Origin of the sequence: Mesorhizobium sp. WSM1293, from assembly GCF_000513875.1 — a bacterium.
Lineage (GTDB): Bacteria > Pseudomonadota > Alphaproteobacteria > Rhizobiales > Rhizobiaceae > Mesorhizobium > Mesorhizobium ciceri.
Window position 1 is genome coordinate 1 of sequence record NZ_AZUV01000037.1, and the last position, 42,592, is coordinate 42,592.

The following is a 42,592-nucleotide window of genomic DNA, read 5'->3' on the forward strand; positions in this document are numbered from 1 at the left end:
TGCGAGGCGGTGACCATAGCGACCGAAGGCACGTCCAGTGCGAACTGGGCGAAATAGGCCATCGGCGACAACGCCAGTCCGATGTCCCTCACCCGAGCGCCTGCAGCCATCAAACCGGACACCAGCGCCAGCTTGATGCCAAGCGAATAGGAGCGGAAATCATGCCCGGTGACGATATCGGGACCGGCACCGACACGGCGGATCAGCGTGCCAAGCCCCATTCCGAGCGCCTGGACGCCGATCAGGTTAAGTTCGGGCGCGACCTGGCCAAACCACCAGCGCGCATCATATTCCCTAAACCCGGACGCCTTTATCAGCGCCGAGGTTTCAAACTCGAACGTGTTGGGCCGGGCTTCGTCAACGAAATTCAGCGACAAGACAGGACACTCCGAACGACACAAATGCGGTTGTCGAGGCGGTAGCTTACCGGAACCGTTCTTCCGGCCTATCTATCAGTTTGGTTGATCCCTTTCACGACATGGAAAGCCGGCGAGCATCGTTGTCGGGCTATTTCCGCGGTGCCCTGCAAGCCCTGATGCCCGCAAAGATCCGAATACCGCTGAATGTCGTGATGCCGCGATCTGATCGACGACCGTGCCGCGTTCCAACGTAGGCTGGATTGCGACCTCCAGGACCACCCATAAGGAGCGTTTCCTGGCGTTAATAAACCTTGTAATATTTTGTGATCGCCGCCATTCGAGTTCTCCACAGCCGCGTCCCATTGACCATCTGCGGTTGCTAGAATCCCCCAGGGGAATGCCTTAAGCAGCCGTGAGCAAGAAGCAAGTCTTCTGCTCTGACGAACGCACAGCTTTAAGCACGGGCGCAAAAATGCCGCTGTTTTTTTTTGATATCCGGGACGGCAAATCCCATTCTCCCGATACAGAGGGCACCCACTACGTTGGTGCGCTCGAGGCCCGGGTAGATGCGGTTAAAATGCTGGTCGCCATGGCACAGGACGAAGTTCAGGGCGGGTTACAAAGCAACCTTTCGGTGACTGTTTCTGACGAAAGTCGTCGGCCCGTTATGGAAGCAAATATCGATTGCAGCATAAAAGTCTTTTGACAAATTCCCGATAGCCCTGGACCTAGTTGGCTCCGTCGGGATGCAGCAAGCTTTGTGCAGCTGTCCTGGCCGCACTTGACTTACGGCAGCGGCTTCTGATCACTTTTATACCCCGAGACCACGTAAGCGGAGAAGGCCGCACGATGCTGCTGCACCTCCTCGATACAGCCACGCAAGCTTCGAATGCACATTGCCGGCAGCCCTTCTACTCGTTCGCAAGCGACCGCCGCGGTACTGTCGCACGCTCGATCGCGACGACCGTCCCTTATTCGACTTCGCTGCCGATATTGCACAGGACGGGGGCCTGGCACATCGCCAGGAACCTTTGCCACCGCGAAGCCAATTCGGCGGAACTGGATTACAGGACGTTGACGGTGGCGTGGCCCGGCGCCGGAACGCTTCGTTCCAAGGCGGCTACGCCGCGCCGAGCACGGGCTCTCGTGGCGCAAACAACTGCAAGTGCGATGAAGAAGAGGATGCCTGGATCAGCGCTGCCACCCGACACCGACATTGCAATTATGCTTGCAAGGGCAGCATTCCTGACGCTCGTCACGATTGCATCTGTCTCTGCATCCACCCGTTCCCGAACCGCGCCCAGGCCTCTGGTCACGACATAGAGCAGGGCCACTATCATCAGCGATCCAAACAGACCCAACTGCGACAGGACAGCGATCGGCCAACTCGATGCCCTTGAACTGCCGAAACCAACGCCCAGTCCGCTCGTATCGAGAAACGACTGCAGGCTCTTTACATTCCAATAAGTGCGCTCATGGCCTGACCCGGAATCCGCTTTGTTAATGATGGTGCTGTTGATCAGTCTGACGAACGGGTCCAACGCCTCGGCTTTGTAAAGACTAATGCCCAGTACGGCGGTCCCGCCCACCACCATGAGAGCTATTATCAGTATCTCTTCGCGCGCAACTTTTCCCCTGATGACCGACTGTAGCATGGACAACGCAACGGGGATGCATAGCAGTGTCAGCCCGACGTAAGCCGTCGATGAAGTCGACAGAATGGACAAGAAGAGCAGGATTCCGGCCAGCCATTTCGCAAGCGGTGATTTGGTCTTTCTCCAGTAGCTGTAGCAGAATGCCAGGCAGGCGAGAGAAACGCTGGCGAACGAAGAGGCCTCCGAAAAAGGCCCGGTGATCCGCACAAAGCCTGCCTCGACCGCGTTCGATATAATCGCGTAGTTGGCGGTTCTGATCGGGGCCAGAAAGTCTCCCGCCCCCGCGGTCTTGCCAATGAAATCGATCAGCCCCATTCCCGCGTGCAGGCCGCACCACAAAAAGAAGCCGCGCCTGATTTGATCGATCCGGTTGGAGTGCAGCAGCAGGGCGCAAAGTGCTATCGCGGCGAGGCCACCAAGAATAAAGTAGCCCGTCTGCGAAATGTTGGCTGAAACGGGCGCCAATGAATCTTCTACGACTGTTCCACGGTTCTTGGACTGCACGAATACGGTCGTCTGTCCCGCAAAGAACCTCGGAAACAGCCATGATCCGATGATTGCGTAAAGCATAAGGCTTGTAAGGACCCAGATCGACCCGATGCTTCCGAACACGAATCCAAGATCAAACCAGATACGCCGTCTCGCGGCGACGGCCGTGACGAGCAGGCCCGCGAATAAGGTGTAGATCAAGGGGGATGAGCCACCCAGAAAGCTCAGGGTCATCACGGCCGTCGCACCGAAAGCCTGGGAAGCGATCAAGCCTATGATCAGCATTCCCCTTGAATAGTACGCAACAAGCAAAATAGCCGCGCATACTAGCAGTCCCGGCAAAGACACCTGCATGCCGATCGAGTTCCCGGTGAGCGGATACAGCAAGCTGTCCGATGGCCAATCTTTCGGCAGGTGAGTATCCCCCGCAAGAGAGTCAAAGGGGGTAGCCTTCACCCGCGAAGGGAGGTAGCAGACGCGCTCGTCTCCATCGCCCTTGCCCTTGATGGTGAAGGCAGTGGCCGGCGCAAAATGCGATCCTGGGCTGAATGGCCGCATCTATGTCGGCACTAAGAAATGCGCGTGATGGACCGAAGGCTGGCAACGGGCGGGTTGTCTAGAATCCACCATAAGGAGGAGAGGCGATATGACACCCGCGATGTATATCGCATGTTCGGACCCAAGCAGGGTCAGGCAATTCAAGGAAATCTACGAGTGCGCCACTGTGAAAGCCAAGTACCCTGACAGCCATATTGCCAGCAAAGCCGTCGAAAGACTGATCGACGCGCTGGAAGCCGAGATCCAGAATGCCGGATCCGTTCTGGATATGTGTTTGCTGACGGAGGATGGTCCTCAGGTGGCCACCTCAGCCCGAGCCTTCGCAACGCGTATCTGTGTCGGCACAAGCGCGGCGCGGCCGCCCTGGCTTCGCGTTTCCCGGTAGGCGTCGGGATTTCGTGGCTCAAAAATTTACCGAAAATTAACTTATGTTAGCGCCCGCTTGTGAATAGCCCATAAGCTACTCACGCTGTTCTGGCTGGGAATGAGGAACAGCGGGTGCACCAGGTTGGACAATTCCAGCCAGGCTCTCAGAACGGGTGGGCATTACTATACTTTCTGAAGAAACTGACGAGTGAGGGGCTAATTGCCGCCTTAGGGCGGATTTTGTTGGGAAAAGGGTGGGTAAGAGTATGAGTTCCACAGTAGAACTGCATAAATACACTTCGGTAGAGCCGGCAGGAATTCCGTCCGGCGGAAAAGCAACGGTCCATGAACAAGTAGGCAGAGAATGCCTCCTCATCTTGGACGGAAGGGCGCTAGATCGCGAATGTCTGGCATCGGCCTTGGAAGACCACGAACTCGGCATGGCCGTCGAGGCCAAGGGTTCGATAGACGAATGGCGCGTGAAAGAGGGGATGATCCTTGCAGCCATTCTTTTCAACCTGGGCGGCCGGAAAGTCACCGACCATGGCATAGCGGATCAGATCAGGCGCATTTCGTCCGAGTTCAGGTCGGTGCCTGTGGTGATCTTGGCCGACACAGAAGACCTTGCACAGATACTGGCGGCTCTCGAATGTGGCGCACGTGGCTACATTCCGACCTCTGTCGGGATCGACGTCTGTGTCGAGGCGATCAATCTTGCGGTGGCAGGAGGCATTTTCGTTCCTGCAAGTAGTGTCCTGTCCATGCGGCACCTGATAGATTCAGGCAGCCTTGAAACACCTTTGACAGGCATGTTCACGCTCAGACAGGCTGAGGTCGCCCAGGCGCTCCGACGCGGCAAGGCGAACAAGATCATCGCCTATGAGCTGAACCTGAGAGAAAGCACCGTGAAGGTGCACATCCGCAACATCATGAAAAAGCTTAAGGCGACCAACCGGACGGAAGTCGCTTACAAGGTCAACGATCTCTTCGCTGAAGGATCTCTGGCTGTGGAGTGACGAAGCAAATGAGACGCTAACTTTGGTTAAATCGTGCGGACCGTTTTGCTCTCGCGTAGCGTCTGATCTGGGGGATGATTGCTGCACAATTGAGGGACCTCCGTCCCGCTGGACACCCGTGGTGGGCGCCCCGCATATAGCCAGCTCCCATATGTCCTGTTCCTAAAGACTAACCATTGCGAGGCGTCCAAAGCACGCCTGCCTCACTGTCCAGCAACCAGCCGGAAGTGACACTTCGTCAATGGCGAGGACCAGGTTGCTGCTCTCTCGTGGAACTGGTCGTGCCGTCCTGGGGGACCAATCCTTGCGACAGCGACCCCGGAGGGCTATCGCTACAATATTTTGACCTTCCTAAGCGTGAAGGCCTCCGCAAAGTGCTCGGGTGCCCGGCATTCCATTCCACGCAACCGCGCAAGCCCGGCGAATGTCTCCCGATCGAACCAGTCCTTTGAGCGCTGTGTCCCGAAGTGCTCGTGAAGGAGTTGGATCTTGCGTTCCAGCACGTGGGCTGCAATCGGCACATACGCATTGGGTTGGCAAAGATCGCCGTCCCATTTCGGAATCTCGTATTCGAGCACAAGGTGATCGCGGAAAACGTTCCAGGTCAGTTGGTTGACCTCCCTATGGTCCTGATGGGCGTCGAACCTGGCATGGGTTAATATCACGTCGGGATGAACCCTTGATCTTACGTCCATCAGCCAATGCTTTATCGATCGGCTGTGAACTGGGAAATAGCCGTCTTCAAAATCCGCAACGTCGATCGTGGACGAATGGGATCCTTCGAGGAAGGCTTCGGCCGAAGCCCTGGCTTCGGCCGACCGCTGGCCGCCGGCGCTTAAGACGCACCAGTAGACGTGAAGTTTGACCTCCGACGCGATCAGACTGAGGATTGTGCCTCCCGCGCCGATCTCAATGTCGTCGGAATGGGCCCCGACGCACAGAATCGAGAGTTCCTCGCCGCCACGCGCGAGACCAAGCCCCTTCATGATGCGGCCAACCCCATACTACGCCTATTCTTCTCGGCGGTGGCTATCATACTCCAGGGCATGTCGCCCTTTTCGACCATGTCTTCGAGGGATTGCCAATCGCGCAGCGTGTCCATTGAACGCCAGAAACCCTCGTGCTTGTACGCCATCAGCATGTTGTCATCGATCAGACGCTTGAACGGCTCGACAACGAGTTCCTCGCCGTCGCGCATGTAGTTGAAAATTTCCGGACGGAATATAAAGTAGCCGCCATTGATCCAGATCTCCGATGTCTCGGCCGCACGAAACTCGCGCACGCGGCCATCTTCCGCGATGTCGGCCAAATGGTAAGTCAGCGGCGCGTGCACTGCCAGAAAGCACCCGATCTTGCCGCTGGCCTCGAATTTTCCGATCATGTCGTCCAAGTCGACATCGGTCAGGCCGTCGGAATAGTTGGCCAGGAACATCTTCTCGTTCCTGACGTGATCCTGCGCAGCCCACAGGCGCTCTCCAATGCTGCGCCAAATACCGGTATCGAGCAGAGTGATGCTCCAGTCCTTGATTGTGTCGCCGAGGAGCTTGACGTCCTGGCCTCCTCGCGTAACCACGCAATCGGAAAACGTTTGCGGCCGGGTGTTCAAGAAAAAGTCTTTGATCACGTTGGCCTTGTAGCCCAGACACAACACGAACTCGTCATGCCCATAGTCACTATACCATTGCATGACATGGCGCAGGATCGGCTGGTGGCCGAGCGGTATCATCGGCTTTGGGATGCTTTCGGAATAGTCGCGAATGCGGGTCCCGCGACCGCCACAGAAAAGAATGACTTTCATTTCTCGTACTCCGACGGATCGATTACGGTCACGAAAGGAATCGGCACTACGAATTTCGCGTTCCAAGCGGCGACATGGCGCATCTGCTGAATGATCTCGTCCTTCAGATTCCACGGAAGGATGAGGATGTAGTCTGGCTTAGCCTCGTCGATTGCGTCGACGGGCTTGATCGGGATGTGCATTCCAGGTGTATAACGCCCGTGCTTGTACGGGTTGCGGTCCACTGTGAAATCCAGGAAGTCGGTGCCGATGGCGCAGTAGTTCAGCAGCGTGTTTCCCTTGCCAGGCGCGCCGTAACCGCAAATCGTCTTGCCCTCTTCCTTGGCCGAAATCAGGAATGCCAAGAGATCACGCTTCGCGCGCTGCGCCTTGTAGCCGAAAGAGGCGTAGGTCGACATCTCTCCAAGCCCATGCCTGGTTTCGCGCTCGAGCAATTGGGCGATGCTGTCCTTCCTCGGCCAGGCACTGCCTTCGTGGCAGAGATAGACCCGCAGCGACCCACCGTGGGTGGGAAGTTCCTCGACATCGATCAGCCGCAGCCCGTGACGGGCCGCCATCAGGTCGACCGTCAACAGTGAGAAATACGAAAAATGCTCGTGGTAGATGGTGTCGAACTGGTTCTCCGCCATCAGCCGCTCGATGTGTGGGAATTCGAGAGTGACCATGCCCTCCGGTTTGAGCAGGATCGCCACCCCGGCGACGAAGTCATTGAGGTCTGGCACCTGCGCCAGGACGTTGTTGCCAATGATGAGGTCCGCGCGAAGTCCTTCGCCCACCATTTGATTTGCCAGCCGGACGCCGAAGAAGTCGACCCAGGTGGCCACCCCCTTCTCGATCGCGGCGCGCGCGACATTGGCTGCCGGCTCGACGCCCAACACAGGAACGCCGAGTGGCAGAAAATGCTGCAGCAAGTAACCGTCATTACTTGCGAGTTCCACCGCAAGGCTGTCAGGGCCAAGCCCAAGGCGTCCTGTGATCGTCTCGCAATAAAGTTTCGAATGAGCCACCCAGCTGGTCGAGAACGAAGAGAAGTAGGCGTATTCGCTGAAGATGGTCTCTGGGCTCATATACTCCTTGAGCTGCACCAGATAGCACGTGTCGCAGACAAGCACGTTGAGCGGGTAGTAAGGTTCCATCTGGTCGAGCTGGTCGGGCTGCAGGAACCTCTCGCACGGCGGCGACATGCCAAGATCGACCAGGGTGTGGCGCAGGCGCGACCCGCAGAGCCTGCAGCCGACATTCCGGCTTGCCGCACTATGATCGCGGACGATTTCGACTGCCTGAATGTTCATTCCCCCTGCTCCTGTCTGCTGGTTTGAAAACGGAGACGCGGCGCGCTACGCAGAACCGATGCCTGCCGCGCCTCCGCAGGCAGATGGCCACAGGTTAGGATACAGCCCCCCCTGGTTCGATTTGCCAATCCGTCGGGTGCCTTAATCCTAATAGCGAGCGGGCGGCGGCAATGCCGGCGCGAGGCCCGCCGAACGGGTAAAGCCGTCATCCGGATATACCCCTATCGAAGAGGCCACCTAAGGCTTAGGTAGCCCTTCCAGCGTCGGCTGGCGACGCTGACAATTGCCGCGCCGGTCTTGCTCGGCACGGGGGATCCAAGTGCATGCTGTTTACCGAAACGGAGCTTCAAGGTGTCTGGCTGATCGAGCCTACACTGATGGTTGACGACCGTGGTTTTTTCACCCGTCTTTTCTGCGAAAAGGAGATGGCGGATTGCGGTCTGGCGACCCGATTTGTCCAGCACAGCCGGTCCTGTTCGGTCCAAAAGGGAACTCTCAGGGGGCTACACTACCAAGAGGAGCCTTACGCCGAGGTCAAGCTGGTCTCCTGTGTCCGCGGCGCTATTTTTGATGTCGTCGTGGACCTGCGCCCGAATTCACCGACACGCTACAAGTGGCTTGGCTTCGAGCTGACATCCGAGAACATGAAGCAGGTCTATATCCCCGCCGGATTCGCGCACGGCCTGCAGACCCTTACGGACGGCACCGAGGTCTCTTATCTCATATCGCAGTTCTATGCGCCCCACGCGTCGACGGGCGTCCTCTACAATGACCCGGCCTTTTCGATCCGTTGGCCATTGATGCCGACAGCAATGTCGGAAAGGGACAAGTCCTGGCCCCTTGTCAGACGGCGAACCGGCGCGTCGGCCTCATGAGGCTGCTGCCAAAAGACCATGTTCCGATAACAGTCTGGCGGCGGCGGCGAGTTCCTTGAACGGCAGGTTCGAACGCTCCGCCATGCTCAGAAGCGAATGCTGCCCGTCGGCAAGGTTTAGCACCCAAAGCAGCGACATCGACGTTGCGCCCGACGACTTCTGCCCTCCCAGGGCTGCATAGAGGCCGCGCTTGCCGAGTTGCGGTTCGCCTTTAGGCAAGAGGTTCAACGGCGTCCAGTCCTCTTCGATGATGTCGATTACGTCCGTCAGGATGCGGAAGGAATCCTCGAGATGCTCCGGCCTGATGAAGTCAAGATTGTCGGCCGACGTGTGGTATTCGGGGAATGTGCCGTGGACGCTCCGCTGGAACATGCCGACCGGAAGATCGAAGCCCGGCGAGCAATATTGCCTCTCGTCATAACCGTAAGGGGAGAAATCCAGCATCTTTGCCCCAGCTAGACGCCCGAGCACGTGTGCCATGGCGCGATCGACGAGCGCGTCACCGCGGCGGCTGCGCTTGTATGCCGGGCTTCCTGCGTCACCAACGCATGACAGCACCAGACCATGGTCGATGAGACATGTCCGGTCCTCGTTGCGCGACAGCCACGCGAGCGCGCCGATGGTGCCCGGGGCGAACAGGAAGCGATAGCTGTATCGTGTTTCCCTTGCCTTCAGGCTTCTTGCGAGCGCTGCCAGCAGGGCCAGGCCCGAACAGTTGTCGTTGGCGAGTGAGGGATGGCAAATGTGCGCCGAAAGCAGGAATTCCCGTTCTGTTTGCCCGCGGTGCAGGTATTCTCCGTAGGCGAGGCTGCCGTCTTTGAATTCGGCATCGATCTCCACCCGATAGAGACCGTCGGGCATGTTGGCCACACGGTCATGGGCTGCGCAGAAGCCCCATGTCGGGGTGTAATAGGAAGTGCGGTAGGGAATCACCTTCGGTTGTTCCGGCAGCGTATGGATATGCGGCCTCAATTCTTCGAGCGGCAGTATCCCCTTGAAGGGTAAGCTGTAGTTGACGATGTGCAGGTTGGAGTCAGCGAAATCCACGACCGTTTGTCCGTCCGGGCCTGTGATGCTTGCCGAGCGGATGTTCCATTCCTTGGGAATGGTCCAATCGAAAACCTGCGTCCCGGTCGGCACTTCATGCCGTTCCAAATCGATGTGCCCCGACAAGACGTCCAGCGTTTGTCGCACACCATCTCCGGTGATGCTCCTGCAGATCGGAAACAGACGTTCGGCCAAGGCATAGATTTCATGGCCGAGGCTGACGGACGCTGGCGGCGAGCCGAGTCCGCCGGGATTCACCTGTTCCACACCGCTTATCCCGCCGCTACCTCCAGTCTTTTCGAGGCTTCGGCCACCCGCATCCGACCGTCCAGAAGTCCGTTGGCCAAAAGATACCGGATGTGGCCGATACGCTGGAAGCGCGGCCCCTCGAATTCGTCGAGAGTGACATTCGACTTTCGGTAGGCATGATAGAGCTGCTCGGCCCCTTTGCGCGCATCCCATTGCGGCTTGAAGGCAGGAAGGGCAAGCGCGATCTTGTCGAAGTTAACGCGATAGGAGCGCTTGTCGGGTCCGGCATCGGACGCGAACTCAAGCCGGCAGCCCGGCACGACCTCGGCGACAATCTCGGCGATGTCGCGGATCCTGTAGTTGTGGTCCGTCTGCCCCACATTGAAGGCCTCGTTGTGAATGGTCTCGCGGGGCGCTTCCAGCCCGGCAATGAACGCCCTGGATATGTCCTCGATATGGACGATCGGCCGCCACGGCGTTCCATCGGATTTCAGCAGGATGACGCCCTTGGTGACCGCCCAGGCCACGAGATTGTTCAGCACGATGTCGAAGCGGAGCCGGGGAGAGAGGCCATAGGCCGTGGCGGGACGGAAATAGGTGGGAGAGAAGCTGCTGTCGGCCAGTTCAGAAATGTCCCGTTCCGAAAGCACCTTGGACCAGCCGTAGGGCGTGACCGGCTTCAGTTCGCCCGTTTCGTCCACCATCCCGTCGCCGGCCTGTCCGTAATTGCTGCATGATGAGGCGAACAGGAAGCGCGACACGCCGGCGTCCTTGGCCGCCTTCGCGAAGCGGACGCTGCCCTTGTGGTTGATTTCGTAAGTGATGTCCGGATCAAGGTCGGACAGCGGATCATTGGAAAGAGCCGCCAGGTGGATGACGGCATCGACCCCTTCGAGGTCGCGCGCATCTACGTCCCTGACGTCTTTTTGGATTGAAGCAATTGAAGCCCGCTGGCCCCCTGCTGTAAAGGTGCAGCGCCGGTAGAGATCGCTGTCATAGCCCGTCACTGAGTGCCCTGCACGCAACAGCATCGGCACCATCACCGAGCCGATATAGCCTTGATGGCCGGTTACCATGACTTTCATCGCGCACCTCTCAAGCCGATAGTGATCGCCAGAAGGCTACTTGGGCTGAAAACAGTGAGGGAGAACGCCAATAGGCGATCAGGATGCCCTGTTGGACGAAGCCTTTGCCGCCAGTGCACCTTTCGGGTGGTCCGAGCCTAATCCTTTCGGAGGATTTCTTCTGATCACCGTCGCTGATGCTTCCATCGGCCTCGTCATCAGCATTCCCGATCCGAGACTCAATTAGCGCTTGTTGGTTCGATTTCAGCCAGGCCCCGCGACCGCGGATGTTTCGCGCATCGCGGCGTGTCCGGTGTTGAACTCCGCCGACGTGGCGATTCCGAAGGCCACGGCCTCACGCGTCATTGAGCCTTGACGCAGTTGATAGGTATAGGTTTCAAGCCCGTTGCCGTCCGCGGACCGGTTCAGAAGCAACAGATATAGAAACCCGACATAGGCGCGGTCTGTCAGGCCGATCGTGGCATATCTGGTTTCGAATTCGTGCGAGCGCATCATTTCCATGATCATGTCGGGGAGTTTGGTCGCTCCGTCTTCAAGTGCCGCCGACCACTGATTGACGCTGGCCGTGTCGCCCTTGCGGCCAAGAATGAGGCAGTAGACGAAACTTGCCTGCCGCGCCGGTAGGGACTGGTCCGCAGCCGCGGCCTCGGGGTCGCAGTCCCGATGGGGCTTGGGTATCGGCAGGGGGCCGCGGGTGAAGTCCCGTACCGTTTTGTAGGCAGGCTTAGGCTCGCCGGTCCGCCATTTGCCATCTGAGAGAGCCACGAGCCTCACCAATCCCATATTGGCTTCGAAGCCGGGGGCCCAGTAGGCCTCATCGAGCAGTTCGTAGATGTGCGCGGCCTCCACCTTATATTTGTCCTTGAGTTCGCTAAGCCGCGTCATCGTCTGCTTGATGCCGTCAGCCTGCTGGCGCTCGCTGCGCTGACTTCCATAAGGATTGTTGAATTCGGTGACCCAGATCGGCTTGCCGTATCTCGAGATTTCACGGAACGCCCATTCCGGGTCATCGCCGTACATGTGCCACACAGAAATATCCCAGGCGATCCCGTCCTGCTTCATCCGCACGAACGCTCCGGTGTGGCCCCAACCGGCGGTGCCCATCGCCTTCCTTATGCTCGGATCGACCTCTGTCATGCCGTCGGACAGGCCCTTCAAGACAGCGCTCACCTTTACCCATCGCGGGCCGTAGTAATCGAGCGGTCCTGTTCCGCCCGCAGGTCCCCATGCACATGGATATTGCGAACCATCGTCGCGTTTCTCACAGGGCTTGATGATGGCATAGTTTTCCATCTCGTTGCCGAGTTCCCAAACACGGATGTCGTTCTTGAACCTGGTAGCAAGGGTGACCGCCAGTTTCCGGGTGCTCGCGTAGAGCTCTTCCGGACTATCCTTGTCCAGATCGGCGACCGCAGGCGTGATGACGGGCAGGATCTCGATCCCTCTCGCCTTCCCGGCGTCGACGAGGTTGGAGAGCATATCCGCGTTGTCCACGCCTGAAACGTTGACGCGGTACGATTTCAGGCCGAGATCCTTGATGAAGTCGAGTTGCCTTTCCACCGGAATGCCCGGATAGGAGACTATTGGATGGCCATTGATGCCCCAGAGGAAATCGGCTGATGCAGGCGCGGCTGTTGCCAGCAGGCAGGCTGCAACGATTGCGAGACGAAACGACACGGCAACAAGCCTCCCTGCCCGATTTCGAGATCCGGGATAGTGGGGACTGCACACACTTCGCGCAATTTGCCCATACGGTTGAGCGCGGGCTCTCGTTACCCCTTTAGACGGTGGTCATGGCACAGCCTATTTGGACTGGCCTCCACCCGACCGCACCTAACCCTTACCAGCCCGCCCAAATGCCTCGGAGACCGTTCGGGTCCGAGAGAAGGATCGTAGTGATGTGACAGCCATGGCTCCACTCCGTCAAAAGTGGAAGGTAGCTACCGCTAATTCGGGGACGGCTGTCGGATTCCAGGGATGCTATGGTACGGCACTAGGCAAATGACATTGGTTGCGGAGCGCGCTGTGGACGGGAGTGCTGCATGTCACTGAGGGTCGGCGACTGGGTAGAGATTCGGTCCAAGGAAGAAATCCTTCTTACGCTCGACAGAAATGGTCGACTTGAGGAGCTTCCTTTCATGCCACAGATGTTTCAATATTGTGGTCACCGCTTTCGTGTTTACAAGCGCGCGCACAAGACATGTGACACGATCAATTTTGCTGGCGGACGCAAGTTATCCGGAGGCATCCATCTTGAAAACCTGAGGTGCGACGGCAACGCGTTTGGAGGTTGTCAGGCAGCGTGCCTGGTCTTCTGGAAAGAGGCATGGCTCAGGCCTGTGGCGTCCTCGGACGAGGCAATCGCGCCGCGAACCAACGCGGCGAATGGAAAAGGTTGCACGGAAAGCGACGTGCTGGCTGGTACGCGCGCCAAGAGCCAGCCACTTTCAGGTGGTCCGAGATACTCATGCCAAGCCACAGAACTTCTGGATGCGACCACCCCACTTTCTTGGTGGGATGCCCGGCAGTATGTGGAAGACTATGCATCGGGAAATGCCAGCAAAAAGCGTCTCCTGGTCGGATTCATCTATGCAGCAGTATTCAGTATCTATCACTACATGGGCCGTCTGCATCTCGGGAGGCTCTCCGTGATTGTCAGCTGGCTGTATGACAAGGTGCAGCACATTTACGGTGGCGTTTCATTCCCACGATATCGGGGATCGATACCTGCCGGCCAGCCGGTTCCAACCATCAAGCTTGATCTCCAACCGGGGGAGCTGATCAGGGTTAAGTCCTATGAAGAAATCCTCAAGACCCTAGACACGGATAATAAGAACCGTGGCCTGTATTTCGACGCCGAGATGGTCCCCTATTGCGACCATACTTTCAGGGTCCGGTCGCGAGTAACAGCGTTTGTCAATGAAAAGACCGGACTTCTCAACCGGCTCAGGGGACCGGCGGTCATCCTGGAAAAAGTCTGGTGCAATTCGAGATATAGCGATTGCCGGATGCAGTGCCCAAGAGCCGTCTATCCCTGGTGGCGAGAAATTTGGCTGGAACGGGTGCCTGGCGAGGCAATCGCTCACATGGGGCATGCTACGGCAGCTCAAACGGAAACAAGCGCGTATGCAGCCAGTGATACATGACCCACAAGGCCCTCAGTGCCAAAGGCGAACCCCGCAACCTTAAAAGGGAAGCCATTCAAAGTGGCGTCGCCAGGATGGTGAGCCAGGGGGTGAACCTGATTCTCAGGGTGGGCTATATTGCCATCCTGGCACGCCTGCTCAGCCCTGACGATTTCGGCCTGGTCGCGATGGTGGTGGCACTCACAGGCATTTTCGACGTCTTCACCACCGCCGGGCTTTCCTCCGCTACCATCCAAAAGCATGAGATTTCGTTTGACCAGGTTTCGGCACTGTTCTGGATCAACATACTGGTAGGGGTCTTTCTCGCGCTGCTCTGCGCCGCGAGTGCCTACACGATATCAGCCTTCTACCATGAGCCGCGTCTACTCAGGATCGCCATCGCGGTCGCTCCAGCTTTCCTGCTTAACGCGGCCGGCGTGCAACATGCCGCTCTGATCGAGCGCGACTTGCGTTATGTCACACTCAGCGCGATCGAAACGGGTGCCCTGTGCGTGGGCATCCTGTCCGGTGTGCTGCTCGCGTTGCGTGGCTACGGCTACTGGGCACTGATCGCCCCGACACTTATCTCGCCGGCAATCAACAGCCTGGGCTGCTGGATCGCCACCGGGTGGATTCCTGGATGGCCTCGACGCGGCGCCAATATTCGCTCGCTCTTGCATTTCGGTGGAATCGTCACGCTGAACAACCTCGTTGTCTATATTGGCTACAATGTGGAGAAAGTCCTTCTCGGGCGGCTCTGGGGCGCTGCGTCGCTCGGATTGTATACCCGGGCCTTCCAGCTGATTGGCATCCCTACGGCGACCATCAACAGCGCCGTCGGTGCGGTACTGTTCTCGGCGTTGTCACGAATGCAGCATGATCCCGCGCGGTTGCGGAACTTCTACCTCAAGGGATATTCGATCGTCATCGCGGTGACGGTTCCCATCACAATGTTCTCGTTCCTGTTCGCACATGAGATCATCACCGTGGTGCTGGGCTCGCAATGGACGGGGGCGGCGACCATCTTCCGGCTGCTCACGCCTACCATCTTGGTGTTCGGGATCATCAACCCTACATATTGGCTGCTCATCTCGACCGGCAAGCAGAAGCGCAGCCTGTATCTGGCTTTCGCCATCGCCCCTCTCGTCATCACTTCCTACTGCGCAGGAATCTCCTTCGGCCCCGAGGGCGTTGCACTGAGCTACTCGACGGCGCTGGTGCTCTGGCTCTATCCACACCTGGTGTGGAGCCTGCACGGAACGCCGGTTTCAGTCGGGGATCTGTTGCGGACGATCATGAGGCCATGGATGGCCGGCATCGTGGCCTCGGTGGGTGCGCTGGCAGTGCAGCGCTATCTCGGCCCGGAGGTTCCTTCGCTTCTGCGGCTCGCGGCTGGCGGGCTGGTTCTGATCAGTATCTATGCATTCGTCTTGCTGTTCGTCTTGGGGCAGCTCAAGCTGTTTCAGGATGTGCTGCTGGGCTTTCGAGGCGAGGCGCGGGCCGGCGCTTGACGCAGCCCGCGACTTCGACCGGCGAAGGCCCGAGAGAGAAGCTATTTGGAGGGCAAATGGCCAGTATAGCAATCGTCCATAGCTATCCGTACGACGCGTTCTTCGGCGGAGACGGCGCCTATATCCAGGCGTTCGGGCGATATCTCCTGAAGTCCGGCCACGAGGTACACGGGTATGTATCCAACATAGCGCGCGGCCGAAGGAGTCCAGTCTGTAGGAGTGTATATGAAATAGAGCAGTTTTCTTCGTGGCAGGTTCGTCGAAGTATCAGATTGGGCCAGAGAACATTTCTATCCACGGAGTTGCTTCGGTCCGGGCATCTGGCCGGATCGTTCCTTGGACGGAAGACCGCACCTGTTTCCCCAATGACGGACCAGAACTTTTCCAAGGGAGAGACTCAGTGGGTGCTTGACCGTATCGAAGCTGGACGGCCGGACGCCGTCATACTGTTCCACGATGCCGTGCATTTCGCTCCTTGCCTCTCCTGCAACGGTCACAGGGTTTTCTCACTTGTTGGCCATCTTCAGCACCGCAACGGGGCAGCGCGCTGGGAGGCCGGCGCAACCCCCGGCCCGGACAAGAATTGGACTGAGGAAAAGAGATTGTCAAACTCGCTGAAGGCGGCAGAGTGTGTCGGTTTCAACAGCAAGGATGACGCCTCCTACGCCCGCAACCATCTCGGGGTGACACGCGTGATCTCTCTTGGCATGGGCTTCGACAATCACGAAAAGCAACCCGACAGCAATGAGCCCATCGTTCTCTTCGTCGGGAATGCCACAGAGCCAAATCGTGCCGCACTGTCGTGGTTCCTGAAGGAGGTCTGGCCAACTGTTCGAACCTCATGCCCCACGGCAAGGGTTCGCATCGTCGGAACCGCCGCCTTCACATGTGAGGTTACGCCGGCGGCCGGCCTGGAGTGTGTGGGAGCGCTCCCGGACCTCGCTCCCGAATATAGGCGCGCCCAGCTTGTCGTGGCCCCGCTCGTTTCCGGCAGCGCCGGCGTCAAGATAAAGGTGGCCGAGGCCATGTCTTACGGCCGCCCCCTCGTGACGACCTCGATAGGTGTGGACGCAGGTGACCCCCACCAACTTGATGAGGGAGCGATCGTGGCCAATGGTGGTGCAGACTTTGCACAGGCGGTCATCGCGCTGTTGAGCAATGCGGAACTTCGGCGTCAGAAATCCGAGGGTACCGCGCATGTATTCGCCAGCCTCTTTTCCTGCGATGTGTGCTATGGCCCGTTCCTGTCTTGGCTCCGCAAGGCAGGCCAGGTGGCTGATAGCAGCTTGTCATCACAAATGGTGTAGGGAGGCGGGCGCCTCTCTAAAGTGGCACTCGACAGGATTTGATCAGCACTATGCTGTATCCGCATGCTCCACTTGGCGGGTGGACGAGCCCGACCGACCGGAAACCACTGCCAAGGCCCGTCTGACGGCGCCCTTCGTTCGATAAAGATGGCCCAGCGGCGGAAACAGCCTCAATATCGGAGACAGCGAAAAGCTATATCTAAGCAATTCGACGCCACAAGCGGTCCTTCCTCGGACAATATGAGAGACTGCCGACCAATAAGCGGCATCGGCAACCCGGCGCATTGCCATGCGACGAAGCCCCGATGCCGCCGGCATGGCAGCGCCTTCGCACGAGAAGAAGCTGGCGAATACCGCCTCTCGTTCTTTCAATTGCGTTAATTTGTCCGAAAAGTGGACCACCGTTATTTGTGCTGCATGCACGCGTCGGATACCGAGCGCGCCCTCGAATTCCACGATTGAACCCAACCGCGCGAGGCGAAGCACCATCTCCAAATCGGGCGCGTGCGCGAGTGACGCACGGTAGTGACCCACCGCCTTTTGCGCAGTCATCCTGACCAGCACCGCTCCCAAGGCCAGGGACACTCCCAGATGGCCCAGATGACGACAACAGTCTTCAATGAACCGGGCACCCGCCGTTACGCGCCATCCATCTGGTTGACTTGGTTCGGCAAAATCCTTCCCCTCGATCATGCTGAGATCAGACCCTATGGCGAAAGCAGCCCCAGGATTGCTTTCGAGGACATCAACGGCGCGTTGGAGCGAGCCGTCTGTCAGGAGATCGTCGGCGCACAAAAGGATGAAGTAGTCTCCTCGCGCAAGCTCGACGCCTTCGTTGAAGGACGCAATTGGCCCTACATTCCTGGCGTGGCACACGACTTCAACCCGGCTGTCTTGGGCGGCAAGTCGGCGTGCCACTTCCACGCTGTCGTCTGTTGACGCGTTATCGATAACAACAATCCGGAGATCGTCGATGCCTTGCGAAAGCACACTGCGTATACATTGCGCGAGGAACCGATCAGCGTTGTAGCAGGGTATGACTACATTGATGCTGGGCATCAGCACAGGCTCCCCTTACCTGATTGGTCGCCTCGGTTATCGGAGCGACCTGATGTGGGCCAGCACAGGCACCACGCCACGATCGAGGACAAAGACTTGGTTTCCAGGCCCATCCTCCAACAAATCGGCTGGAAGGTCATGCCGTCTAAAAGGCTAGGGGATGACAATCGACCAAAGGCGTAGGGGCAGGTGCAACCTCATCGCCAGCCTCTCCGTCTCATTCAGCTGCCTGTGAAGCGGCCGGAGAGATATCGGGTCAGCGGCACTTCAGCAAAAAGATAAACCAGCACCGAAACGCAGGTGACGGCCATGGGCGTCACGAACAACAGCACCGAGGCGAGCCGCGCCGAATCTCCGCTTTCGGCAACGAGCTTCTCGGATACGATAGCCACGAACCAGTGGGTCAAGTAGATCGCATAAGTGCATTTGGCGAGAAAGTTCAAGAGCTTGGAGTCGCTGAAGACACCGAGCTGCTCCAGAGCGACAACCCCCAGCAACAGGACCGACATCGGCATGCCGAGCGCGAGGAGACGGGGCAGCGCCGGCCAACAGAAAGGACGCAAGACTGCTGCTAAGGCTCCGAAGGCGACTGCCGCCGCCGCGAGGGTAACGGCCCCGCTCCACGGCAGTTTGAAAGGGAACAGCCCGGAGTTGGAAAGCTTGAAGATGACGATGCCGAAAGCGAAATCGATCAGGATCGGATTGGTGTAAAATACGAAAATGGGGTTCTCAATGCCTGATGTCTCGCCCGCGACCGCAAGAAGAACCGCGAAGGCGGCGGAATAGAGGATCCCATATTTCACGCTGACGAGTTGGAAAGCTGCGATGATCAGGCTGAATTCGACGATTACCAGCAAGGTCCACGTCGGATACAAGATGGGGTAGGGTCCGAAGGGGACGAAGGCGAGCGACATGAAAAGCTCGGACAAGGTCCTCTGATGGCTTTTCATCGCGTAGTTCTCGACAAGAAATGCGAGAATCGTGACGCCCCAATACAAGGGCACGATTCGAATGAGCCTCGTTCGCAAATAGGCGCCGGCCGACCTGCCATTGTTCCCAAGCACATGCGCGGTAAGAAAACCGGCCAGAACCATGAACAGATCCGTCCCGAAACGGAAAATGTCCAAGACACCCGGCTCAATATGGGCGGCGCTCACCACTCCGGACATGTGGATGTAGCCGATGGCGTAGGCGGATATGAGCCTCAAAAGCTGAGGATTGTGCCAGAACCTCCTTGCCCCAGCAGTCCGGGCGGCCGGATGGTATTCCGCGTTCACCCGGGTTATCAGTCCGAAGCTGACCGTGCCTATTGTTGAGAAGATCGCCCCACCCCAGGGACCCCAGCATCCCCTTGAGTCATATGGTCCAATGCATCGGCGATCAGCCCTCAACCGTTCTGTTACGAGGTCGGCCTCGCGGTGGCCTGTCCGTTCTTCTGCACGATCTTCATCCTTTGCGCCCATTGACGCGATCCTCAATCTGGTAGCACCCCCCGCTGCCGCTATCTATCAGTTGGACATTTCACGCGCTCGGAACGCGCCCGAGTTGGGCGACAGCCGCTTGTATGCGGACCGTGCGTTCCGCAGGATCCATTGCGGCGCAAGGAGCGTCGGCACTGCGCGGGTCCAATAGTGCGGCATTCCATGGTAACGGCCGTACAGGTACCTGATCGCTGCGCTCACCGCGATGGTCCGTCCCCCCGCAGTTTTAGCGTTGTTCAACCGCGCCATCACGTGCGTATCAAATATCCGGCGGCGAAACGCTTCGCACACAGCGGGTGTGTCCGCGAACAACGCGAAAGCAATCTGATCATAGGCGGCAACGTCGATCTTCAGGCGATCCAGCCATCCGAACTTGATATTGAACTGGTCGTTGCCCGACCGATAGCCGACACAAGGTTCTTGGACCACGCCCCATTTTCCAAACCGTTCGACAACACGGCCGATGATATAAACTTGGACGTAGTAATTCTTGAATTCCGAGACATTAGGCTCGGATGCGATCTCATTCCATTTGGCACGGTCTATCACCAGGGCGGACATGAAGCCCAGCAGATCACCCATCGTCGCGAACAGCGTACCGGCATCGGCGATCAGTTGTGTAGGCGGGATCCGACGGATGCCGGTCCGGCGCGTCATCGTCACGTCATAGTCGATCACGCCTAGCGTTAGACCGGTTACGCCGGGCCAACGCCGGATCGCTTCCAGCACCCGTGCTAGCCCGCCCGGTTCCAGATGGTCGTCGTCGCCCATCAGCCAGATGTAATCGCCCTTCGCCGCCTCCACGACCGCCAGGAAATTGCCGTCCACTCCCAAGTTCTTCGGCTGGGAAAGCAAGGTGTAGTGCTTGATGCGACCCTTATAGCCTTCGGCCACGGCGACCGTATTGTCCGGTGAAGCATCATCGCTGACCACGACCTCGATCGCGTCCTCCAAAGCTTGGGCGATGATGCTGTCTAACAATTCCGCCAGCATGGACGAGCGGTTGTAAGTCGGGATGCAGATCGAAATGGTCGGCACGGGTTTCGGTCTGCGGCCAGGATCGGTGGTTACACGGCGAGGCCGGCGCGCGCGATGAGCGGCTGCCACCAATGCTCGCAAGTCGTTCTCGTCCATCGTGCTCTCCTGGAGGTCAATCCGAAGACTGGCCGCCGGTCAATCGCCGAACTCCCCGAAATCGGCGTCGACCTGAATCATGAGTTCGAGGTATTTCCACGCTATCCACCGCCAGGAATAACTGCTCGCCCTGGCGTTCCCCTTGGTAACCAAACGCTGCCGCAAGTCTGGGGCTAGCATCAACAGGCGGATGGCTTCGGCCCATGACTGGACGTCGTCGGGATCGGCATAAAGGGCCGAATCCCCGCAGATTTCGGGAAGACATGGCGAGGTCGAGGCCACGACCGGGCAGCCCGAAGCCATCGCCTCGACCGCCGGCAGCCCGAAGCCCTCGATCCGTGACGGGAACAGGAAGCACAGGGCGCCTTCGAGCGCCTTCTTGAAGTCGTCGTCCCCTATGCGGCCAGGAAGGACGATGTTTCCGGGCATTTGCGGGATGTACCTCAGGAGCGTGGCCTCGTCGACATCGCCTGGCATCCACAGGTCAAGACCCATCGCGTCGAGGTGTGGGGCCAGCCTGGCGAGAAGCCCCATGTTCTTATATTCCTGGTCCCGCCTCCCCAAGCAGAGGACATACGGCCTGCTCCGGTCGACGGCCAGAGTTGATCTCGCCGCATCCCACCGGTTCGCATGGTCGCTGCCGTTGTAGGTGACGACGATGTTTTCTTCTGGCGCGATTCCGAACTTGATCAGATGGCTGCGTGAGAGTTGCGAGACGGTCGTGATGCGGGCGGCCTGCCTGCCAAGTGCCGGCAGGATCAAGCGGTGCGCCCAGCGGAATCCTCGCGCGTAGCTCGACGGCATGAGCCTTGTGTGCATGTCATGGATACACGCGATCTGGCGCCTCAGCGCGACGGGAGCGAGATTGCAGAAGCTCAGCAATCCTCCAGGCACATGCCAGGGCAACTGCGCCTGCACCCAAAATTGCGGCAGTCGCGGCCTGCTGAATTCAGGAACGACCCGGACGGGGATGGCATCGAGGCGCAAAGGTTCCGAAAGCGGACGCGGCACCACGAGATCAATCTCCAGGTCGCGACCGAGCGGATGCCCTTCTGAAATGAGGGCGTCGAGAGCCAAGGTGACCTCGCGGGCGTAACGGGCCACACCGGTTGGCCGAAGCGTCGTGAAGTCTCCATTTATCGTCCAGCGCCGTCTCGGCGCTTCCCGGTCCGCGCACACCGCAGCGGGATGGCCGATCAGGAAGTCGGCGCCGGCGACAGCGGATCTGGCCAAGGGCGTGTCGGCACGGTGTCTGTTCGCCGGCCAGGCCGATCTTGGTTGCGGCGACTCCCTCGTATCGAACCCGAGCTTGGCCATGTCCAGCTTCCCCGACCTTCCGGCACCCTAGGCAGACTAGCATTCCCAGGAACACCAAGGCCCTTAAACGTTCGAGGTAGGTACGCTGTCCGACGTCGCCAATCCGGATGATTGCCACTTAGCCGAATGACCCGATGGCCATGGTGACCTGGCGTCTTGACGGTTCCACACTGAAAGTTCCAAGGGGTGGACGACATGGCGCGACGTTGGACGATCAATGGGCGGTTTCTTTCGCAGCCGACAACAGGCGTTCAGCGTTACGCGCGCGAGGTCGTGCGCGCTCTCGACACCTTGTTGGCCGAGCAGAACCCGCTGACCCGCGGCCTCGAGCTTGCACTGCTCCACCCTCCAGGGTCCGGAGACTTCCCCCTGGCTTGCATCGAGCGTCGAGAGATCGGCGGCATGAACGGGCATGCCTGGGAACAGGTGCAGCTCCCCTCATCCCTGGATGGCAGCGGACTGCTCAGCCTCTGCAACACAGGGCCGCTGCTTTCCCGCAAGCATATCGTCTGCGTCCATGATGCAAACGTCTGGAATGCCCCGCAGAGCTATTCATTTGCCTTTAGACTTCTTTACAGGAATCTGTTGCCCGCCCTCGGCAAGACGGCGTGCGGTATTTCGACCGTTTCCAACTACTCCTTGGATGAACTGGTTCGCCGCGACGTCATCCCGGCAGAGCGGGCTTTCGTGGCGCCGAACGGCCATGAGCATGCCTTGCGGTGGGAGCCTGAACACTCAGCACAGACGCGGCTGGCGGCCTCGCGGGAAACCGTTGTCCTGATCGGCAGTGCCGCACCTCACAAGAATCTGGATCTCCTCCTGAACATGGCTGATCGTCTTGGCGAAGCCGGACTCAGAATCGCGATTGTCGGCATGTCGGATTCGCGCGTCTTTAGGTCAGGATCCGCCAGGACCGAAGCGCGAAACATCCACTGGCTCGGCCGCATTTCGGATGGCGAGTTGGCGGCCCTCCTCGGGGACTCGCTATGCCTGGCTTTCCCCTCGCTCACGGAGGGCTTCGGTCTCCCAGCCCTCGAGGCGATGGCCGTCGGCTGTCCTGTCGTGGTTTCAGACCGCGCCAGCCTGCCTGAAGTCTGCGGCAATGCAGCGCTGTTTGCATCCCCAGACGACCAGGACGCATGGTTCGACAGTTTCGTGCAGCTTCGCACTTCTCAGGCCCTGCGCGCTCAGATGATGGGCAAGGGAAAGGCGAGAGCCGCGGAATACAGCTGGAGGGCGACGGGCCTGCGTTATCTCCAGGCGATGGCGGCCGCAGACGGCGTCGATACGGAAACGAAGATCGTCAGGGCTCCCGAATTCACATGATCTCGTGAAGTGCCTGGACGGCGTCTAGCGATTCCAGGATCGCGCGGTCGAAGTTCTCTTCTGAAAAACGTCCTGCATTTCTGGCGCAAGCGCGCGGCGCAATGGCATGGCTATTCTCTTCGAACCGTTCCACTGCCTGCTTGAGGTGATCGACCGTTTGAGCCTTGAACAGCACTCCTGTCGGCTCGGAGGATGATCCTAGCCGCTGTACGATGTCGACGGCGCCGCCGCGACCGAAGGCGACCAGCGGCGTCCCGCAGGCCTGTGCCTCGGCCAGCGCTATGCCGAAATCCTCGCAGCCCGCAAACACCATCGCCTTCGCCCGCGCCAGGGTGTCCACATAGTCTTTCCGGGGCAGGTAGCCCGAGAAGGTGACGTTGGGACCGGCAAGCGCCCGCAAGCAGGCTGATTGCTGCCCTTCGCCAACGATGACCAGTCGCCGCGAAGGCATTTCGTTGAAGGCCCGGATGACAAGGTCGGTGCGCTTGTAGGGGGCGAGGAAGGACGCTGAAACGTAGTAATCGTCCTTATCCTCCACACAAGGCAATTCGCCCAGTGTGACCGGGGGGAAAACGACGCGCGCCTGGCGCCCGTAAATGTGCTGGATACGGGAGCGGACATAATTCGAGTTCGCCAGCATCAGGTCCGGACCGTGCGCGGTTCTCGTATCCCATGTCCTCAGGCGATGGAGCATGTAGCGATAGAGCATTCCCTTGGGGCCGAAACCAAGCCGTCCCTGCTGAAGATAGGAAAATTGTTCATCCCAGGCGTAGCGGACGGGACTGTGCACATAACACAGATGCGGCTGGTCCGGCCTGGTGATGACGCCGCGCGAGAAGGCGGCCGACGACGAGATCACCGCGTCGTAGCCCGTCACGTCGAATTGCTCGATCAGAAAGGGACAGAAAAAGAAGAGGGATCGATAGAATTTATGGACCATCGGTATCCGGTTGGCCGCAGACGTATGGAATTCCACGTCGTGGAAATATTGCTCCTTCACCTCTTGTGGCAGGAAATCGAAAAGCGTGAAGACCTCGGCGTTGGGGAACTGCTTGCAGATTTGCGCAAGAACCCTTTCCCCTCCCCGGAAATTCGGGCACCAGTCATGAACGATCGCTATCTTGGCATTGCTGTCGAAGCCGGGCCCCGGCGCGGCCGGCAATTCTTCGATGGATACATCGATCTTGGCAGCGACGGCCAAATCGGAAGAGCGTTCGTGGAGCATGGTTCCCCCTAGCCTCATAAGGCTGGCAGTCTCCATTCCATGTCGTTGCTCCGGCAAGCTGTCCGATCGGCTACACACCGCTACGGGCGCATGGCCATCTAATACTTGCGGATGTGGTCCGTCACCGGGATACTCCGAAAGCCTGTGTCCGGCGGTAGGCCAGGCTCCTCCCGTCTCCTTTTATGCAGGCTGTGTCGGTCCACTCGTCGGTCTAGGTTTCGGCGGAACCGAAGCTGGATCGAGCATGAGACTCATAGTGATCATCCCGACGCTTGGCCGCAGCGGACAGGTCGGGCGTTTGCTTGGATATTTGGGCGGCCAGACGAGGCTTCCTGATGAGGTCATAGTGTCGGCGCCCGACGCCTCGCATGTCGGCCTGCCGGAAAGCTGTCCTTTCCAGGTGTCACTCGTTTTCGGACCGAAAGGACTGGCTGCCCAGCGGAACAGGGCTCTCGTACCTTCCCTGGGGCGCTTCGACATCATCACATTCTTCGACGATGATTTCGTTCCGTCCGCCGAATATCTGCAGCAGGTCGAGAAAGCTTTCGTGGAAAATGATGGATGGGCGGTGGTGATGGGCACGGTCGTCAGGGACGGTGCCACGAATGCTGGCCTCACCTGGGAAAATGCCGAAGCCGCCTTGCGGGAAAACGAGGGCAAAAAACATGATGGACCGCCGGTGGTCGACCATGTCGGAGCATACGGATGCAACATGTCCTTGCGTTCCTCGCTTGTGGGCGATTTGCGCTTCGACGAGCGCCTCGTCTTGTACGGCTGGCAGGAAGACATCGACTTCACCAGCCAAATGAGATCCAAAGGCCGCGTGGTCTGCGTGACCGCGATCACGGGCGTCCATCTCGGTATCAAGACAGGGCGGGTCAGCGGCGAGCGGTTCGGCTACTCCCAGGTTGCGAATGCGATCTATCTGATCAGGAAGGGCTCCGTTCCGGCCTCTTTCGCTCTTCCGCTGATGTTCAGGAATATCGCCGCGAATCTCGCAAAGAGCCTGCGGCCTGAGCCGTATATCGATCGCAGGGGCAGGCTCAGGGGTAACATGCTGGCGATCCGGCACATCGCCATGGGACGAATCGAACCCGAATACATCCTGAAAATCTGAAGGTGGGAAGACAATGCGGAAATGGCTTGTGACAGTGGCGGCGGCTTCATTGGCGGCGGCTGCCTGCCCCTTGCCGACGGTGGCTGCCGAGTACCTCCTCGGACCTCAGGACAAGGTCAGGCTCAAGGTCTACGAATGGCGCGCATCACGCGACGTGATTTTCGAATGGACGGCTCTCAACGACAGTTTCGTCGTCGGTGCCGACGGCACGCTCTTCCTTCCATTTGTCGGCCAGATACGCGCGCAGGGCACCGCCCCCGGCGACCTCGCCCGCGCGATCGGCGACCGCCTGATGCAGCACATGGGCCTCGGCCGCCAGCCGGATGTCGCTGTCGAGATTGTCCAGTACAGGCCGTTCTACATTGTCGGCTACGTCACGCAGCCAGGCGAGTTCCCCTACAGGCCCGGGCTGACGGTGCTGCAGGCGCTGGGAATCGCCGGCGGCCTGCGAACACGCGAGGAAGACATGTCGAGGCTCGAGCGTGAAGTCATCGTGGGTCAGGGCGATGTGGGTTTGTTGGCGCTGAGCAACGTCAGTCTGCTCGCTCGCAAAGCACGGCTGGAATCAGAACTAGCTGGCAGCGACGACATCGCCTTCCCTGCGCAACTGAAGGACAGAGCTTCGAACGAGACGGTCGCGGTGGCGATGGAGCAGGAGCGCAAGATCTTCGCCGTCCGCAAGGACGCCATGGCGACGCAACTCCGTGCCCTGCGCGAACTCAAGGATTTCCTCGAAAAGGAACTGACCTCGCTCGGCCAGCAGATGGCCTTCCACGACCAACAGATCGAACTTATCCAGAAGGAACTCGCGGGTGTTTCGGCCCTTGTCCAGAAGGGGCTGGCGGTTGCACCGCGGGAACTCTCTCTACAGGGAACGGTCGCACAGATGCAGAGCGACAGGTTGGTTGCCGAGACCTCGCTCTTGCGAGTCAGGCAGGAGATAAGCAAGACCGACATCGAGATCCTCAACCTCGGCAATAGCCAAGCCAGCGAAGTCGCTGCTGCCTTGCGCGAGACGCAACTGCAGCTCAATGAAGTGACCAGCAAGGCCAACACCGCGGTGCAGTTGTTGCACGATACCGAGGTCACGGCCCCTGCTCTGCTCGCCCTTAGAGAGCGCGCCGAAAGGGCCAAGCCGATCTTCAAGATCGTGAGGACGACGGACAGCGGCTCGCAAGAACTCACGGCTGAGGAAACGACGCCGATCGAGCCAGGCGATACCGTGAAGATCGATATCCCCGCCCCGCCGTCCGGCTTGGCTGCTCTACCTGTAGAGGACGACGTCCAGGCAGGGACGGTTTCTGTTCAAGGTACCAATTGACAGGCTTCATGATTGGCGCGGGTGCCGGCTCGCAACGCCTTCGACATGACCTCCGAACCCGAGACCGTTGGTGGCCGCCTGGACGGGTAAAGAACGCGCCGGCGTCATGGCCAGAGCGGTTCAGAGTGGGCGGAGCTGCCAGCTCGCTGCAGGTGCTTGTTTTTCTGCTGTTCCACACGGAAAACCGCCGCGCACCTTTCTTTGAACTGGTTCGCTTCAAGTTCAATGATCTGGCCGACCATGCTAGCAATTTCCGGCGGCACTTGCCTTGCACTTTGAGGCCGCATATCAGTGGGCACGCTGACGATGCCTTCCCTGCCGCAGTGAGGCGATCAGTTCCTGCGGGTATCACTGGAGATGTCGGTGCTCATGAGTGTAATCGCTATATCGGCGGCAGGCGTTCTGATGGGACTGCGCTTCAAGGCTCCTGCGCTGATCGCGGCGACTGCGCTGCTTGTGGTCGGAAGCTTTGCCTGGAATGGGCTCGGGTTGCCGGGCTACGTGACCGTCACTAAGTTCCTGATACTGTCATTCGTCTTGGCTGGCGCCTATATCATCGGTCTGTCCCTGTCCGTCCACCGGAAGCGCAAGGAAAGGTGACACGGCGGGACTTCAGGAAGCCCGGTCGAAACGTATGACTGCGAAAACCGTCCTGAACAGGATCACGATATCGAGCCAAACCGACCAGTTCCGCACATACTGGCAGTCCAGCTTCACGCGGTTGGCGTAGTCCATGCTGCTTCTTCCGTTCACCTGCCACAGACCGGTGAGCCCGGGCTTTGCCCGAAGGTATTCCCCTAAGTGGTCGCCGTAGCATTTTAGTTCGTCCTTGACGATGGGCCTTGGACCCACACAACTCATGTCGCCGCGGATGATGTTGAACAATTGCGGGAGTTCGTCGAGGCTCGACTTACGCAGCATCCACCCAAGCACCGTGACGCGGGGGTCGTTCCTGATCTTGCGGGTCTCCTCCCATTCCAACCTGACTTGAGGGTTGCTGTCGAGAAATGACTTCAGAACTTCGTCCGAATTGGTGACCATCGAGCGGAACTTGTAGCAATCGAATGGCTTTCCGCCAAAGCCGATGCGGCTATGCGAGAACACTGCCGGGCCTCCTGCCGTCATCCTGATCAGCAGAGCAACGACAATCATTACCGGCGCGGCAACCATAAGCGCCGTGAATGCTACTACCAGATCCATGATGCGCTTCAGGAGACCGCCCACAGGAGGGTTCGTCGTTCCCAACCTGAGCGCAGGCGAAAGGTCCGTCAACACTGCCCCGGCACCGTTGTTGTCGGATGCGGGAAGGACGTGCAGGACTGCCGTTCGGCTGTCGGACGGGATAGGCAGAGATGGCTGAACCCAGATCGGGGCTGCCTGATGTGACTCGAAGGCGTTCGTTGTCATGGAACAATCGCTGTTTCGACTTGTTGTTGCACTCTTCCAAGGTCGGAGGTTGTCGACAAGAAGGGCAAAGGAGGTAGCGTGACGCTCAGGGGTTATCCCCCTAATCCCAAGGAATGATCCTCCTAGACTTTTTGCAACTTCCGAAGGAGAATGTCTCGCTACGGTTTCATGCTTTACGGCGCTTGGGCGCGCGGACCCTGGCCAAGAGTACGCCTAGTATCGGGGTCCTGCAGGCCTGCAACGTCTTGACAAGTTCCTGCAGCGTCTGGACCTGTGTCTTGCCCCACTCGGCAACGATCACCACGCCGTCCAGGACAGATCCGACAATCAGTTCGTCGGCACCCGAGGCAAGCGTCGGCAGGTCGAGTATGACAATGTCGTAGGCAGGAAGTCCGTTGGCGGCAAGGTCACTAGCGGCTAGCTCCGAGAGGAACGCCTCCATCTTGCTAGGCGCCAGGAGGTGTCTGGCGTCCACGGTCGAACTGGAAAGGATGTCGAACGGCCGCCCCGCAGCACGAACGATGTTGAGACGGACAGGGTCCTGGCACGGTAGGTCGAGGGCTCCCGACTGGCTCAGAAGCCGCGAGGGGGTCATGGTCGGGCGCCGGATGTCGGCGTCAATCACCAGCGTCTTCAGGCCCGACATCGAGTAGAGCGTAGCGAGATTGCTGGCCACCGAACTCTTCGAACCGTCGTTGGATACGGCAGTCAACCCAAGAAACCTGATCGGGCGGCTGGTTTCCGCAAGGCTTATCTCGGTTCGCACTTTTCTCAGGCTATGGCTGTATCGGGATTGCGGAGATCTTGCCACTTGGTCGACAAGGCCCGATCTTCTGCCGATCGGCGGCAGTTCTCCGAGGCATTCGACGCCCAGATTGTCGCGGATCTGTCGTGGCGACCTTATGGTCCAGTCAAACGCGTGCCTTACAAACGCAAGTCCAATACCGAAAATGAGACCGGCAACCACCGCGAAGGCCAGCATCAACTTCGGCCTTGGAGCGCTCGGATTGAGCGGCGCCGTCGCAGCTGTGATGACCCTTGCATCGGCAACCGGATACGACTGTTGGCTTACCGAGTTGGTGTAGGCCTGCAAGAAGCTCTCGTACATCTTCTGGTAGGTTTCAGCCGTCACCTCAAGTTCTTCGAGCGTCGGCTCAGCACTCGTCCCGTCTGCTTTGGCTTCAATGCCGACGCTGTAGTCGTGCCGTGACCGGAACTGCTGCGCTTTTGCCATGGCCTCATTCATTTGAGTTCGCAGCTGCTGAAGCCGCATTTCCAGCCACGCGCCTCCTTCCTTGGCTGCGTCAGTCTTGGTTTCGATCTGCTCACGTACGAAGGCATCGGCCGTGGCGTTCGCAATCCTGGCTGCGCCCTCGGGATCAGGAGAGGTGAAGGATATGTCAATCGCGTAGGAAACGCCGACTCGGCGGACGTCGAGGCCGTTGCGGAAAACCAACATGCTCCGACGGAACTTCTGAAAATCGGTCAGCATGGGGGGTGCGGCAGGCTCGCTAAGAGCGAAATGCTGCAGCCAGGCGCTTTTCCGCAGCCCCAAGGCGTCAAGCAGGACAGCTCCGGTCTTCGTCAATCTGTCCCGCAAAGTCGGAGACTGGGAACGATTGAACTGCGCATCGTCGACGAGTTTCAACTGGTCGAGCACCATCGCTGCGATTTTTTCCGACTGCATTACAGCGATCTGGCTTTCCACCTGGGCAGTATCCAGTGACAGATCCACTTCGCCGCCCTCCTGCAGGTGTTGCGGCAATTTCGGCTCGATCAGAATCTGCGCGCTGGCGATGAAAGTTGGGTCGGTGCTCGAATTGTAAAACCCCGCCAACAAGAGAGCCATGGCAAGGCAGGCAATGATAGTTCCAGCGTAGCGGCGCAGAAATTCGGTAATGTCGGAGAGCCCAATGAACTCTTGGCCGGCGGAAGCCTGCTGGTCCGTCATCGAGGGCCATTGATTGGTGAACATGCGATTCATTCAGCTTCTCCTGCAGGCATACGCAGACACCCAGAGCAGCCCGCTCCATGCAGGCGGCCGTTGCATGCGGCCGGTCTTTGCATTGAAAGCCGAGGCCCCGCGATCCCAGACTGCTGCGGAAGATTACTCCCGTGATCCGGAAGGTAAATGCCGCCAATTGGCGTATGCGAAACTTAGGACCCGTGGGGCGGTAGAACGCGCGGCAGCGCTGCTCTCGCGGCGTCGACAAATGACGTCTGCTGTTCCAGCAAGGCCTGCCGTCCGCGGATGATCGCCAGGTTCTGCTCGAGAGTACCGATCTGCGCGGACATGCGTTCGGGACTCTCGCCATTTTCCATCGCTTCCAGGGCGAACGCAGCACAGTCCGTGACCCTTTCCACGCAAGGGCGCAGTGCCGCGATTTCCTTCTCGATGTCCATCTGAATGACCTCCAGAAGACGGGTCAGGCGACCGAACCGCCGTTGGTCGACATTCTGGCCGAATGGGAACCTGAGTGCGGTCAGCGGCATGTTGCAGCCATCTTTCTCGTTGCACCCGAGAGGGGACGCACCTTGCAGAATACAAGACTCTCATGCTTGCACGAGACATCCTTTCGGTCATCGGCGGGCATGCTCATATTGGATGAGGGGTGGCAGCTAGGGCGATAGGGCTACTCGAATTCATGAAGGCGGCCACGTGCGGCGCGTGCTACGACTGTTTGCGCTAAACTGCGGAGCGGAAATCGTGACCGTGAACATAGTCGGACACGCGAGTCCAAACACATTCGCCTTCAAAACCAGTGCCCCGATCAAAGCCACGGGCTTTCAGGACGGCACCTGGGGCCTGGGCGTCGTCGAACAAAGCGGAGATCGTCCTGGTTGTGGAAAGCCTGTGTCGCCAGAGCGGCGCCGAGAGATACTCGAGGCTCTCGATGGCGTGCTGGGCGGCAATCCAGAGTTCGGAGCCTACAACCAGACATTCTGAGAGGAATTGGACCATGTCTGACCGGATCGTAAGTTTTGTCATGAGCGGGGGGGTCGGCTCACGGCTGTGGCCGCTCTCGCGCGAAGACAACCCCAAGCAATTCCACGATCTTTCGGGGGATGGCTCTATGCTTGCCAAGACTGTTCGTCGCCTTAAGGCGCGGCCGGACGGAGAGACGCCGATCTACCTGATAGCCTCCGAACGGCATGCCGAGCGCGTTATCTCGGACCTAGTACCGCTCGGCCTGAACGGCGGCAGACCGATCTTCGAGCCGGTCGGCCGCAATACCGCGGCCGCCGTCGCCATAGCCACCCTGCAAACGATCTCCGAATATGGAGCCGACGCCCTTGTGCTCGTGGTCCCCTCCGACCATCAGATATCGACGACAACGCAATTCTGGGAAACCGTCAAGGCCGGCGTGCCTGCCGCCGATTCAGGAAAGATCATCGTGTTCGGGATCAAGCCGACGCATCCCGAAACCGGATATGGTTACATCGAGACCACGGCAGATGCTGACGCAGTAGCCTCGGTTTCGCGCTTTGTCGAAAAGCCGAACGCCAAGTCGGCTCGCAAATACATGTCTTCGGGACAATTCTACTGGAACGCCGGCATTTTCCTCTTTCGAGCCGACACCATGCGGGAGGCTTTTCTCCAGTTCCAGCCCGACATCTGGGACGCCGCGGAACGGGCTTACAAGGGAGCGCGGACCGACGTCTCGGGCCTTTATTTGACACAAGGCTTCTACTTGGCCGTCCCCTCGACCTCGATCGACTACGCAATCATGGAGCATGCGCGCGACATCGCAATGGTTAGGGCCTCGTTCCACTGGACCGACCTTGGCTCATGGCAATCCCTAATGGAGGCCAGCCCCACGGACAGCAACGGCAATGTCACAATGGGCGATATCGTCACCATCGATTGCCAGGACTCTTACTTCAGAAGCCAGGGCAGACTGCTGACCGTCGTCGGGATGAAGGATGTTGCGATCGTGGCGACGCCAGATGCGGTATTCGTCGCACCCGTCAGCCACAGCCAGAACGTGAAAAAAATCGTCGAACAGCTGGAGAAGAGCGGACGCCTCGAAACGAAATTTACTGCCTCCGAAGACCGGATCATCATCAGTGGCTCATGGCGCAAGCGCGTGGAGCACTGGCTCTTCGAAGAAACCCTGCCGCTGTGGTCCACCGCTGGCGTCGACGATGTTTACGGCGGCTTCCATGAGGCCCTGGGCTTCGATGCGAGGCCATTGGGCAAACCCAAGCGCATGCGCACTGCGGCTCGCCAGATTTACGCTTTCGCAGTCGCCAAGGAACGTGGCTGGACTGGTCCGGCGGACAAACTCATCGAACACGGTATCGACTTCATCGCAAGATTCGGCCGCACGAACCGCGGCGGGTGGGTGCGAACTCTCAATGCCAACGGCAGCGTGGCCGACCCGACCGAGGACGCCTACGACCATGCCTGCGTGCTCCTGGCGCTGGCTCAAGCTCACCGATGCGGACATCACGATGCCCTGGAACTGGCACAACAGACGTTTCATTTCATCGACGCCCATCTCGAGCACGACAGTCTGACCGGGTTCCTCGAGAGCCCCGGCTGGAACGGTGCGCGGTCTTCGAACCCACACATGCACATGCTGGAATCATTTCTTGCCTGGTATGGCGCCACGGGCGACCGTGAATATCTGCGTCGGGCAGCACGCATCATCGATCTCTTCCGAAGCCATTTCTTCGACCAGGAAAGCTGGACGGTTGGGGAACGTTTCGACGCCGATTGGTTGCCGTTGCAGGGAGATGAAGGACAGTGGACCGAACCGGGGCATCACTTCGAATGGGCTTCGCTCCTTGTCGATTTCGCACGAGCGAGCGGCCAGAAAGACTTGGTAGCCTACGCAAGGAAGCTCTATTCATCGGCGGTCGCCAGTGGATTGAACCGGGCAACAGGTCTGGCTTTTGCTGCCGTATCGCGGCAGGGAATTCCTCTCGACCGGCTCTCCCGCAGCTGGCCGCAATGCGAAGCCGTCAAGGCAGCCGTAGCCTTGGATGGCATTGGCGGGCCTGACCTGAAAGCTGAGATCGAAGCCCGTGTCGCGCGCCTGTTCAGATGGCACATCGATCCCGCGCCGCTTGGCTTGTGGATCGACAGGATTGACGAGCGCGGAAGGTCACTGGCAACGGAGGTGCCGGCGAGCATCTTCTACCATCTGGTGACGGCATTGATGCAGTATCTGGACAAGACCGCGGGCCAAGTCGAACCTTTCCCGCTTCCTGCTTCGGACGTGAGCAAGACGGGTTTGAGGCAGGTACTGGGTCGCTCCTGATGCGACGATCCTGAGATACGGTGTTCGTGCCGAACCGTGGTTGGCGAAGGTCGTCTGCACCGAACCTTGACGACCGCAGATATCGGCTCCTGGCGCGGCCGCTAAGGCACAGCCTTGGCCGCGCGCACCGGCAACGCTCGCTTTCCCCCGGTCGTCGGCCGCCGTGAGGCTGCCGGTGCTGCCAGGAGTTCCGAGGCAATGAATATGAGGTTCTCGCCGTTGACGAGGCTGTCGATCTTCCTTCCGCTCAAAAGCGAGTAGACGAAAGTGAGGCAGCCTCGGCCGGGAAACATAAAGTCGTGTGGTTCCACGATGATGCACGGCACATGCTTGAGGACCTTGCCGCAGTCTCGCGTTGCCTCCAGCTCCGCGCCTTCAATGTCCATCTTAAGCATCAGCAATTTCGCCTTGGGCAGTCTGGCAAGAAGGCCCCGTAAGGTGACCGACGGCACGCCTTCTCCGTCTGCCACGCCCCGTGCCCACGATGGGCGCTCGCTGTTGACAAGTGCAACTTCGCCCTCGTGGCACCAGAGTGCGCCGTAAACAGACATGATCCGCTCTAGACCGGCGCAGTTCGAGAGTAAGACTTCATGCGTTTGGCGATCCGGTTCGATGGCCATCACCACAGCATCAGGATACTGGTCTCTGAGGAAAATCGACGAGTAGCCAACGTTAGCGCCGGCATCCACGATAACGGGTATGATCCCCCTCCGTCTCCATCCTGCCGCGAGCCGGTTGAGCGCGCTCTGTCCACCCTTTCCAATTTCATATTCGCCGTGCCCAAAAATTTGTGACATGACAAACAAGTCGCTGTCGGTAGGCCTGATCAGCAATTCATGATCGCCACAGCGAACTTTCATCGCCGAGCCGATCCCGAGTGCGCGGCGAAGGAGTACTGAGACCAGTTTCCTCCAGCCGATGGCGCGCGCGAGCCCGTCAATGTGATAGAGCTTGGCGTAGAACGTCCGGTTCATCGTCGCAGTATCACCTGAGGATGTGCCAATCTCCATACACCCTTAGGGAGTAGCCAGGCCGGCTCGCCACCGAAGCAAATTGCCCGCACACACCCCCCGCATGCATATTCCTGCCATCATGCCCTCCCCGGTTCGGTCGTAGGCATGCTTCCTGCGCCGCTTATCAGCAAGGTACCGCAAGGTGATAGCGACGTCGTAGCTACGGCAAATTCGGTAGCACTTGCCTCTGTGTCGCTGCCTCAAAGCGGGATAGTATGCTTTGGGAAGATGCCTGACGCCACATTGAACGACCTCTCCCGATCATGGAAATGCGGTTAATTCGTCAAGGCGTTGTAACTTTGAGACGTGAACCATCTTGTCCGAACGGTTGAGACGCAACGATGGCCAAAAAAAAAGTCCGTGCGAGACCCAGCAGTGACCTTCTGAAACTGCTTGCCACAAGGCCTAGAGCGGTGGCGCTTGCTGCGCTGCACGTGAGTGAATCCGTGCTGCTGGAACTCGAAGCGTCCGAGCTTTTGTCAGCAGCAGAGATTAGAGGGCTACTTAAGGACGCGTCGATGACGTTACGAAATGCCGCCGAGCAAGCGGACAATCGCAGCTGCCTCGTCGCCAGCGAAATAGTCGATTCCATGCGGGAAAATTTCAAGAGAAATAAGACTTAACCTGTCGCCATCGGCCGACCGGGAAAAACTTGTTATCTTCAACCAAAACTGCCGTTGCCACGTCATCGATAGCGCATTGGAGCATATTCTTCACATCAATTTTAATGTACGGTGTATGCGAGGGAGGTAGTTCGGGCAGTAGTTGGGCGGGGTTGCTTCTGAATGACGCCACATCCATTTTTGCGCGGGAATGAAAAACGCCTGTCGTATGAGGACGATACGGCGCTGATCAAAAGGCTGGGATTCACGCCGAAGCGCTATCTGGCGGAGACGGTCATCGTCAATCAGGGCGAGGATTGCGATCGCATGTTCATTGTCGAGTCGGGCTGGGGGTGCATTTCTCATGAACTTGCCGGCGGGCAGCGACAGATTCTAGATTTTGCACTGAAAGGCGACATCGTCCTACCTCAGTCCTACTCGGGCAGGGCTCTTGAAACGTTTGTGGCTCAAACCGAAATTTCAGTTCTGGTGGCTTCGACCAAGACATTTGCCGTTGCGGCCATGCAGTCGCCCCATCTGTTCTCCCTTGTTCTCGAAACCCTCGTGCACAATGCAGCGGTTGTCGCTCAACATCTCACCAATGTGGGACGACGCAGCGCCTTGGCGCGGACGGCGCATCTCTTCCTCGAACTGATGACGCGTCTGGAACGAATCGGCTCTGTCACGCGCAACAGCTATGAATGCCCTCTCACCCAGTACGATCTGGCGGACGCACTGGGACTCACTCCCATTCATGTCAACCGGATGCTGCGGGAACTGCGCGAGCGCAAGTTTCTCGAATTTCGGCAGGGCCACGTTCGTGTGCTCGATCAGCAGGGCCTGACTAAATTTGCTGGATTCGAGCAGGAATATGTCGACGGTTGAGACGTCCCGGCATGCGATGGCAAGCAATCTTGTTCCCCAGTAGCGGCCATCGGGCAAGATCGAGGACGGGCTTTTCCGGGCAGCATCCACTTTCCGGCGGCGGATCTGTTCCGTGTGGCCCGCTCCCTATTCCGACTGGCGTCCGCTGGCCAGGCGCCGGCCAATTCAATCTCGGTTTCTTGGCGCGATCTCTCGCGGTTGCCTAAGCGACACCGTCCTTGGCGTCCCGCTGCAGCGGCGAGTCCGCTCGGCCCAATTTGAGGACCACAATCAGGAGCGATAATTGGTGCTCGGTGCTCGGATCCTAAACAGAGCGTAGCTCTTCCACCAGACCTATGGCCCCCGCAGAGCCAGCTTTCGAGGCAAACTATGAGAGTTCATTCGCCGCTTCCTGAACACCCTGCGCAAATGCTCGCTCGAGCCAAAGGCGGCCTGCTACCGGGTTGTGTTCCCCGGCACGACCATTGCAGAGATAGCCCCCGAGCATGAGTTGGGCATAGCCATGTCCCCGCTCGGCGGCGGCGGCGAACCATTTCTGCGCTGCGACCGGGTCGAAGGACAGACCTTGGCCATTCGCGTACTGGGCACCGATCGCAAACATAGCCCCGGCGTGCCCGGCTGCGGCTGCCCGCTTGAACCACTGCGCGGCAGCCTGAGGCAAACAGGCGCCGCCACGTCCGTTGAGAAGCATTTCGGCAAACGCCACCTGCGCGTCGACCATGCCAGCATTGGCCGCCCGCTCAAACCAGCAACGGGCTTGTTTCAGATCGGCAGCCACGCCGCGCCCATCCTGAAGCATTCGCGCGTAGGCATATTGCGCTTCGGCCACGCCTTCGGCTGCCCGCCTCACCCATCGGGCAGCTTGCTCCTCGTCCTTTCGCACGCCGACGCCCTCGGCAAAGCAGAGGCCGAGGTTGAACGCTGCAATCAGATCGCCCGATGAGGCGGTCGCCTCGAACCATCCAGCGATGCTGGCGCGGTCGCCAGGCTCGCCTGCTCCTTCGATAACCAGATTGGCAAAGTCGACCTGCGCTTGCTGATTTCCCGCATTTGCGGACGTACGCAGCCAACGCGCTCCCTCTTCGACGTCCCGTGCGACTCCGTTTCCGGAAAGATAAAGCGATGCCAACGCACGGGCAGCAGCCTGATGGCCGGCATTTGCCGCCCGTCGGTACCATGTTGCGGCGTCCGCATAGTCTGGCGGCGAACTCTTCACATGCCGATCGCCCAGACGATAGGCTGCCTCAATATTTCCTGCCAATGCGGCCCGCCGCATCCACGCCTCGCCGGCGGCGATATCTTGACCTGCAAGGCCACCCTCGATGAGCGCCAATCCCAACCGGAATTGGGCTGAGGGCAAGCCTTTCTCCGCGGCAAGCTGATACAGTCGCGCGGCTGCCGGTCGATCAGCTGGCATGCCGCGTCCATGCTCAGTCAGGACCCCAAGAAGGTAGATTGCGGTTGGCAGACCGGCGTCGGCAGCGCGTCGAACCTCGGCGGCAACTTTGGCCGTCTGCGCAGGCTGCCCGCGCCGGGCGAGGGAAAGAGCAAGGCCCAGGCATCCCTCAGGGCAGCCGGCTGCCGCAGACTTCTCATACCAGCCATGCGCCGCATCCAGGTCCCGCATCGCTTCGGGGCCTCTGCTAAGGATATAGGCGAGAATTGCCTGCCCGGTTGCGGAGCCAGCTTCGGCTGCCTTTTTCGCGAGCCCGAACGCTGCCGCGAATTCCGGCTCCCGCGAGGAATCCCGTTCGAACAAGCTTTGCGATTCCAAGCCATTGCCGTCGGGCTCCTGCGCCGCCAGTCCAGCCACGTAAAGCGCGGCGAGGAGCGACTGGGCATCGGGGCTGCCGTGATCGGCCGCTCGCCGCAGCCAACGCGCGCCTTCCGACCGGCTTGGCGGCACACCCAAACCTTCGAGATAGCAACGAGCGACGCGGTATTCGGCCTCGACAATCCCGGCGCGTGCCGCAATTGCCAGCAGCGGAAAGGCTTCTAAAGGCTTGCCGCTGTCAGAAAGCTGGATCGCCCGGCGCAATACCAGCGCTGGTGGACCGTAAGCAGTCAGGCGGTCAAGGATTGCCATCGATGCGAGAACGCATACCTCCGTTTGTCGCGCACGGCGCCCGAGCCTATGGCTCCCTCATCGCTTCTTGGCCTAGGGGGAGTATGGCGCCGAGAATATACTTGAGCACGGTACGGCGGCCGACCTTGACGTCAGCGGTTACCGGCATGCCAGGGACGATCGTGAAACTTGCGGGCACGCCATGGAGGGCGACCTCGTCGATGGAAATCTGCGTGCGGTAAAACAGGTCAGCGTCCGGGGGCAGCATGGCCAACGAGCTGTTCGGGTCGCGCGCCTGTTCCCGGGCCGAGAAGGAATCCGGGCTCACCGTGCGCACAGTGCCATGCGCGAGGCCATATTGCGAATATGGAAAGGTGTCGAACTTGATGGCCACGGGGTCACCGACGTGGACGAACCCACTGCTACGGCCGACAATGTTCGTTTCGATTTCAAGCACCGCGTCGTCCGGCACCAGGGTCATCAGCCGGTCACCCGATTGCAGGATAGACCCGACGGAAACCTTCGCCACTGACTGAACGATGGCGTTTGCATCGCTTTTCAGCTCGACCAACTGCTTACGCAGCTTTGCCTTGTTGAGAAGCTCACGGGCATCGGACATACGCGAGCCCGCCTCCGACAGGCCTTGCGAGACTTCCGCGCGCCAGCTCTGGATGTAGCCATCGCGGTCGGCGGCCACCGTCGCCTGTTGTCGCTTGGCAGCTTCCGATGTCTGCTCGGCGTTGCCGAGCGCCCGGGACATCTCTGCCCAGTTGTCCTCGGCCAGAAGCGTATTGAGGCGGCTGCCCACCTGTCTTGCTTCCAGTTGCTTGCGCATCCGTTCGATCGAAGCCGCGACGGCCAGTCGCTGGCGGTAGCCGTCAGCATCGGACCGGGAACGCGAGATCACGGAACTGAGTTCATCGCTCTGCCGGTCAAAACTCGACAGCTTGGCGTCGTAGACGGCTTTTCGACGATCGAAGATCGATGCCTGCAGGGTCCAACTCGGGTCCAGACCGTCATAGCTGAAGGGCTTTCCGTCGGCTTCCGCTTTCAAACGGGCCACTTCGGCTTCAAGTGTCGAGACCTGTGTCGTCAGCGCAGCAAGGTCAGCGGAGGCGAAGGTCGCGTCGAGGCGAGCAAGCGTTTGACCGGCTCGCACGCGCTGTCCTTCGCGCACCTCGATCGAGCGGACGATCGCCGTCTCGAGCGGCTGCACCAGAATATTTGGCGATTGCGACACCACGAGCCCTCTGGTGGAGACGACCTGATCGACCGGTATGAGCCCTGAGAGTGTTATCAGGGCAACGACCATGCTTGAGATGATCCAGACCATGCCGCGCGCCATTCGTGGGACGGGCGCATTGGCGATGGCCGTCGACGGCCATTGGAATTCCAGGATGACGGGCATCGTCGGATCGCTCGGCTCTGTCCGGCGCCGGACGGGAAGACTGGAATGGGTGATGCTGCTCATGGGCGCCCCGAAGCCGATGCTCACACAAGTCTCGGCGGCACAGCGGCCAGACGAGCTTGGCGGTTGTCAAGATGCCGGTTCTGCTGCATCCAAAGCTGGCGGTAGAGCGCACATCGTTCGAGCAGGGTCGCATGCGGCGCGACATCGAGGACCTGGCCCTGATCCATGACCAGGATCTGGTCGCATTCGGTCAGCGAGGAAAGCCGGTGCGAAACAATAATCATCGTGCGGCCCCTGGCGATGCGCATGAGATTGGCGCTGACCACCGCCTCGCTCTCCGGGTCAAGCGCGCTGGTCGCCTCGTCAAGGATCATGACGGTCGGATCGTGGATGAGCGCGCGCGCAATCGCCAGCCGCTGCTTTTGACCACCCGACAGGTTGGGCGAACCTTCCTCAATATAGGTGTCATAGCCGTTGGGCATGCGTTCGATGAATTCTTCGGCGCCGGCAAGGTGAGCGGCTCGCATGGCGTCGGAAAGGGTCAGGCCGGGGCGCCCGGCGATGATGTTGTCTCGAATCGACCCGCGGAAAAGGAAATTGTCCTGGAGGACCACGCCGAGCCCCTGGCGAAGGTGACGCAGGTTGATTTCCTTGAGGTCGACGCCATCCAGCTTGAGAAAACCGCTGTAATCGCGATTGATCCCCTGCAGAAGCCGCGCAATTGTCGATTTCCCTGAACCGCTGCGCCCGACGATGCCGAACATCGTCCCTGCTGGAATGTCGAAGTTGACCCGGTCAAGCGCTGGCGTGTTGGTGCCGATGTAGGTGAAGGTCAGATCACGGAAACTGATCTCGCCAACGAGCTTCGGCCTCAGGCCTGTGGAATTCGAACTGCTTTCCAGGGGTCGGTTGAGGACGGATCCTGCCTCGCTGATTGCCGCCCCTACCTCCTCGAAGTCCTCGACCAGTCGAGCAAGACCGACGAGAGGCTGTGCGACGCGTTGGGCGATCATCATGAATGCGAACAAGCTGCCGACCATGTAGCCAGACGTGTCGCTCATCGCCAGATAAGCTCCGATCAGCATGGTGCCGAGGACCATCGCACGCTCGATTGGCGTGACAAGCGTCTGCGGCCAGTTGGCAAGCTGCCCGAAGGCAAGGCGCGCCCTGCCCGCTTCCGCCACCCGCTCGTCCCAAAGCGCCCTGCGTTGCGGTTCGAGACCGAGCGCCTTCACCGTCTTGATGCCGACGACGGTTTCGCCGAGCGCCGCCGCCTTCCAGGTCTCGGCATCGACCACTTGCTGGTAGCGGCGGCGCAACGGCGCGAGAAAGGCGAAGATGATCAACATAATCACGCCCGCGCAGGCAAGCACCATCCAGCCCAGCGTGGCGTTGATATAGAACATCACCGGGATCAGCACGCAGAGCGTGATCAGATCCAGGAACGTGCTGAGGAGTTTTCCGGTGAGGAATTCGCGGATGCGATAGATCTGCGCGAGATGGTACATCGTCTCGCCGGCCGGATGACGCTCGAAATAATCAAGTGGCAGACGCAGGAGCCTGCTGAAAACATGCAAGTTCAGTTTGGCATCCAGGCGGGCGCCGACGACGTTGATGATCAGCCGTCGGGCGTGACCGAGGAGCGTCTCGTAAACGAACAGGACGGCAATTGTGGCCGACAGGAGCACGAGGGTTGAAACGCTGTTGAACTGCAGCACCTTGTTGACCAGCGTCATGACCATGAGAGGCGGCAGAACGGTAAGGAGGCTGAGCGTGAACGAGGCGATACCGATGTCACGCATAGAACGGCTTTCGAACCGTACCAGGTCGATCAACCAACCGAGGGTGAAAGGCGCATCGGCCGCGATATAGGATCGCGCTGGACGCAACAGCACGGCCTCACCCGCCCACACCTGCGACAGCCGCAACTCGTCGATGGCGATGGCTTCGGCATCCTCGGGCGCGTCCGCACTTTTGAGGAAGACGACATTCCGCTCTGGACTGGCCCCGGTCAGGAGACCTGCGCCACCGTCATTGAACAGCAGGACGACCGGTCCCGTGTGCTCGAAGCGCAGAAGATGCGACCAGCGGATGCGAAGCGCACGCGACCACATGCCGCCGTTCTGGGCCCATTGCGAGAGATCGGTCGCGTTTGGAACCGGGCTTGCGCTCGCCACCTTGAACTCGTTCGGGTCGAGTTCGACGCCATGATAGCGGGCGACGCGTAGCACCGCCTCGAGGCGCGGGGCAATCCGGTCGAACTCGGCGGGTCCGCCGGGTGCCCTCCCCGCCTCGCTCTGGCTGCCAACCTTGCCAGTCGCCTCCGCGTCCACGCGGATCGAGGTTGGCCGTGCATCGGCGTTCAGAGGTATGCTCACCATGCACTTCCCCTCCGGCCCACAAGCGAGGGTTCAAGGATGCTCCGGGCAAGCCGTCCCAGCCGGGACTGCTGACAAAACCCACTATATTCCAAATAGGCCAGCCGCACGGGCCCTTTGCCCGCCTGGAAATGGTGAACGCGCGGCACTTGCGTTCCCGCAAGGGCCGCGCGTTCTTTCTTCAACCTGGACTCAGTCATTAGGTTTCAGAATATCCTTCATTGCCTTCTTCAGCGTGTCGTCGGTGTTAGTGTATCCGGCGCCTTGCTTGCCCTTGTCAGAAGTCAAGTCGGACGTTGCACCGGATGTCTTGTTCTGGTTCGGACTAAGGCCCTTGATCGTATTGAGAACGTTCAAGAGATCGCTCGTCACCGAACCCCCAGCCAGGCCAACGAGCTGCCGGAACGAGGCTTGGCTATCGGTGTCGCTGCTGGCGGCCGGGCCCGATTGCAAGAACTGCTTGGAGTCCTTGAGTCCGATCGTATCGGCCGAGACCTTGGCGTGGTTGCCGTTACCTGGCGAACCATCGTTGTCGGACCCGTCATTGCCATGCCCCTTGCCTGGGTTGCTGCTGTCGCTTCCATCAGGATCGTTGCCGCCACCGTTGTTGCCATGGTCGCGGTCACCGGTCCCGCCGCCCGAGCCAGTCGCACCTGTCGGACCTGTCGAACCGGTGGCTCCGGTCGAGCCAGTCGAACCTGTAGAGCCTGTTGCTCCAGTCGAACCGGTCGAACCTGTCGATCCGGTCGAGCCAGTTGCTCCGGTATCACCGGTTGCACCTGTGGCGCCGGTCGAGCCGGTTGCTCCGGTCGATCCGGTCGAACCTGTTGCCCCAGTAGAGCCGGTCGAACC

35 protein-coding genes and 2 pseudogenes are annotated in these 42,592 nt (G+C 59.5%); 15 read left to right on the top strand and 22 right to left on the bottom strand.

Features of this window, described 5'->3' with window-relative positions; genetic code table 11:
* Positions 1-377 (bottom strand): annotated as a pseudogene (locus tag M729_RS01000000136080) (phosphomannomutase/phosphoglucomutase); the annotation flags it as partial.
* Positions 378-771: 394 nt separating this feature from the next.
* Between M729_RS01000000136080 and M729_RS0128830 the strand changes: the two are divergent.
* Complete coding sequence (locus M729_RS0128830; protein WP_127218776.1) at positions 772-1,065, top strand: hypothetical protein; 294 nt, start codon at positions 772-774, stop codon at positions 1,063-1,065.
* Positions 1,066-1,423: 358 nt separating this feature from the next.
* On the opposite strand, the gene M729_RS0128835 is transcribed toward M729_RS0128830, so the two are convergent.
* Complete coding sequence (locus M729_RS0128835; RefSeq protein ID WP_245267658.1) at positions 1,424-3,061, bottom strand: hypothetical protein; 1,638 nt, start codon at positions 3,059-3,061, stop codon at positions 1,424-1,426.
* 632 nt (positions 3,062-3,693) lie between these two features.
* Here M729_RS0128835 and M729_RS0128845 point away from each other — a divergent pair.
* A complete protein-coding gene (locus tag M729_RS0128845) occupies positions 3,694-4,443 on the top strand; it encodes a response regulator transcription factor (RefSeq protein ID WP_024505400.1) in 750 nt (249 codons plus the stop codon).
* Positions 4,444-4,775: 332 nt separating this feature from the next.
* On the opposite strand, the gene M729_RS0128850 is transcribed toward M729_RS0128845, so the two are convergent.
* The 3 genes from M729_RS0128850 to M729_RS0128860 are packed head-to-tail and all read right to left on the bottom strand — an operon-like array spanning position 4,776 to position 7,533.
* Positions 4,776-5,429: a PIG-L deacetylase family protein gene (locus M729_RS0128850; protein ID WP_024505401.1), complete on the bottom strand. Its 654-nt coding sequence runs from the start codon at positions 5,427-5,429 to the stop codon at positions 4,776-4,778.
* The gene (locus tag M729_RS0128855; protein ID WP_027163611.1) at positions 5,426-6,241 is read right to left on the bottom strand and encodes a sugar phosphate nucleotidyltransferase; all 816 of its coding nucleotides are present in this window, start codon (positions 6,239-6,241) and stop codon (positions 5,426-5,428) included. The genes M729_RS0128850 and M729_RS0128855 overlap by 4 nt, the downstream gene beginning before the upstream one ends.
* Positions 6,238-7,533 (bottom strand): class I SAM-dependent methyltransferase, encoded by a 1,296-nt coding sequence (locus M729_RS0128860; RefSeq protein ID WP_027163612.1) that lies wholly within the window; start codon positions 7,531-7,533, stop codon positions 6,238-6,240. The genes M729_RS0128855 and M729_RS0128860 overlap by 4 nt, the downstream gene beginning before the upstream one ends.
* Before the next feature lie 323 nt (positions 7,534-7,856).
* Here M729_RS0128860 and rfbC point away from each other — a divergent pair, with 323 nt between their 5' ends.
* Complete coding sequence (gene rfbC / locus M729_RS0128865) at positions 7,857-8,408, top strand: dTDP-4-dehydrorhamnose 3,5-epimerase (RefSeq protein WP_024505404.1); 552 nt, start codon at positions 7,857-7,859, stop codon at positions 8,406-8,408.
* On the opposite strand, the gene M729_RS0128870 is transcribed toward rfbC, so the two are convergent.
* Positions 8,403-9,713, bottom strand: coding sequence for a DUF4910 domain-containing protein (locus tag M729_RS0128870; RefSeq protein WP_050580536.1), 1,311 nt, complete (start codon positions 9,711-9,713; stop codon positions 8,403-8,405). The two genes, rfbC and M729_RS0128870, sit on opposite strands and share 6 nt — an antisense overlap.
* 14 nt (positions 9,714-9,727) lie before the next feature.
* Positions 9,728-10,789 (bottom strand): NAD(P)-dependent oxidoreductase, encoded by a 1,062-nt coding sequence (locus tag M729_RS0128875; protein ID WP_024505406.1) that lies wholly within the window; start codon positions 10,787-10,789, stop codon positions 9,728-9,730.
* A gap of 91 nt (positions 10,790-10,880) precedes the next feature.
* Between M729_RS0128875 and M729_RS1000000139780 the strand changes: the two genes are divergently transcribed.
* Positions 10,881-11,015 carry a hypothetical protein gene (locus M729_RS1000000139780; RefSeq protein ID WP_280940201.1) on the top strand — a complete coding sequence of 45 codons (135 nt, stop codon included), beginning with the start codon at positions 10,881-10,883 and terminating at the stop codon, positions 11,013-11,015.
* 17 nt (positions 11,016-11,032) lie between these two features.
* Here the strand turns inward: M729_RS1000000139780 and M729_RS0128885 are convergent, their stop codons facing one another.
* The gene (locus tag M729_RS0128885) at positions 11,033-12,466 is read right to left on the bottom strand and encodes a DUF4214 domain-containing protein (protein ID WP_024505407.1); all 1,434 of its coding nucleotides are present in this window, start codon (positions 12,464-12,466) and stop codon (positions 11,033-11,035) included.
* A 365-nt stretch (positions 12,467-12,831) separates the two neighbouring features.
* Here M729_RS0128885 and M729_RS01000000136085 point away from each other — a divergent pair, with 365 nt between their 5' ends.
* The 3 genes from M729_RS01000000136085 (at position 12,832) to M729_RS0128900 (ending at position 16,732) form a co-directional block, all read left to right on the top strand.
* Positions 12,832-13,935 carry a hypothetical protein gene (locus M729_RS01000000136085; protein WP_024505408.1) on the top strand — a complete coding sequence of 368 codons (1,104 nt, stop codon included), beginning with the start codon at positions 12,832-12,834 and terminating at the stop codon, positions 13,933-13,935.
* On the top strand, positions 13,932-15,425 hold the full coding sequence (locus tag M729_RS0128895; RefSeq protein ID WP_024505409.1) for a lipopolysaccharide biosynthesis protein: 1,494 nt from the start codon (positions 13,932-13,934) through the stop codon (positions 15,423-15,425). Before M729_RS01000000136085 ends, M729_RS0128895 begins: the two co-directional genes overlap by 4 nt.
* Before the next feature lie 365 nt (positions 15,426-15,790).
* Positions 15,791-16,732, top strand: a complete 942-nt coding sequence (locus M729_RS0128900; RefSeq protein ID WP_024505410.1) for a glycosyltransferase family 4 protein — start codon at positions 15,791-15,793, stop codon at positions 16,730-16,732.
* 48 nt (positions 16,733-16,780) lie between these two features.
* On the opposite strand, the gene M729_RS0128905 is transcribed toward M729_RS0128900, so the two are convergent.
* The 4 genes from M729_RS0128905 to M729_RS0128920 form a co-directional block, all read right to left on the bottom strand.
* Positions 16,781-17,791: a glycosyltransferase family A protein gene (locus M729_RS0128905; RefSeq protein WP_024505411.1), complete on the bottom strand. Its 1,011-nt coding sequence runs from the start codon at positions 17,789-17,791 to the stop codon at positions 16,781-16,783.
* Between the two features lie 221 nt (positions 17,792-18,012).
* On the bottom strand, positions 18,013-19,068 hold the full coding sequence (locus tag M729_RS0128910) for an acyltransferase (RefSeq protein WP_164752850.1): 1,056 nt from the start codon (positions 19,066-19,068) through the stop codon (positions 18,013-18,015).
* Positions 19,069-19,299: 231 nt separating this feature from the next.
* Complete coding sequence (locus tag M729_RS0128915; protein ID WP_196815422.1) at positions 19,300-20,406, bottom strand: glycosyltransferase family 2 protein; 1,107 nt, start codon at positions 20,404-20,406, stop codon at positions 19,300-19,302.
* Between the two features lie 39 nt (positions 20,407-20,445).
* On the bottom strand, positions 20,446-21,723 hold the full coding sequence (locus tag M729_RS0128920) for a glycosyltransferase family 1 protein (RefSeq protein WP_024505414.1): 1,278 nt from the start codon (positions 21,721-21,723) through the stop codon (positions 20,446-20,448).
* Positions 21,724-21,918: 195 nt separating this feature from the next.
* Between M729_RS0128920 and M729_RS01000000136090 the strand changes: the two genes are divergently transcribed.
* Entirely contained in the window at positions 21,919-23,049 is a 1,131-nt protein-coding gene (locus tag M729_RS01000000136090; protein ID WP_024505415.1) for a glycosyltransferase family 1 protein, read from the top strand.
* Here M729_RS01000000136090 and M729_RS0128930 read toward each other — a convergent pair.
* Positions 23,042-24,274 (bottom strand): glycosyltransferase, encoded by a 1,233-nt coding sequence (locus M729_RS0128930; protein ID WP_027163616.1) that lies wholly within the window; start codon positions 24,272-24,274, stop codon positions 23,042-23,044. The genes M729_RS01000000136090 and M729_RS0128930 overlap by 8 nt on opposite strands.
* Before the next feature lie 244 nt (positions 24,275-24,518).
* Here M729_RS0128930 and M729_RS0128935 point away from each other — a divergent pair, with 244 nt between their 5' ends.
* Together M729_RS0128935 and M729_RS01000000136095 are read left to right on the top strand one after the other, a co-directional pair.
* Positions 24,519-25,391: a glycosyltransferase family A protein gene (locus M729_RS0128935; RefSeq protein WP_024505417.1), complete on the top strand. Its 873-nt coding sequence runs from the start codon at positions 24,519-24,521 to the stop codon at positions 25,389-25,391.
* 49 nt (positions 25,392-25,440) lie between these two features.
* Positions 25,441-26,712, top strand: coding sequence for a polysaccharide biosynthesis/export family protein (locus tag M729_RS01000000136095; protein ID WP_245267659.1), 1,272 nt, complete (start codon positions 25,441-25,443; stop codon positions 26,710-26,712).
* A gap of 104 nt (positions 26,713-26,816) precedes the next feature.
* On the opposite strand, the gene M729_RS1000000138635 is transcribed toward M729_RS01000000136095, so the two are convergent.
* Positions 26,817-26,954, bottom strand: coding sequence for a hypothetical protein (locus M729_RS1000000138635; protein ID WP_155924994.1), 138 nt, complete (start codon positions 26,952-26,954; stop codon positions 26,817-26,819).
* Positions 26,955-27,081: 127 nt separating this feature from the next.
* Between M729_RS1000000138635 and M729_RS0128950 the strand changes: the two genes are divergently transcribed.
* On the top strand, positions 27,082-27,312 hold the full coding sequence (locus M729_RS0128950) for a hypothetical protein (protein WP_127219079.1): 231 nt from the start codon (positions 27,082-27,084) through the stop codon (positions 27,310-27,312).
* A gap of 12 nt (positions 27,313-27,324) precedes the next feature.
* On the opposite strand, the gene M729_RS0128955 is transcribed toward M729_RS0128950, so the two are convergent.
* From M729_RS0128955 to M729_RS0128965, 3 genes are all read right to left on the bottom strand, one after another.
* Positions 27,325-28,119 carry a sugar transferase gene (locus tag M729_RS0128955; RefSeq protein WP_024505420.1) on the bottom strand — a complete coding sequence of 265 codons (795 nt, stop codon included), beginning with the start codon at positions 28,117-28,119 and terminating at the stop codon, positions 27,325-27,327.
* A gap of 166 nt (positions 28,120-28,285) precedes the next feature.
* Positions 28,286-30,103, bottom strand: coding sequence for a GNVR domain-containing protein (locus tag M729_RS01000000136100; protein ID WP_050596371.1), 1,818 nt, complete (start codon positions 30,101-30,103; stop codon positions 28,286-28,288).
* A 173-nt stretch (positions 30,104-30,276) separates the two neighbouring features.
* Positions 30,277-30,612: a hypothetical protein gene (locus M729_RS0128965; RefSeq protein WP_027163619.1), complete on the bottom strand. Its 336-nt coding sequence runs from the start codon at positions 30,610-30,612 to the stop codon at positions 30,277-30,279.
* A 214-nt stretch (positions 30,613-30,826) separates the two neighbouring features.
* On the opposite strand from M729_RS0128965, the gene M729_RS1000000138640 reads away from it, so the two are divergent.
* Both M729_RS1000000138640 and M729_RS0128975 read left to right on the top strand, forming a co-directional pair.
* The gene (locus tag M729_RS1000000138640; protein ID WP_127385353.1) at positions 30,827-31,066 is read left to right on the top strand and encodes a hypothetical protein; all 240 of its coding nucleotides are present in this window, start codon (positions 30,827-30,829) and stop codon (positions 31,064-31,066) included.
* Between the two features lie 13 nt (positions 31,067-31,079).
* Entirely contained in the window at positions 31,080-33,386 is a 2,307-nt protein-coding gene (locus M729_RS0128975; RefSeq protein WP_027163621.1) for a mannose-1-phosphate guanylyltransferase/mannose-6-phosphate isomerase, read from the top strand.
* A 101-nt stretch (positions 33,387-33,487) separates the two neighbouring features.
* On the opposite strand, the gene M729_RS0128980 is transcribed toward M729_RS0128975, so the two are convergent.
* Complete coding sequence (locus tag M729_RS0128980; RefSeq protein ID WP_024505424.1) at positions 33,488-34,360, bottom strand: FkbM family methyltransferase; 873 nt, start codon at positions 34,358-34,360, stop codon at positions 33,488-33,490.
* 380 nt (positions 34,361-34,740) lie between these two features.
* Here M729_RS0128980 and M729_RS0128985 point away from each other — a divergent pair, with 380 nt between their 5' ends.
* Positions 34,741-35,022 (top strand): hypothetical protein, encoded by a 282-nt coding sequence (locus tag M729_RS0128985; RefSeq protein WP_024505425.1) that lies wholly within the window; start codon positions 34,741-34,743, stop codon positions 35,020-35,022.
* A 162-nt stretch (positions 35,023-35,184) separates the two neighbouring features.
* Complete coding sequence (locus tag M729_RS0128990) at positions 35,185-35,886, top strand: Crp/Fnr family transcriptional regulator (protein ID WP_024505426.1); 702 nt, start codon at positions 35,185-35,187, stop codon at positions 35,884-35,886.
* 367 nt (positions 35,887-36,253) lie between these two features.
* Here M729_RS0128990 and M729_RS0128995 read toward each other — a convergent pair whose 3' ends face one another.
* From M729_RS0128995 to M729_RS1000000139035, 4 genes and pseudogenes are all read right to left on the bottom strand, one after another.
* Complete coding sequence (locus M729_RS0128995) at positions 36,254-37,972, bottom strand: tetratricopeptide repeat protein (RefSeq protein WP_027163623.1); 1,719 nt, start codon at positions 37,970-37,972, stop codon at positions 36,254-36,256.
* 46 nt (positions 37,973-38,018) lie between these two features.
* The gene (locus tag M729_RS0129000) at positions 38,019-39,422 is read right to left on the bottom strand and encodes an HlyD family type I secretion periplasmic adaptor subunit (RefSeq protein ID WP_027163624.1); all 1,404 of its coding nucleotides are present in this window, start codon (positions 39,420-39,422) and stop codon (positions 38,019-38,021) included.
* 20 nt (positions 39,423-39,442) lie between these two features.
* Positions 39,443-41,743, bottom strand: a complete 2,301-nt coding sequence (locus M729_RS0129005) for a peptidase domain-containing ABC transporter (protein ID WP_027163625.1) — start codon at positions 41,741-41,743, stop codon at positions 39,443-39,445.
* Between the two features lie 189 nt (positions 41,744-41,932).
* A pseudogene (locus tag M729_RS1000000139035) lies at positions 41,933-42,592 on the bottom strand (hypothetical protein); the annotation flags it as partial.

What these genes read in the sequence shown, in the direction of transcription:
- M729_RS0128835 (WP_245267658.1), bottom strand. Translation starts at nt 3,061, where the DNA reads ATGCGGCCATTCAGCCCAGGATCGCATTTTGCGCCGGCCACTGCCTTC.
- M729_RS0128845 (WP_024505400.1), top strand. Translation starts at nt 3,694, where the DNA reads ATGAGTTCCACAGTAGAACTGCATAAATACACTTCGGTAGAGCCGGCA.
- M729_RS0128850 (WP_024505401.1), bottom strand. Translation starts at nt 5,429, where the DNA reads ATGAAGGGGCTTGGTCTCGCGCGTGGCGGCGAGGAACTCTCGATTCTG.
- M729_RS0128855 (WP_027163611.1), bottom strand. Translation starts at nt 6,241, where the DNA reads ATGAAAGTCATTCTTTTCTGTGGCGGTCGCGGGACCCGCATTCGCGAC.
- M729_RS0128860 (WP_027163612.1), bottom strand. Translation starts at nt 7,533, where the DNA reads ATGAACATTCAGGCAGTCGAAATCGTCCGCGATCATAGTGCGGCAAGC.
- rfbC (WP_024505404.1), top strand. Translation starts at nt 7,857, where the DNA reads ATGCTGTTTACCGAAACGGAGCTTCAAGGTGTCTGGCTGATCGAGCCT.
- M729_RS0128875 (WP_024505406.1), bottom strand. Translation starts at nt 10,789, where the DNA reads ATGAAAGTCATGGTAACCGGCCATCAAGGCTATATCGGCTCGGTGATG.
- M729_RS01000000136085 (WP_024505408.1), top strand. Translation starts at nt 12,832, where the DNA reads ATGTCACTGAGGGTCGGCGACTGGGTAGAGATTCGGTCCAAGGAAGAA.
- M729_RS0128895 (WP_024505409.1), top strand. Translation starts at nt 13,932, where the DNA reads ATGACCCACAAGGCCCTCAGTGCCAAAGGCGAACCCCGCAACCTTAAA.
- M729_RS0128900 (WP_024505410.1), top strand. Translation starts at nt 15,791, where the DNA reads ATGACGGACCAGAACTTTTCCAAGGGAGAGACTCAGTGGGTGCTTGAC.
- M729_RS0128905 (WP_024505411.1), bottom strand. Translation starts at nt 17,791, where the DNA reads ATGCCCAGCATCAATGTAGTCATACCCTGCTACAACGCTGATCGGTTC.
- M729_RS0128915 (WP_196815422.1), bottom strand. Translation starts at nt 20,406, where the DNA reads ATGGACGAGAACGACTTGCGAGCATTGGTGGCAGCCGCTCATCGCGCG.
- M729_RS0128920 (WP_024505414.1), bottom strand. Translation starts at nt 21,723, where the DNA reads ATGGCCAAGCTCGGGTTCGATACGAGGGAGTCGCCGCAACCAAGATCG.
- M729_RS01000000136090 (WP_024505415.1), top strand. Translation starts at nt 21,919, where the DNA reads ATGGCGCGACGTTGGACGATCAATGGGCGGTTTCTTTCGCAGCCGACA.
- M729_RS0128930 (WP_027163616.1), bottom strand. Translation starts at nt 24,274, where the DNA reads ATGCTCCACGAACGCTCTTCCGATTTGGCCGTCGCTGCCAAGATCGAT.
- M729_RS0128935 (WP_024505417.1), top strand. Translation starts at nt 24,519, where the DNA reads ATGAGACTCATAGTGATCATCCCGACGCTTGGCCGCAGCGGACAGGTC.
- M729_RS1000000138635 (WP_155924994.1), bottom strand. Translation starts at nt 26,954, where the DNA reads ATGGTCGGCCAGATCATTGAACTTGAAGCGAACCAGTTCAAAGAAAGG.
- M729_RS0128950 (WP_127219079.1), top strand. Translation starts at nt 27,082, where the DNA reads ATGAGTGTAATCGCTATATCGGCGGCAGGCGTTCTGATGGGACTGCGC.
- M729_RS0128955 (WP_024505420.1), bottom strand. Translation starts at nt 28,119, where the DNA reads ATGACAACGAACGCCTTCGAGTCACATCAGGCAGCCCCGATCTGGGTT.
- M729_RS01000000136100 (WP_050596371.1), bottom strand. Translation starts at nt 30,103, where the DNA reads ATGAATCGCATGTTCACCAATCAATGGCCCTCGATGACGGACCAGCAG.
- M729_RS0128965 (WP_027163619.1), bottom strand. Translation starts at nt 30,612, where the DNA reads ATGCCGCTGACCGCACTCAGGTTCCCATTCGGCCAGAATGTCGACCAA.
- M729_RS0128975 (WP_027163621.1), top strand. Translation starts at nt 31,080, where the DNA reads ATGTCTGACCGGATCGTAAGTTTTGTCATGAGCGGGGGGGTCGGCTCA.
- M729_RS0128980 (WP_024505424.1), bottom strand. Translation starts at nt 34,360, where the DNA reads ATGAACCGGACGTTCTACGCCAAGCTCTATCACATTGACGGGCTCGCG.
- M729_RS0128985 (WP_024505425.1), top strand. Translation starts at nt 34,741, where the DNA reads ATGGCCAAAAAAAAAGTCCGTGCGAGACCCAGCAGTGACCTTCTGAAA.
- M729_RS0128990 (WP_024505426.1), top strand. Translation starts at nt 35,185, where the DNA reads ATGACGCCACATCCATTTTTGCGCGGGAATGAAAAACGCCTGTCGTAT.
- M729_RS0128995 (WP_027163623.1), bottom strand. Translation starts at nt 37,972, where the DNA reads ATGGCAATCCTTGACCGCCTGACTGCTTACGGTCCACCAGCGCTGGTA.
- M729_RS0129000 (WP_027163624.1), bottom strand. Translation starts at nt 39,422, where the DNA reads ATGAGCAGCATCACCCATTCCAGTCTTCCCGTCCGGCGCCGGACAGAG.
- M729_RS0129005 (WP_027163625.1), bottom strand. Translation starts at nt 41,743, where the DNA reads ATGGTGAGCATACCTCTGAACGCCGATGCACGGCCAACCTCGATCCGC.